The sequence below is a fragment of the Pantoea sp. NGS-ED-1003 genome (assembly GCF_000738765.1).
Taxonomy (GTDB): Bacteria; Pseudomonadota; Gammaproteobacteria; order Enterobacterales; family Enterobacteriaceae; genus Pantoea; species Pantoea septica.
Genome location: NZ_JPQA01000002.1, coordinates 225,967 through 282,446, shown reverse-complemented (window position 1 = coordinate 282,446; position 56,480 = coordinate 225,967). Strand labels below are relative to the sequence as shown.

The window sequence follows — 56,480 nt, the reverse complement described above, 5'->3', positions numbered from 1 at the left end:
GCGTTTTTATTGCCGAGAGCGCCATCTACAGCGGCGCCAAAGGTGCTATCGACGCCATCACCGGCGTTCTCTCTAAGGAACTGGGTCCACGCGGCATCCGCGTCAACGCGGTCAACCCTGGCCTGATTGAAACGGAAGGCAGCCATAGCGTCGGCGCGATGAACTCGGACTTTCAGACGTGGAATGAAAAGCAGACGCCGCTCGGCCGCATCGGCCAGGTGCAGGATGTTGCGCCAATCGTCTCTTTTCTCGCATCGGACGAGGCGCGGTGGATCACCGGCGAGGTGATCCTGGCCTCCGGCGGTATGCGCTGAGCCCTGACGGCGTAACGCCCTATTCTGCCATCACCCTGCATCCCTTACCGGGACCGTTCCAAAGGAGTGTTCTATGTCGGCACATAGCCTCACGCAAGCCGAGCCGCGTCGCTGGGCGATGTTTATCATTCTGCTAGTCGGAGCCTTTTTGCCGCCGCTCGATTTTTTTATCGTTAACGTGGCGCTGCCTGCTATTCAGAGCAATCTGGGCACCTCTTCCTCGGCTGAACAGCTGGTCATTTCCTCCTATGCGGCCGTATATGCGGTAACGCTCATTACCGGCGGCCGCCTGGGCGATATTTACGGTCGAGGAAAGATGTTTTTCCTGGGGCTTATCGGTTTTGCCGCCGCATCGCTGCTGTGCGGTTTAGCCTGGTCGCCGTGGGTGCTAATTACCGGACGCATATTGCAGGGCGCCACGGCCGCTATTATGGCGCCCCAGGCGCTGGCCTCCGTGCAGGCCATTTTCCCGGAGGCGGAGAAGCCGTTAGCGCTGAGTATTTATGGCGCCGTCTTTGGTCTGGCCTCCGTAATCGGACAGGTGTTGGGCGGCATCCTGATTGCAGCGGACCTGTTTCACCTGGGGTGGCGGGCAATTTTCCTCGTTAACCTGCCGGTGGCGCTGCTGGTCATGCTTTTTGGCCTGCCGTTGCTTAAAGAAACGCGGGCGCCATCGGCACAGCGGCTCGACCCCGTCGGTATGCTGCTGGCCACCCTGACGCTGAGCGCGCTGATTGTGCCGTTGATTGAAGGCCGTGAGGCGGGATGGCCCTGGTGGACCTGGCTGTTATTCGTTGCTTTCCCGCTGCTGGCCGCGTGGTTATGGCGTTATGAACGACGCCTTAGCCAGAATGGCGGTTCGCCGCTGCTTGATCCCGCCGTGTTACGCGCGCCTGGTCTGGGCCAGGGGCTGGCGATCGTGCTGCTGTTTTACTCTATCGGCGCGTTCTTTCTGCTGTTTTCTGTTTATCTGCAGGGCGCGCTGCACTTAAACGCCCTGACCGCAGGTACGCTTTTTCTGCCCTTTGGCATCGGCTTTCTGATTGGTCCATTACTGACGCCGTACCTGAGGCGTTTTGTCGGAAATTACCTTAGCGCCATCGGGATGGGATTCGAAACCTCAGGGTTAGCGGGCCTGGCATGGTTGATCGCCCATACGCTGACGGGCACGCCTCCTGCTATGCTGCCGCTCGCGCTACTCCTGTTTGCCACCGGTCTGGGCCAGGGGCTGGCGATGCCAACGCTGGTGCGGATGGTGACAGGCCAGGTTGCGCCAGCGTTTTCAGGTATGATTGCCGGCGTAACCAGCTCGGCGCTACAGATCAGCACGGCGCTGAGCGTCGCCGTTATCGGCGGCATTTTTTACAGCCTATTGGGCACCCGCTATAGCGAAGCGGATATCGCCCATGCCTTTATCGTCGCCCTTCTGGCAATGGCCGTCTGCCTCGCGACGGGCGCAGGGCTGAGTATCCGGCTAATTCGGCGCGCCTCTGCGCCCTCTGCCGCCCGGCCCCGCTTTTCCCTCAAGTAAGATAATAAGCGTTAGCTGGCTGAGCGGATGTCCACTTCGCCTTGCCGTTATCCTGATTTTTGGCGGCAACCGTTTGTGCAGTTTCGAGCATAAAAATCCTCATACAGCTCAAGATTGTTTAACGCAGGAAATGCAAAGGGTTTACTTTTTACCGCTGAGCGCTTCATAGGCCAGACGGTATTGCTCCAGCCCCTAGACAAAAGAAGCCCGGCGCGTTTTCCACCCCAGAAGGTTGCGGATTTTGTCTGAGCCGACCCACTGCGAGAAATTAGCGAGTCCGTGAACGGAGTTAAAATAGTGCTCAGCCGGTCCCTCGGGAGCAGTAAACTCCAGTTCTATACCATAGGAGCGTGCCAGAGCCTCCCCAATTTCCCGGGCCGTTTCATAGTGCTCACCGGAGATATTAAAGGCCTGATTCACGACCTGGCTCCGATCTGGGTGACCGGCAAGCAGGACATAGGCTTCCGCGCAGTCATCGACATGGCATGAGTGCATCACCGCCGCAGGATCGGCCTCCAGCCTCAGGACTTCCTTGCTTCCGGCGGCAAAATCGAACAGGGCGCCGTAGTAGCTCGATGAGTAGCCGTAAACGATAGTCGGCCTCAGCACGATTGCGTCATAAGGCGTTTTGCGCTTGTCCAGAAGGTTCGTTCCCATCTCGCAGCGGGGGATCAGGACCGCAGGCGGATTCAGCGGACTCTCTTCGGTATGCGGCTTAAGCCCGGCGTCACCCTCTTTTTCCGACATCGCACCGTAGTCCTTACATCCGCTGGAGAACATCACCAGGGGACGAACGCCCGCCGCCTCGCTTTGAGCAACTACGGTGTCCATCATTGTACGCACTTTCGCCAGATGTCCGGCGGGATCCTGAGCGCTTTCGGTACAGGCAACGAGTACATCGAACGCCACATTATTCGCCTGCGCCAGGAAAGAGAGATCTTCAGGCGAACCAATAAGCGGGAAAATTTCATGCTGCGCCAGTTCTCCGGCCACTTCCTGACGGCGTACCTGTCCGTACACTTTCCATCCCGCGTGACTGAAGGCTTTTGCCACCGCATTGCCGATGTATCCATTTGCTCCGGTAACAAGAACGGTTTTCTGGCGCATGATATGACTCCTTGCTGATGATTCTGGATAGTCAGGAAGGCGGTCAGGCATCTGCATATGCATTGAAAATTCCCGGACGCCGTTATTTTTCTCTAATATCATCATAATTCTTTAATTGGCGAATATGCGTCCCCGGAAAGAAGCGTAAAAGTTTACAGAGAGGCCTTATGGAAAAACTGGCAGATATCGGTGCGCTGCGTGCCTTAATAGCTGTTGCTGAAAGCGGATCTTTTGCAGAGGGTGCCCACAGGCTGGGCCTCACCCGTTCGGCAGCAGGTAAGGCCATTACGCGGCTGGAAGAGCTTCTCGGCACGCGTCTGCTCCACCGTACGACCCGGAAGGTTGGTCTGACGACGGAGGGGGCGGTTTTTCTGCCCAGGGCGGCGCAAATTATTACTGACCTTGAAGAGGCCCAGGCCGAATTTCAGCGTGCTGGCGCAGAGCCGCAGGGAACCCTCCGCATAACTGCGACTGAGGCCTACGGTCGTCAGGTCATTCTTCCCATCGTCGCCGGTTTTCTGGCGCGCTGGCCGGCCGTCTCCGCCGAAACGCAATTTACAGATCGGATTATCAATATCGTTGAGGAGGGGTACGACGTAGCGGTGCGTTTTGGCATGCCGACGGAATCGTCCGAGCTGATTGTTCGTAGTGTGGGTCAGATGGTGGCGCAGCTCTATGCTTCGCCCGCCTACCTGGAGCGGCAGGGTATACCGGCTACACCCGGCGAGCTAAAAGAGCATCATCTGCTGATGAATGGCTCCCGTAGCCGGCCTCAGACGTGGAAGCTCCGGAAAGGGACAGAGAGTGAAGTCGTCGTTTCTGCAAAACCACTTCTGCTCTCCGATAATGCCAGCGCCATTCGTGACGCCGCGCTGGGTGGGCTGGGAATAGCCTTCCTGCCAACTTTTCTGACAGAAAAAGATGTTCAGGAGGGAAAGCTCCAGCTTGTACTGCCTGACTATACGTCTCCGGCCTTTCCTGTGTGCGTGGTTTACCCGACGCGCCGGCAGCTTTCTCCGCGGGTAAGGCATTTTATTGACTGGCTGACTAAAGGGCTCGAGACATCTGGCTGATTTACGGTGTGCCGGAATGATCTTCCGGCAGACACCTCTTTACGGAGCGTAAAACTTCTTCAGAACCAGCAGAGTTATTTTCCCGGTTTTTTTTCAGGTGTCGCGCGCCGCCCACGCCCGGCGGGTTTATCGGGCAGGGTATCACCGTATTCCAGCCACCAGGCCGTCAGCGCTTCCATCGTCGGGCGCAGACCCTGTGCTTTTTGCGTAATTTCATACTCCACTCTGGGCGGCACTTCTGCAAAAACGGTGCGGGATATCAGCCCGTCACGTTCCAGCTCCCGAAGCTGGGCAGTCAGCATGTGCTGCGTTATCCCGGGAATCGCTTTTTTAAGCTCCCCAAACCGGTATATGTGCTGGTTCAGCAGCCACATGATTTCCAGCTTCCATTTGCCTGACAGCAGGCTGAATGCCCGACGCATCTCATCATGCATGTTTACCGCATTATCTTCATTAGTATGTTTTTCCATACTAACCACCTTTATTTCATCCTACTTGTTTGAATTCATATTAGGCGACATTCTTGTGCTGGTCGATAGCTAATCTACAGAGAGAAGGATGATATGACTGCATTTTATGCTTACTGGATTTCGACAGGGTTGTTGTGTCTGCTTTACATAATTTCTGCAGCCCTCTATGTGATGAAGAGGGGATTAGTACGCCAGACGTTTGTTGAGCTTGGCTACCCGGGTTATCTGCATTCCTTGCTCATTGTTGTCAAGATTCTGGCTGTTCTGGCCATTCTTTTCCGGGTGAGTGTTTTTCTCAGCGATCTGGCTTACGCGGGCATGTTTTATCACCTGCTTCTCTCTGCTCTGGCTCACATCGGCAGTCGAAATTCTTCAGGTGCAATACCGGCACTAACGGGGCTTGTCCTGATGATGGTGTCTTTCAGCATGCAAAACGTTGCCCGGGAAATACCATCACCTTACGCATACAGTGACGTTATTCATGCCCCTGCTCAGGGGCATTAGAGGAGAGAACATGAACAGATTAAGTGACAAAGTAGCGATTGTTACCGGCGCCAGTCGGGGTATTGGTCGAGCAACCGCCATGCTTCTTGCAGCAGAAGGAGCCAGGGTCGCCGTTGTAGCGCGCACGCGCAGCGCCATTGATGATGTGGTACGTCAGATTCAGGATCAGGGCGGCATTGCTACGGGTATTGAGTGTGATATCAGTCGCCCGGAAAAAATCAGCAAAATGGTTAATGAAGCTGTTACGGCCTATGGCAAAATCGACATTCTGGTCAACAACGCCTTTGATCCTGGGGTCCCGGTATCATCCATTATGGAGCTGTCTGCAGAGCAGCTGCAGCGCAATTTTGATATGGGGCCCGTGGCATACCTGAGGACCATGCAGGCCTGCTATCCCTGGTTAAAAAAGAGTGGTGGCGGGCGCGTTATTAATTTTGGATCAATGGCGGGCATCATGGGCCTTGCAGGATACGGTCCTTATAACATGGCCAAAGAAGCGGTACGTGCGCTTACCCGCACCGCGGCGCGCGAGTGGGCAGAGGATGGTATTACGGTCAACAATGTTCTCCCGGTCGCGAAAACATGGGGCGATGACGTAAACGTCCCGCCGCCGCCGAATGCGCTCGGACGTTTTGGCTCACCAGAGAAAGATATTGCCCCGGTAGTTCTCTTCCTGGCGAGTGAGGACGCCCGTTTTCTGACGGGATACAGTCTTACGCCTGATGGCGGAGCCATTATTGACAGCGCGCGTTAGCGGCAGGCAAGGCAGGTGTCATTCCTTAAAAAGCATACTGAATCCTGGTTAAGTAAAAAATAAACAGATTCATTTTCGGCGCAAGCTGCTCAATACCCAAACGTCCGCTTCTGGCACAAAACGGACGTTGAAAGCTCAAATTGATTCAGGGACTATAAGCATTCATTTCATTAGTCTATTCCGGCATTCAATTGCAGCGTTGCATCCGGGCCTTTATCCATCGTCGAACCTTCCTTTACGGAAATGCTCACATTATTTCCTTTACCTGCGACATATCTTGCCTGCACGCCATAGCTGGCATCAATCTTGACATTATGTAGCGAGACATCCTGGATTGGGGATTCCGGCAGGCCACTGAAAATCATGGCATAGGTCGCTTTGGTCGCCATCACATCTGAGAAGGTTATCCCTTTGATTTTTGGCGTTGAAGCCGTAAGCGGTGCCGTTTCTATCGGTTGCGTAAGAGTATGCCCCTGTGCCCCGGCCTGGCCGCTGTAGCTGTTGGTCACCAGAATCGGCGTGTTCACATTGGACATGGTAAGATGGCTGGCGATAAGAGGGCCTATGGCATTGCCCCTGTCCCTGGCTGATTTAATGCGCACGCCATTTTCTGTATTCAGGAAGGTGACGCGACTGATCGTCACCTTGCCAATACCGTTCGCGGTTTCACTCCCTACAGAGATACCGTGGTTATCACGCATAATGGAGTCGTAGATGGTGATATCTTTCGATGCTGCTCCCGTGCCGTTAACCAATCCGGACTTAATCGCAATATTGTCATCACCCGTTGCAATATCCATGTTTGAAACAGTAATCTTCCGTGAAGAGACAATGTCCATCCCGTCAGTATTCGGCGAGGTGACAGGATTGGTAATCTTTACTTTGTTCACGATAATATCGAAGCTGTTACGAATAACAATGTTCCACATTGGCGAATTAGTCAGGTGTATATTTTCAATCTTACCCTGAATAACCTCATTAAGTTCTACAAGCCAAGGGCGTGGGACACCATTCGCCAGGGGAATTCCGGGGAAGCGGTCGGTGAAGATTTTTTTATTCCCGGCTCTTACTTCGCCACGTATTTTTAATGCTTCAGGCCACCAGGTTTTCTCTCCATCGCCATCCAGTGTGCCTTCGCCCATAATGGCCACATTTTTCACATTATCGGCAAAGATAAATGCTTCATTCATTTTGGCTGGATGCCCAATAAATGCTGAAATGAATTTACCTTCCTGATTGCTGGCTTTTAGGGTTGCCCCTTTTTTGATGTTTAGCGTGATATTATCTTTTAATTGCAGTGGCCCACTCAACCAGATTCCCGGCGATAGTAGAACAGTTCCTCCACCGAGCTGACTACATTGCTGTATAGCCTGTTGAATAGCATTCGTATTCAGAGTCTCTCCATCCGCTTTACCCCCAAACTCTTGGGGACGGCAGACTGAAGAGGCGGCTTGCGCTAAATAAGAAGAAAAAGAAATAAAGCAGATCAGAGTCACCAGAGATTTATTCATGCATCCTCAGCAGATTAGGCTATTGTGGCGCCATCGATTAGGGCGGCAAATTTCATGTTATCAAGCGGCGTTAATACGCCACCGTCGGTTGTGCACGTATTACTTTCTTTAATTGCTTCCTTAGCGAACCAGTGACGGACGTTTGGCATCATAGCGCCAGTTATCAATTAAAAATTGCATTGCCACTGCATCGTTTCGGTTCTTATCCGGCAGCGTGTTGTAAAGCGCATGCGCCTGCTCGACGCGTTCCATATTCAACTCAATGCCTAGACCTGATCCGGGTGGCAATTCCAGATAGCCATTGCGAATCTGCGGCGGTTGGTGGGTCAGTTGCTGTCCGTCCTGCCAGATCCAGTGGGTATCAAAGGCGGTCTGACGCTCACCAGGCGCCGCCGCGCCAAGGTGCGCCACCATGGCCAATGAGATATCAAAATGATTGTTGGAGTGACAACCGGTGGTCAGACCCCATTCGTTGCACAACTGCGCCACCACGTTGGCGTTGCGCATCGTCCAGAAGTGCGGATCGGCGAGCGGAATATCTATGGCGTTAAGTTGCAGCGCATGGTGCAATTGACGCCAGTCGTTAGCGATCATATTGGTAGCGACCGGCACGCCCGTGGCGCGTCGGAATTCTGCAAGTGTTTCCCTACCTGAATAGCCCTGTTCTGCACCGCAAGGATCTTCCAGATACGGCACTTTCCCCGCCAGCTGTTTGCCAAAGCGAATCGCTTCATCCAGCGACCAGCTTGCATTGGGATCGACGGTTACGCGCGCGTCAGGAAATCGCGTTAGCAGCGCTTCAACCGTTTCAACTTCGACTTCGCCTGCCATCACACCGCCTTTTAGCTTAAAGTCACGAAAGCCGTATTGCTCAACTGCTGCTTCGGCCAGCCGTTGCACTCCAGCACTGTCCATCGCTGCCTCATGACGCAAACGGAACCAGCCATCCGGCTCCTTATCTCCCGAGCGATAATGCATATTGGTAAGCCTGCGATCGGCGATGTAGAACAAATACCCCAGCACCGGGATACGATCCCGTTGTTTTCCGCTGGCAAGCAAATCTGCTACTGGCAGGTTTAACAGCTTACCTTGCAGGTCCAGTAGCGCAGCCTCAATGGCAGCAGCAGCGTTATAAAACTTCTCCGGATTCATTTGTGGAATATGAATGTCATTGGTATGTGAGGTTTGCTGCTGACGCGCCTCGCTATTAAAGAGCTGGCTCAGCGTGGCATTAAGGCGTAGCAGCGAGCTGCCTTCAATTAAAGGGCGAAACTGCTCCAGCAGCTGCAAGGTAGATGCATGACAGGGCGTTTCGCCAACACCGGTGTGCCCGGCAGAATCAGTCAGGATGACGATAATTCGTGTGAAGAAGCAGTTATGTGCACCCCCAATATTCAAAAGCATGCTGTCGTAGCCAGCTACCGGTACGATGCGCATGGAGTTAATGACTGGACTGTCCGACATGGTGTTTCTCCTTGTAACCTAAAGATGGGGGAGCCGGTTTGCTGCGCAGCAACAGCCACAGGCCGGTAGCCACTGACACGCTGGTCAGCGCATAGAGGCCACCGGTAGTGCTGCCTGTATGCATTTCAAGATAGCCGAACACCGTAGGCGCGAAGAAACCGCCAAGGTTACCAATGGAGTTGATCATCGCAATGCCTGGTGCAGCGATCGCGGCGGGCAGTTCACTCTGCGGCATCGGCCAAAAGAATGCGGCGCTAACTTTAGAGCCAATACAAGCCACAATCATTGCCACAAAGCCAAACCACGGCGTGCCGAGCGTGGCCATAAAGGTGCCGCACGCGGCGAGCAGCATAGCGATTCCGAGACCTTTATCCAGCTTATCGCGATAACGATCGGTGACTTTACCCAGCAGAAACAGAGCAACGATAGCGAATAACCACGGGATGGCCGTCAGCAATCCGGTTTCAAAACTATTGAACCCTTGAATACGTTGGATAATTTGCGGTAACCAGAACACCAGCGTGTAGCCGGTCATCGTCATGGTGAAGAAGATCAAGCAGTAGGAAAGAAGGCCACGGTCGGTGATCACTCCCCAGCGACCGTGCGTGACGGCATGCTCTTCGCGAGCGCTATCTTCCAGAGCCAGCTGCTGCGCCAGTGCCTGTTTTTCCGCATCGCTGAGCCATTTTGCCCCTTCTGGTTTCGATACCAACACAAGCGCCGCCAGCACGCCGATCGCTATCGATCCGCCGCCCTCCATGAACATTACCCATTTCCAACCCGCAAGCCCACCAACATCATGCATCATCAGGATTGCGCCTGTGAGCGGGCCAGAAAACAGGAAAGCGCTGGCGGTTGCACTTAACACCATTGCGGTAGCTCGCCCTCGCCATGCATTTGGCACCCATTGACGGAAATAGTACAGAACGCCAGGAAAGAAGCCCGCCTCAGCTACGCCAAGCAGGAAACGCAGCAGATAAAAATGCAGCGGCGTGCTAACGAAACCGGTAAGAACTACCACCGCTCCCCAGGTTATCATGATGCGCGTGAGCCACACGCGTGCGCCGTATTTTTTCAGCATCATATTGCTGGGGACTTCAAACAGCGCATAACCAATAAAGAAAAGCCCCGCGCCTAAACCGAAAGCAGCAGCGCTAATGCCGGCATCAGTTTGCAGTTCGGCTTTAACGAAGCCAATGTTGGCGCGGTCAATCTGATTAACGATAAGCATCAACGCCAGCATGGGAATAATGCGACGGAAAAATTTACCGATTGCAGAAGCAATATGAGCTTCGTGATCGGCCGATAATTCATGTATTTGTTGTGTCATGCGTCACCTGCTGGGGAGAGAAAACACCGTTATAGGTATACGCAGGAGGGTGGGTGAAGAGTTATGTGTTGTTGCCCTGGAACAATTAGGCAAATGCCGTGAATTTTTTAAATTTCATGAAATTATGTAAATTTACGTCGAAAGGTTTCGTGTTGGTTTGTGCGTTGGCTCACTTGAGCGTTATGTCCGCTGCAGGTACGAAGCGGACTACGTTAAGGCTGATGTCTGCTTTGAGCGAACAGCAGAGGTTGGCATCTCCTGATATTGCCCGTCACATAAATGACGGGCTTTACAATTTTGTACGAATCAATCGCTTACTTTAATGACGATTTTACCGAACGCACCGCGGGAAAGATGATTAAATGCCTCTACTGCTTCTTCGAAGGGATATACCTGCTCGATTTCAGGATCAATCTTGTGTTTATCCAGGAAAGGATTCATGCGGTCAAAAGATGTACGGGGCGCAACCGCAATGCCACGGATAGTCGTCTGGCGGAAAATTACCGGCATCAGATCCAGTTGAGATGTCTGTCCAGTAAGAAAACCCACCTGGGCAATGGTTCCGGCCACTTTTGTTGCTGCCACTGACTTATTAATTCCATTCCCACCCGCCACTTCGATAGTGATATCCACGCCTTTTCCATCGGTGAGTTCTAGCACTTTTTTCTCCCAGTCCGGAAAAGACGTATAATTGATCCCTTCATCGGCACCGAGAGCTTTAATGCGCTCAAGGTTTTCATCTTTACTGGATGTGGCAATAACACGCGCACCATGAGCATGCGCAATTTGTGCAGCAAATACGGAAACCCCGCCAGTCCCCTGCACCAGAACAGTCTGTCCCGGCTGTAAATTACCCATGTCCATCAATGAGTACCAAGCTGTCAGCGCAGCTATAGGCAATGTGGACGCTTGTTCATTAGACATATGTGCTGGTGCTCTGACCGCAGTATTTTCATGAATGATCATGTATTCAGCCAGGCCGCCCGGCAGCGGCATGCCAAGACACCATGCGGGTTCATCTGCCGCCGGCTCTCCGTCGATCCAGCGCGAGTACAGATGCGAGTTAACTCGATCACCCGTGCTGAACCGGGTTACACCTTCACCTACGGCAACTACGGTTCCTGCCGCATCAGAGACAGGGATCAGGGGCTTTGGAACCAAATGAGGCTCATAAAAGCCTTCCACAATTGCCTTGTCCCTGAAATTGAGGGAGACCGCACCGACTTTTACCAAAAGTTCTCCTGGCCCCGGTGTTGGCGTATCGACCTCTGCAAGCTGTAAGTTTTCGAGCCCAAAATCTTTTAATAGCCATGCTTTCATCTCTGTCGCTTCCCATATGTATGTGCTGATGCGTCAATGATAAAAAAGGCGGGGAGCGGTAAAAAGCCATAGAAAAGGAGTTCAGTGTTATTGCAGGAGAAACAATCAGGCCAGGATATAATCCGATATACCTCACATTAGCTGGAAAACTCCCGCGGAGTTAAAAATTATGCGCTCAAACATGCTTGAGTTAATGGATATTTTTGTTCAGGTTGTTGAGCTACGTAGCTTCACCCGCGCTGCTGATGCCCTTCAATTGCATCGTCCTGCCGTCAGTAAGTCTGTCCAGCAGTTAGAGGCCGCTCTGGGCGTTAAACTACTGCACCGCACAACGCGTAGCCTGAGCGTGACCGCTGAAGGGGATGAAATTTACCAGCGGGCGAAAAATCTCCTGTCCGACGTCAACGACATGATGGCTTCTTATTCTCTAAATCAACCGCCTCGTGGGCAGCTTCGTATTGATGCCCCGCTGGCCCTGATGCACACTATATTGATCCCGCATTTAAGTGAGTTTCAGGCACTCTACCCTCAGATTGAAATGATATTGACAGCTTCAGATCGCCTGACCGATTTGGTTACAGAAGGCGTCGACTGTGTCATTCGTCTCGGCGAACTTGCCGATTCAAGTTTTGTTTCACGTCGTATGGGCGATCTTCAGATGGTCACCTGTGCGGCTCCCGCCTATCTGGAAAAATATGGCATTCCTTTGACGCCGGATGATCTTGTTTATCATAAGGCCGTTTCTTTTTTCAGCGACCACAGCCGCGAGGTACAGGAATGGAAATTTGTTATGAATGGCGAAGTTATCTCACGACGTCCAGGAAGTAGTATGCGAGTGAATAATTCAGATGTGCTGCTCTCATGCGGTCTATCGGGCCTCGGTATGCTTCACGCATTACGTACAGCATTAGAACCCTACCTAAAAACAGGCCGACTGACGGAAGTATTATCCGGTTATGCTACTGTGACTAAACCAGTATCCATACTTTACCCTGACCGGCGCTACCTTCCGCCTAAAGTTCGGGTTTTTATTGAATGGTTCTCTGAAATATTTGCAAAAAACTATCAGCTTTAACGGCGAATATACAAACCTCCTGACTGAACAGTGATGTCCAGTTAAGGATCGTTCACCTCCTGGCAGCTCGTTTTAACTCTCCTGTTGCCAGGCAGTCCCTGGGAGCGGGCACGTCAATTAAGCCCGGTTCGCGCTCCACAGCCTCTCACTTCCCTGCTCCCTGCTGTCTCGAATGATTAATCCACTATACTGACCAATGCACTTCTGATTTCCCTACAAGGTTGCCCGGGGTTAATAGCCTGACGCCAGCCACCCTATAAGTATCTGGAGAACAATATGCACAAGAATAAAACCCTGAAAGCACTGCTGACCGTCTCTGCAGTCGTCGCCATGTTTAGCACGGCTGGCGTGTACGCCCAGACGCCAACAAGCCCGGCGCAGAACGGCGCTGCAGGCCAGACCGCATCAGGCGGCAAACTCAGCGCCGGCGATGAAAAAGCGCTGAAGGATATGGCGCAGGCCAATATTAATGAAGTCGCTGCCGCCAAAATCGCGCTGAGTAAAGCGCAAAGCAGCGAAGTGAAAGCCTACGCGCAGAAAATGGTCGACGACCACGGCGCCGCTTTGACCAAAGTCCAGACGGTCGCCGAGCAAAAAGGCGTGACGCTGCCGACGGAGCCGGACGCCAAACACAAAACCATGGCAGCGAAACTGGAAAAAGAGAGCGGCGCCGCCTTTGACAAGATGTATATGACAAATGCCGGCACTATGGACCACAAGATGGTGCTGTCAAAACTGCAGAGTGACGCCAAAAATATTAAGGATCCGGATGTAAAGACCGTGGCTGACGCGCACACGCCGGTAGTCGAGGAGCATCTGAAGGCCGCTCAGCAGATGTCGCAGGCTGGCAAGTAAACAGCTTGCTCGGTAGTAGCAAGGTCCTGTGACCTGAGTTCAACGGGTTACAGGAAAACAGATCATGAGTGTCAGCGTTGAGGAAGCGGGACGGCCGCTCTATTAAAGTGCCGATTGATGTTCGCCTGTATGCCGTCACAATCTGACACTCACTCCTGGAATTTATCCGCAGCAGACAGACTTGATGACGCAAAGAGGGCGAAGCACCGCGTCTGACACAGAGCAGACATCCTTCAACCTCGTATCCAACCTCCCCCTCTAATCCGCTCCTCTGCGGGTCGCTATTCCCCTTTTCCTCAAGACAACGCATTCCGATAAGCGGTTGACTTACGCCGCGATAACCAGAGAATGATGCTCTCCGGATAGTTAGCGATATGAAAGGGAGTTTACCATTAGTTATTCCACCGTCTCCTTCTGCGCGGCGCGCAAAAAACTGCTGATCGCCGTCGCGCTGCTGCTGGCCGGCTGCGCCTCCGAGCCGCCCAAATCGCTGGTCACGCCCTTTCCCGCCGCGAAACCGCAGCCGCAAAAAGCCACGCCGGCAGCCGCGCAGCCGGTACGCGGCGTCTGGCTGGCCACCGTTTCGCGCCTCGACTGGCCGCCGGTCAACTCGGTCAACGTCAGCAGCGCCACGCAGCGCATTCAGCTACAGCAGCAGGCGCTGACGGCCAAACTCGACAGGCTGAAAAGCCTCGGCATCAACACGGTATTCTTCCAGGTCAAGCCGGACGGCACCGCGCTCTGGCGCTCGGACATTCTGCCCTGGTCCGATATGCTGACCGGCGCTATCGGCGACGATCCCGGCTACGATCCGCTGGCGTTTATGCTGGAGGAGGCGCACAAGCGCGGCATGAAAGTGCACGCCTGGTTCAATCCCTACCGCGTCGCCGTCAATACCCGTCCGTCAACCCTTGCCGAGCTGAACCGCACCCTGTCGCTGCATCCCGCCAGCGTCTATGTGCTGCACCGCGACTGGATCCGCACCGCAGGCGATCGGCTGGTGCTGGATCCCGGCATCCCGGACGCGCGTGACTGGATCACCAGCATCGTAGCGGAAGTGGTCAGGCGCTATCCCGTCGACGGCGTGCAGTTCGATGATTACTTCTACGCAGAGACGGCCGACTCGCCGCTTAATGATGCACAGACCTGGCGTACATACGGCCAGGGATTCGTCTCGAAAGCGGACTGGCGGCGGCACAATACGCAGCTGCTGATTGAGCAGGTGTCGCGCACTATCAAGCAGATTAAACCGCAGGTCGAATTCGGCGTCAGCCCGGCGGGCGTCTGGCGTAATCTGTCGCACGATGCGGCAGGCTCCGACACGCGCGGCGCGGCCGCCTACGACGAAGCCTTTGCCGATACCCGACGCTGGGTGCAGCAAGGGCTGCTGGACTATATCGCGCCGCAGCTCTACTGGCCCTTCGCGCGCCAGGCGGCGCGCTACGACGTGCTGGCGCACTGGTGGGCGCAGGTGGTGAAGCCGACCCATACACGCCTTTATATCGGCGTCGCGCTCTATAAAGTCGGCGAGCCATCGCGTACCGAGCCGGACTGGACGGTAGAAGGCGGCGTGCCGGAGCTGAAGAAGCAGCTCGATCTGAACGAAAGCACGCCGGGCATCGACGGCACCATTCTGTTCCGGGAAAACTACCTTAATCAGCCGCAGACGCAGCCCGCCGTTCACTATCTGCAGCAGCGCTGGGGCGGCTGATTTATCCCCAGGAAAGGATACGCTTTACTTTATCCTTTAGTGGGTATATTTTCTGGTTTACCCCCAGGCGGGGATAGCTGCATCCCCGCCTTTTATCAGGAGCGGCGATGATATACAGCCCCAAACAGCTGGCCCAGCTGATCCGGCTTGAACGGCAGAAGCGCGGCTGGACGCAGAGCGATCTGGCGCGCCGGGTCGGCATCAAGCAGGCCACGGTGTCGAACTTTGAAAACAATCCTGACAAAACCACGCTGACGACGCTGTTTAAGATCCTGCAGTCGCTGGAGCAGGAACTGGTGATCCAGGGTAAATCGGCGCAGAACGGCAAGGAGCTTGACTGGTAATGGATCGGCTTATCGCCTGGATGAACGGCGAGCGCGTCGGCACCCTGACGCGACAAAAAAACGGCGCGCATCTTTTTCAGTATGAGGCGAGCTGGCTGAGCAATCCGCTGGCGCGGCCGCTGTCGCTCTCGCTGCCGCTGCAGTACCCCGCTATCGCCTCGGTCAGCGTGATTAACTTTTTCGACAACCTGCTGCCGGACAATCCGCGCGTCAGGGAGCGCATCCTAAACCGCTATCGGGCGAAATCGATGCAGCCGTTCGATCTGCTGCGGGAAGTGGGCCGCGACAGCGTCGGCGCGGTGATGCTGCTGCCCGAAGAGGCCGCCGCGCCCGATCTTGCGGTGCGTTATGAAACGCTCGACGCTGCGCGGCTGGAAAAAATCCTCTCGGCCTACCAGAGCGATATTCCGCTGGGCATGATCCCGGAAGAGCGCGATTTCCGCATCTCCGTGGCGGGCGCGCAGGAGAAAACCGCGCTGCTGCATACCGATCGGGGCTGGGCGATCCCCCAGGGTCCGACGCCGACCTCGCATATCATCAAGCTGCCGATCGGCGAAATTAAACAGCCCTTCGCTACCCTCGATATGCGCGACAGCGTGGAAAATGAGTATGTCTGCCTGGCGCTGGCGCGTGAGCTGGGCTTCCGCGTGCCCGACGCCAGTATTATTACGGCAGGCAGGCTGCGCGCGCTGGCGGTCAGACGATTTGATCGCCGCTGGAGCGCCGACGGCGCCCGGCTGCTGCGTCTGCCGCAGGAAGATATCTGCCAGAGCCTCGGCCTCGCCTCGGCGACCAAATATGAGTCTGACGGCGGCCCGGGCATCGCGACGATCATGTCGCTGCTGATGGGATCCAGCAATGCGCTTGAGGATCGCGACGATTTTATGAAGTTTCAGGTGTTTCAGTGGCTGATCGGTGCCACAGATGGACATGCGAAAAACTTTTCTCTCTATATCGAGCGCGGCGGCAGCTACCGGCTGACGCCTTTCTACGACATTCTTTCCGCTTATCCGGTGCTGGGCGGCGCGGGTCTCAATATCCGCGAGCTGAAGCTGGCAATGGGTCTGAGCGCGTCGAAAGGTAAAAAGAGCGAAATCGATAAAATCTTTCCACGCCATTTCTTCGCCACGGCGGAAAGCGTGCGCTTCTCCAGGGAACGGATGGCGCAGATCCTTGCCTTCTTCGCCGAGGCGCTGCCCGTCGCCGTGACGCGCGTCAGGGCGCAACTGCCTGCGGCTATTCCGCCAGCGATCGCCGACGCCATCTTCGACAATGCGCTGAAAATAGCGGCGCGCCTGACGAAATAAGCGGCATTTGTCAGGCGGCGGCCTGCTCCGTGCCCAGCAGCGCCAGCACCCGGCTGCGCAGCGCCACCAGCGCCGGATCGTCGCGGCGGCGCGGATAAGCCTGCTCGACTTCGATCACATCCAGCACCCGCGCCGGACGCGAGCTGAAGACCACCACGCGATTCGCCATCACCAGCGCCTCTTCCACGTCGTGCGTCACCATCAGCGTGGTGAAGTTCTGCTCCTGCCAGAGATCGACAATCTCCTGCTGCATGCGCAGGCGCGTCAGCGAGTCAAGCTTGCCGAGCGGCTCGTCGAGGATCAGCAGGCGCGGATGGTTGACCAGCGCCCGCGCCAGCGCGGCGCGCTGCGCCATGCCGCCAGAGAGCTGATGCGGCCAGGCGCGCGCGAACTCTTGCAGCCCGACGCGACGCAGCATGGCGTCGATGCGTGTCTGCGCCGCCTGTTTGCTCTCGCCGCGGATCTGCAGCCCTAGCCCGACATTGTCGTACACGGTGCGCCACGGATAGAGCGTCGGATCCTGAAATACCACCACGCGCGACGGATGCGGCGCGGTGATAGCGCGCCCCTCTTCCGCCAGCACGCCGCTGGCGGGCTGCTCAATCCCCGCCAGCAGGCGCAGCAGCGTCGACTTGCCGCAGCCCGACGGCCCGAGCAGCGCCACAAATTCCCCGGGCCGCACCTGCAGGCTAATATTTTCCAGCACCGGCAAATCGCTGCCCTCCAGCGTAAAATGGTGGCTGACATTTTCAATATCGATATTTACGCCTGCCGCTTGCGTCGCCATAAAATAGTCTCCGAAGTCCGCTTAATAACCCCATAAATAGCACGCGCCTCGCGAATGAAATATGCCGAAAGCGGTAATAGGTTTGCCCATTCTTCATAATGAAATATCGCATGAGCACATGCGGGATTGTTATTTGGTGACGTCTGGCGCATGCGTTAGTTTCCAGGTAATTCACTAAAAGAGACAGGCGCTATGGCATTACATTCACTCTCGCTGAGCCGACGCACCGTACTGCGCGGCCTCGCCACGCTGGGCGCAGGCATCGGGTTAACGCCGCTGTTTACCGGCTCCGTTCTGGCGGAGGAGACGCCGTTAAAAACCATCAAGCTCGCCTGGGGACAAACCGCGGTCTGCCAGTCGCCCATCTCGGTGGCGCTGAAGCAGGGATTCTTTAAAAAATATGGGCTCAACGTCGAGCCGGTAAATTTCAGCGGCCCGACCGACGCGCTGTTGCAGGCGATCGCCACCGGTCAGGCGGACGGCGGCATCGGCATGGCGCTGCGCTGGCTCAAGCCGCTGGAGCAGGGATTCGACGTCGATCTCACCGTTGGCACCCACGGCGGCTGCATGCGTCTGCTGACGCCGGAAAACAGCAACATCCGTAGCGTAAAAGATCTGGTGGGCAAATCGGTGGCGGTGACCGATCAGGCGAGCCCAATCCGCAACTTTTTCGCCATTCAGCTGGCGAAACAGGGCATCGATCCCGATAAGGCGGTGAACTGGCTGCAGTATCCCGCCGATCTCTTCGGCGAGGCGCTGCGCAAAGGCGAAGTGCAGGCGCTGGCAACCGACGATCCGCAGGGCTGGCTGCTGAAGCAGCAGCACGGCCTGATAGAAGTAGACAACAACCTGAACGGCGAATATGCCCATCTTACCTGCTGCGTGCTGGGACTGCGCGGCTCGCTGGTGCGCGACGATCCCAAAACCGCGCAGGCGATCACCCAGGCGATTGTCGACGCGCAGCAGTGGACCGCCGACCATCCAGAGGAGACGGCGAAGATCTTCCAGCCGTTCGTGCCCGGCTCGGTGCCGGTTGAGTCCATCGCCGCGATGCTGAAAGAGCATACCCACAGCCACCACTCCACCGGGGCGCAGCTGCGCGGCGAAGTGGCGACCTACGTCAACGAGCTGAAAAAAATCAACGTGATCCGCCCGGACACCGACGCGCAGCAGTTTGCCGATCACTATGTGCCCGATCTGCTGCCGGATAACGGCCAGCATCACCATATGAAGATGAGTTAGGGAGAGCAGCATGGCCACAGATATTCTGACGTTGCGCCGCCGCGCCGAGTCGCGGCGCCTTGAACCGGCGCTGTGGGGCGCGCTGCTGGCGTGGTGGGCGCTGGTGGCGCTGATGGTAGGCGTACCGGATAAGCCGCAGGGCTTCGCGGCGCCGCGTTTCGTCAACGAGACTCACGAACTGTTTATTGCGCTGGCGACGCTGCTCACTGCGCTGGTGCTCGGCTCCAGCGCCGCGCCCACGCTAAAGGCCTGGCAGCCGCTGAAGCGCAGCGGCCGCTGGCTGATTGCGCTGGCGCTGCTGATTGGCCTGTGGGAATACGTCACCGCCAAGCTGGCGCTGCTGCCCGCGCCCTTCTTCGCCCCGCCGCGCGCGCTGATTGAAGCCTACGCCACCGACTGGCCGCGCCTGCTCGACAGCGTGCTCAACTCGCTGCGCCTGCTGGCATTCGGCTTTCTCTACGGCAGCGTCGTCGGCTTCGTCACCGGGGTCGCCATCGGCTGGTCACGCGGACTGGGCTACTGGGTGCATCCGATCCTGCGCTTTCTCGGCCCGGTGCCTTCGACGGCGCTGCTGCCCTTGTCGCTCTACTTTTTCCCCTCCAGCTTCGCCGCCGCCGTGTTCCTGATTGCGCTGGCGACCTGGTTTCCGGTGACGGTACTCACCTGGTCAGGCGTCGCCAGCGTCGATAGCCGCTATTACGACGTGGCGCGCACCCTGGGGGCGAAATCGCTGTTTCTGGTGCTGCGCGTCGCGGTTCCCGCCTCGCTGCCGCACCTGTTCGTCGGGCTGTTTATGGGGTTAGGCGCCTCTTTTTCGGTGCTGGTGGCGGCGGAAATGATGGGCGTTAAATCTGGGCTGGGCTGGTATTTGCAGTGGGCGCAGGGCTGGGCGGCCTACGCCAATATGTATGCCGCGCTGATCGTGATGGCGGTGCTGTTCTCATCGCTGATCACCCTGCTGTTTCTGGTGCGCGACCGCACGCTCGCCTGGCAGCGCAACGCGGTGAAATGGTAACGCTTTCTCAAGAGGAGTCGCCTGTGGCTGCATCTATCTATAACTCTGTGACCGAACTGATTGGACAAACGCCGCTGCTGCGCCTGTCGCGCTTTAGCGAGCGCCACGGCGTACGCGCCGAACTGCTCGGCAAGCTGGAACTCTTTAACCCTAACCATAGCGTCAAGGATCGCATCGCGCTGGCGATGATTGAACAGGCGGAGCGCGACGGCCATATCAAGCCGGGTGACATCATCGCCGAAACCACCAGCGGAAACACCGGCATCGGCGTTGCCTCGATCGCGGCGGCCAAAGGCTATCGCTTTCGCGTCTACATCAACGATTTCGTCAGTATCGAGCGCAGCAAGATTATTCAGGCCTACGGCGCAGAGGTGGTACCCTTCAGCACCGTGCCGGGCTTCGCCGATTACTATGAGGCCAGCGACGGCGACTTTGTCGCCGCCACGCGCTGGCTGGTGGCGCAGGTGGCCGAAGCCGAGCCGGACGTGCATTTTCTTCAGCAGCTACAGAACCCGGCAAACCCGCGCGTGCATGAGCTGACCACCGGCCCGGAAATCTGGCGCGATACCCAAGGCAAACTCGATATTTTCGTCGCCTCGGTAGGCACCGGCGGCACGCTTTCCGGCATCGGGCGCTATCTGAAAGCGCAGGATCCCGCCATTCAGGTGGTCGCCGTGGAACCAGGCATCGGCTCGCAGCCGAGCCCGCAGCATCCGGAACCGCTGGAGATTACCGGCGTCCATGCCTTCAGCGGCCAGCCGCCGGAGCGGATCCCGCCGAATCTGGATCCTCAGATTTATGACGACGCGATCGCGGTGGAAACCTGGCAGGCGTATCAGGCTGCGCGCCAGTTCGCGCTGGCGGAAGGCATACTGGTCGGAGATTCGTCAGGCGCGGTGCTGTTTGCTGCGCAGCAGCTGGCGGCACGGCCGGAAAATCAGGGCAAGCGCATCGTTCTGCTGCTGGCCGACGGCGGCGTCAACTACCTCAGCACGCGCCTGTTCAGCCACGAGCACCCCGCGGAGAGCCTGAAAGAGGCGACGGCGGTGCAGACCTCGCAGCTACTGCTGTAAGAGAGACAGAGGAATAAAACGGCAGCCTCGGGCTGCCGAATTTTTTTACGCCAGCACGTTCGCAGTTATGCCTTTGGCGAACAGCAGCGGATCGGTTTCCGGGTGCAGCACCTTGATGGCCTTCAGGTCGCGCGCGTAGATATCGATCTCTTTCACAAAGGCGTCCCCTGAGGAATAGTGCCCGTGGGTATGGGTTTTCAGCACGCTGGCGATTTCGTCAGGATTGGTATTCAACGCCTTGCTGTTAAAGGCCTGTGCGATGACTTCGGGATGCTGCGCGGCATAGGCGTGGGCCTGCAAAATCGCGTGGGTAATCGCCGCGGCCACTTCAGGGCGATCGCGGATCAGGCTGCCGCGCGTGCCGATCACGCAGCAACTGAGGTTGGCATAGTCGTCGCTGAGGTTGGTGGCGACTTCCCGAAAGCCCGGTTGCTGCGTCAGACGCCACATCACCGGGTCGGAGCCGCTCGCCGCCTGAATCCCCCCTTTTTGCAGCACCATCGGCAGTAAGTCCTGCGGGAAAACGCGCCAGTCCACGTCACTATTGGGATCGACGTCGTGCCGCTTGAGCAGCAGCGAGAAGAAGTTTTTATCCGCGCCCGCCATATCGGTGACGCCGATGGTTTTGCCTTTCAGCGCCTGCAGCGAGGTCGGCCCGTCGTCGCGCGTCAGCAGCCGCATACAGCCACCGTGGGTGCCCGCCGTCAGCTTAACGTCAAAGCCCTGCTCCAGCGCCTTGAGCCAGCGCAGCGCCATGCCGACCGCCGCTTCCGCCTTGCCGGTGGCAATCGACTCCAGCAGCAGCTCGGTGGAGTTGCCGAAGTTAACGAACTCGACCTCCAGGTTGTGCGCTTTAAAGAACTGATGCTGATCCGCCACCACGACCGGCGCCAGACAGATGGCGTTGAGATTGACCGCCAGACGCACCGGCGTCGGCTGCGCCAGCGCCCATTTGCCCGCGCCGCCCTGCAGCAGATCGTGCGGCATCGACATGCCGGGCATGGCGTTATCCGCCCGGAGCGACGGCGAAAAGGCGCTGGCGGCAAACGCCGCGGCGGAATAATGCAAAAATTGCCGACGAGATAAAACGCTATTTACTGGCATGCTCTTTCCCCCGAATGAAATACCCTTTGCCGGAAATGAAATATCAAAGAAATATGACGACAGGGGCAGAGTAATGGGAAACAGAGGGGGCAACCAGCCTGTAAATTATGCCGATTCCGCATGTGGTTATCCGCTTTAATGCTTTTACTTCGCTAAGAGAAAAATAAAGAATCGACAATCCCCCTGAATAACTGAGGCAAGATGATGGCGCTTAGCGAATATCTTCACGAGCTGCTGCCGGTGATTAGCCAGACGCTGGCGAGCAGCGCGGCGGAGGTGGACAGACGTGGCGAATTTCCCACGGCCAATTTCGCGCTGCTGCGCCAGCACGGCCTGCTCAGTTTCGCGCTGCCTGCGTCTGCGGGCGGCGGCGGCGCGGATCTGGCGGCGTGCCGCGCGGCGATCGCCGCGGTGGCGCAGGGCGAACCTTCTACCGCGCTTATCCTGATTATGCAGTACTTGAACGCCCGTCGGCTCGGCGACGACGCCAGCTGGCCCGCCGACGTGCGCCGCCAGGTGGCGCAGAGCATCGCGCAGCATGGGGCGCTAATTAACGCGCTGCGCGTCGAGCCGGAGCTGGGCACGCCCGCGCGCGGCGGCCTGCCCGCCACCACCGCGCGACGCGCCGCCGACGGCTGGCGCATCAGCGGCGAAAAAATCTACTCCACCGGCAGTGTCGGACTGAGCTGGTTTCTGGTCTGGGGCCGCAGCGACGACGCGGATCCGCTGGTCGGCGCCTGGCTGGTGCCCGCTTCCGCGCCCGGCATCCGCATTGAAGAGGAGTGGGATCATCTGGGCATGCGCGCCACCTGCAGCCACCGCGTGGTGCTGGAGGAGGTCTGGGTGCCGCTGGAGAATGCGGTCAACGTCAGCCGCTGGAGCACGCCGTGTCCGGCGCTCAACGACGAAGAGAACCTGTGGATGGCGGTACTGCTGGGCACGCTCTATGACGCGGTGGCGCGCGCGGCGCAGCGTGAATTCATCCGCTTTCTGCAGCAGCGCGTGCCCGCCAACCTGGGCCAGCCGCTGGCGAGCCTGCCGCGCTTTCAGGAGCTGACGGGCCGCATCGAAACCCTGCTGTTTACCAGCCGCACGCTGCTCGACAGTGCGGCAGCTGGCCAGATCGCCGCAGCCGACGCGGCGAAAGTGAAACAGGTCACTATCGATAACGCCATTCGCAGCGTGCAGCTGATGGTCGAGCATATCGGCAATCACGCGCTGACGCGCGCCAACCCGCTCGAACGCCACCTGCGCAACGTACTGTGCGGCCGGATCCATACGCCGCAGGACGATGTTATTTTCACCGCCGCCGGCAAAGCGGCCCTTTTATCCGACAGGAGTGAATGATGACGCTGGAATTTATTGGTCTGGTCGGCGCGCATGAGGCGAGCGAGTCCGACGCCGGCAACGGTCAGGTGGTGGATCTGCCCTTTATCAAAGCCTTTGCCCAGACGCAGGCGTATGCGGGTTTTGACAAAGTGCTGCTGGCGGTAAATACCCGCGCGCCAGATTCGATGATTATCGCCAGCTACGTGGCGGCGTTCACCGATAAGCTCGGCCTGCTGGTGGCGCATCGGCCCGGCTTTCAGGCGCCGACCTTCGCAGCGCGCCAGTTCGCGACGCTGGACCAGCTCAGCCAGGGGCGTGCGGCGATCAACGTGATTACCGGCGGCGACAGCGGCGATCTGCAGCGCGACGGCGACTTTCTCGATAAAGAGAGCCGCTATGCGCGCAGCGGCGAATATCTGGAGATTATGAAGCAGGTATGGACGTCGCCGCAGCCGTTCAGCTTTGAGGGCGATTTCTATCAGGTGCGGGACAACTTTACCGAGGTGAAGCCGTACCAGAAACCGCGCGTGCCGATTTACTTTTCCGGCGCGTCGGATGCGGCGGTAGAGATTGCTGCGCGCCATGCCGACGTTTATATGATGTGGGGCGAGCCGCTGGAGCAGGTGAAAGAGCGAATCGCCCAGGTGCGCGCGGCGGCGCAGAAATATGGCCGCGAGGATCAGATTCGCTTTAGCCTGTCGCTGCGCCCGGTGCTGGGCACGACCGATGAAGAGGCCTGGCAGCGCGCCGACCATCTGCTCGCGCAGGCGCAGGCGAGGCTCGGCGGCCAGGCGATCCAGCCCGACAGCAATACCGGCTCGCAGCGGCTATATCAGCTGGCGACGGCGCGTAAGGTCTACGACAGCTGCCTGTGGACCGGCATCGCCGCCCTTTCCGGCGCGGCGGGCAACTCCACCTCGCTGGTCGGCGCGCCGGAGACGGTAGCCGAGGCGGCGCTGGAATATTACAAGCTCGGCGTCACCACCTTCCTGTTCCGCGGCTTCGATCAGCTGCGCGACGCGGCGGATTACGGGCGGTTGCTGCTGCCGACGATCCGCGAGCGCGTCGCGACGTATGATGCAGCGCGCGTCGGCATTAACTTACAGCACCATAAATAACCCTCTGACGCGTCGTGCATCCCAAAAATGATTGACAAACCTGCCTTTGCGCACCAACATCCCGATTGACAAATCCTTCGAATTGCAATTTGAAGGAATATTAAAATGCAAACTCACCCTTACCCCTGGCTTTTTTATCCTGAACTTTCTGAAGAACGTCTTTCACTTATTGCCGAAGAGCTGCTTAAGGTACTTGATATGACCTGGCAGCAACTCTCTTCACCGCTGGATGATAACTACACTCGCGGAACCTGTACGTTTGGCCGACAGCGACAAATGCTTATCGCTCTTTGTCTGAGTGGTAAGCATAATTGGCTGCAGCTGACCCATCCGGGAATGGATGTGACGTTCAATATTGAAAATATTCCGGTGCGCTTTTTCGCAGACGATCCGGACAATCCCAAAAAGCCCGGTTTTTTTCGCAGGAATGAAGTGGACCAGCTCTTTGAGCCTCAGCTGACCACGCCTACGCTGCATCGTTTTGTGGTTGAGAAGCCAGAATTTGAGGGTGAAGGCGCGCGAGTGCATTTCATTGGCACTAATGCGCTGGATGAAATTGTTTCAAAATGGACCTTTAGAGAAGGACGTGTGCCGCCGCTGCATGCGATGGGCGATACCCCGCCCGCATCCGTTCCCATTGTCCTGGATCCTATCCGGGCACCGACCCGCGATAAGCAAAGGCCATCAGATAATAAGTAACAGGTGAAACGTGTTTAACGGTTCGAATTTACGACTGGCTCGTCTGTATCACGAGCTGTCGCTGGAGCAAGTGGCTGAGCGAGTCAGCAAGACTCGTCAGTACATACAGCGGCTGGAAACCGGCATTGCTGTCCCTACTCCCGTACTGGCAAAAGAATTAGCCGTCGCTTTAAAGGTGACGCCTGAATTCTTTCGCCTACACGAGCCGCAACGCGTCAACGAAGAGCTGGTGCACTTTCGTAAACGGGAAGGCACGCGAGTGTCAACGCGGCTTTCAACGCTGGCAAAGGCCGAGCTTTACGGCCGTTTGATAACCCTTCTCGATCGGCAACTGGAACTGCCTCCCGTCTGTTTTCAGGAGATTACCGCCCATACCCCGGAAGAGATTGAGAGTGCGGCTGAAAAATGCCGTGTCGACTGGGGGCTGGGATTGGGGCCGATTGATAATATGACGCGTCTGGCCGAAAAGCTCGGCGCTTTTGTTACCTCGTTTGATTCCCTTTCCGATGAGGTAGACGCATTGTCTGTGCCGCTCGAACGCCCGTTTATCGTCAGAAACAGAGCGAAGAAATCAGCCTGTCGTCAGCGCTTCGATATAGCGCATGAAATTGCGCATCTGATTCTGCACAGCGGGATAACGACCGGCGATCGTGCGACAGAATCTCAGGCGAACCGATTTGCTTCAGCGCTTTTGCTTCCTCGTTCGGCTATGGCAAGCTTCTTTCCGCCGCCGGTCGGAGGACGCATCAACTGGAAAGGATTAAGCGAATTCAAGCTAACCTGGAAGGTCAGCAAAGCGGCGATCGTCTACAGAGCGCATCAGCTCGGTTTATTAACAGACGCACAGTACAAAACGGCTTTTACCGCATTGAAACGCAAAGGCGAAGCGATAGATGAAAAGGAAGATAGTTTGATCGTCAGCGAGAAGCCGGAGTTTTTGCCCAGCGCTCTGAACTTTCTTTATGAGAATATGAATGTTGATAAAGCAGCGGTTGCGCAGGCGTTGGCAATAACCCCCTGTTTACTGGATGAGCTTACTGAAGTCGCTGCTCCTGAAGGCGACATTCGTTTTAGCGGGAATGTCGTTTATTTAAGCGGCTATATCAAAAACATCCCTTAATTTGCCTCTCTGTTCAGCTAGCCTGGCGATGTCATCGCTTTGAAGCAAAAACGGCGGGTACAGCCTGAGCTGTCCCGCCGTGGTTTTACTCGCTGAAAGTCCACTCAGAACCGATAGGTTGCCGATACCGAGAAGTTTCGCGGCGCGCCATAGACGTTATAGGCGCCGACCCAGGTGTCGTACTCTTTGTCGAACAGGTTATTCAGGTTGGCCTGCAGCGACAGGTTTTTATTCACCTCATAACGAGCGAAGAGATCCACCAGCGCATAGCTGCCCTGCTTCGCGTGCCAGGTGCCGTTGCCTTCCGGCGCGCCAACATCCTGCCAGGTGTGCGTCTGCCAGTTCACGCCGCCGCCGAGCGTCAGCTGATCCAGCATCGGCAGGCGATAGCTGGTAAAGAGATTAAAGGTGGTGCGCGGCAGCTGCGAGTTATAGGCGTTGCCGTCGCGATCTTCCGCCAGATAGGTGGTGCCGCCAAATGTCATCTGCCAGTTGTCGGTGAGCGCGCCGTTCAACTCAAACTCCACGCCGCGGCTGACCACGCCATCCTTCGCCTCGTAGGCGGTGCTCTGCGAGCCCGGAATAACCTGGCCGGTATCTACCCCGACATTGTCCAGCTCGGTGCGGAACACGGAGACCGTGGTGGTCAGACGGCTGTTGAGCCAGTCGGACTTCACGCCCACCTCGTAGTTTTTCCCGATCACCGGGGAGAGGAAGGCGCCGCTGCTGTCGCGGTAGTCCTGCGGCTGGAACACCGAGGTGTAGCTGGCGTAGGCAGACCAGTTCTCGGCGAAGTCGTAAATCAGCCCGCCGTACGGCGTGGTGTTATTCTTCTCCAGCTCTTCCCCGGAGGCCAGCGTCTGACGATTCCAGTTGGTGTAGCGCGCGCCCAGGATCAGATGCAGCGGATCGGCGAGCGAAATGCGCGTCGCGAGGTAGACCGCTTTCTGCCGCACAGTGGTGCTGTCCGCCGTTAGCTCACGCGGGCCCCAGTCGGTCTCCGGGAAGTTGCCGTTATAGTCGTTGTAGTTGCCCAGCTCGTCCGCCGAAATATTGGCCCAGGAGCTGTAATACTTATTGTCCTGACGGCTGTAGTTAACGCCGATCATCAGCTCATGCTGACGACCCAGCAGCTCATAGGGGCCGCTGGCGAAAGCGTCTACCGCATCCACCTTGCGCTTGCCGGTGTTGTAGCCGGTGCCGCCCACTACCGGATAGTTGGCGTACTGCGAGACGCCGAGGCCGGTGGTTTTATCAAAGTAGCCGTCGAGGTAGAGCTGCTTGCTGTCGAGGTACATCTCGTTATGCGTACCGTTCAGCGTGATGTTCCAGCCGTTGTCGAAATCCTGCTTCAGGTTCACGAACAGCTTTTTGTTCTCTTGATCGTTATAGGCCCACTCCGGCGCGGTGTTGAAACCGCGGCGGGTATGAATCTGCGTGCCGTCGGTGTACCAGCGCGGCGTGCCGCTCCACATCGTCGAGTCGGTATTGACCTGCGAGAACTCATAGCCCACCGAGAGGGTGGTAGAGTCGGTCAGATCGGCGTCAACCACGCCGTAGACAAACTGCTTAGTCGCGCCGTAGCGCTCGATAAAGCTGTTTTTGTCGTCATAGCCCGCTACCAGGCGGCCGCGCACGCTGCCGTCGCTGTTGAGCGGCGTCGAGAGATCGGCGACGTAGCGCTGCTTGCCCCAGCTGCCGTAGGTCGCGGAGACGCTGCCGGTGAATTCTTTGCTGTCGGCGTGCTTGCGCACCATGTTGATAGCGGCCGACGGGTTGCCCGGCCCGGTCAGCAGACCGGTCGCGCCGCGCACCACTTCGACCCGCTCGTAGAGCGCCATATCAGACTTGGCGTCGCCCAGGTTCCAGTTTGAGGCGAAGGTGGTCGGAATACCGTCGACCATAAAGTTGTCGATGGGAAAGCCGCGCGAATAATAAGTAATGCGATCCATATCGGGACTGACGGCGGTGATCGCCGTGGTGTTGTGCAGCACGTCATTCAGCGACTGCAGCTGCTGATCTTCCATGCGCTGCTTGCTGACGACAGTGACCGACTGCGGAATATCGCGCGCGGTCAGCGCCATTTTGGTGCCAGCGCGCGTAATCGGCACGCTGTAATCGCGCGCGTCCTGCTGCCCGGTGCTGCTGGCGCTGGCCTCGACGACAAGCGTCTGTCCGCTGGAGGCGGCCGTATCGGCAGCATGGGCGCTCTGCGCGACGCTGGCGGCGATTAGCACGGCCAGCAGCGAGCGTTGCAGAGGGTGTTTCATGGCGCTGGCGCAATCGCCTGCGCGGTTTTCCCTGACGCGCTGAACATCAAAAGACATCACTCTTCCTCTTTTTTCATTATTGGGTATGGCTGCCACTGGTTGCCGGATCGACTCGCCTGTCCGGCCGCAGGACGCTGTCCTGACGTGATGCTGTAATAAAGCAAATGAGAAATATACGCATTGCTATTATCATTGCAAGCAATTGTTAATAAATGCTGCAAAAGTTCATCAGCCAGGAATCGGCAGAAAAACACTGATTAATAAGAGGTTTATGAAGTAAATCTGCTTAAGCACGGCGTAACTACTGGAATTTACAGGAAAGTCAGGCGGCAACTGACCCGGCAGACTCTGGGCGCGCAGGCCGCAACCTGAGGCGAGATGACCAAATAAAGCGGTTTCGCCGCTTAGCTCGCGATGCTGGGAATCTATGACGGTTCCATAACCGACGCGATGGCTGGAAAGAACAGAGGCCTTATTAATTCGCTAATTGTCGGCTGATTAATATAAGGGCGCCTCTGCGACCGAAGAAAATTTATTCCAGATTATGAAATAGTGAAACAACGCGAGCTTTTTAAGCGGGAAAATAGTTCCGCACGTCACTACCGCCGCGTTACGCTAAATAGCCGCTGACGCTTGCAAGAGGTAAATATTGCAAAAGTTAATGATAACGCTGTGCAAAGAGTGGCCGTTTTAATAGGTTTATAACTTGTATTCGCTGATAAATTTGGCGCCATTGTACAGATCACCTGTAAAATAGCGGGGAGATATGGCGATGCAGGTGAGTTAAACTGCCAGTTATCAGCAGGATAAGAGCTGTTACGTTTAAAAATAAACGTAAGGCCGCAGCTCGATCGCCTTAACGGCAACCGCGCGAAAACTATTCATCGCCCTCCCTGCTTTCCGCTGCGTTATATTTGTGCTTGTTTTTTTATGCTAATACATTAACCCGGGCGAGGTAGCAATTGGCTATCAATTTAATGATACTCTCTGTGCTTTAGCTTATTTCCTTTATCTACTTTTTACCGTAAACTGCGCGCTTTACATATTTTGATTCGTTAAGGGTTATATCCATGAGTGATGCGCTGAAAGCATTGAATAATCTTCGTACGCTGCGCGTTCAGGCACGAGAAATTGAGCTCGACGTGTTAAACGAGATGCTCGAAAAGTTCTCTGTCGTTGTCGCAGAACGCCGTGAAGAAGTGAATGCTGAACAAGCCGCGCAAAAAGAAAAAGCGGAGAAGCTGGCGTTGTATAAAGAGATGCTGATGAAAGACGGCATCGATATTTCCGATCTGGCCGACCTGGCGCAGAACGAAAGCAAACCCAAAGCGAAACGCGCGCCGCGCCCGGCAAAATATAAGTTCACGGATGAAACCGGCGAAACCAAATTCTGGACCGGTCAGGGCCGCACGCCTTCGCCGATTAAAAAAGTGCTGGATGCAGGCGGCTCGCTCGACGAGTTCCTGATCTAATAAGAAAGGCGCTGATATCAGCGCCTTTTTTTATTTCTGCATTGCGGCTTTCTGCGCGGCAGCCAGGTCAGACCGTTGGCAGACCAAGGTTCTCACGTAGCGTGGCGTAGGCATAGTCGGTCGGGAACAGACCGCGACGACGCAGTTCCGGGATCACCAGCTCCACAAACAGATCCAGCTGCTCCGGCATAATGGCCGGCATAATATTAAAGCCGTCTGCGCCGCCCTGCTCCAGCCAGAGCTGGAAGTCGTCGGCGATATCCTCTGCGGTACCGACAATAACCCGGTGCCCGCGCGAGCCCGCCGCGATCGCCGCCAGTTCGCGCAGCGTCAGGTTCTCGCGCTTCGCCATATCGGTCATTAGCTTCACGCGGCTCTGGTTGCCCTCGCCCAGCGGCACTTCCGGCACCGGGCCGTCCAGCGGATAGCTGGAAAGATCCATACCAAAGCGCAGCGAAAGCTGTTTCAGCCCGTTGTCGATATCCACCAGCGTGTTCAGCTCTTTCCACAGCGCTTTCGCCGCTTCACGCGTGCGGCCGACAATCGGCATCACGCCCGGCATGATCACCACGTGATCCGGATTGCGGCCTGCGGCTGCGACCTGCGCCTTCTGCGACTGATAAAACGCCTGCGCCTCTTCCAGACTGGCGGCGGCGGTAAAAACCACTTCGGCGGTTTCGGCGGCGAGCTGCTGCCCGTCGGCGGAAGATCCCGCTTCGATAATCACCGGACGCCCCTGCGGGGAGCGGGTGATATTCAGCGGACCCTGCACCTGGAAATGCTCGCCGACGTGGTTGATCGAATTGATCTTGTCGTTAACGAAATACTGGCCCGATGCCGGATCCGGCTCTACCGCGCCCTCTTCCCAGCCTTCCCACAGTTTACTGGTCACCTGCAGAAATTCGCGCGCGCGCGCATAGCGCTCGGCGTGGTTCGGCATATCGTCGCGGCTGAAGTTTTTCGCCACGTCGGCGGAGAACGACGTCACCACGTTCCAGGCGGCGCGGCCGCGGCTGATATGATCCAGCGAGGAGAAGGTGCGCGCCATGGTGAAGGGATCGCTGAAGGTGGTCGACGCGGTGGCGGCCAGCCCGATACGGCGGGTATTGACCGCTACCGCCGACAGCATGGTCAGCGGTTCGAGGCGCGCCATGGTAGAGGGCAGACGATACATGCTGGTCGCCAGCGCGTCGCCGACGAAAAAGAGATCGAAACGTCCCGCTTCCGCTTTCTGCGCCAGGCGAATCAGCCAGTCGATATCGGTCGGCGCCCCCAGCTCTTCGGTCAGGCGCCAGCCGCTCACGTGATGCCCTACCGGCTGAACGAAAAGACCAAGACGCAGACGATTTTTTGCAGATGAACTGTCCATATTATTTCCCTGATTAAAGTAAGAGCCGTCTTTGGGCGGCTATGAAAAATGGTCGGTGGCGATAAGCGCCTGTTCCAGCGCCGCCGACGAAACGTCAAACGGCAGACGCGCCGCGCTGGCTGCCGGAAAACGCACTTCAGCGGCCAGACGATGCAGCGCCGCCGCGCGATCGCCTGCCAGCACGGGCAGCTTCAGCGGAGCGTCGAAGCGGCGCAGCAGCGCCACCAGCGCCGGGTCCGGTTCGCCGTTGCCCTGCTCCATAAAAGACTGAACCAACAGGCTGTAACCGACTTTTTCGCCGTGCAGCCAGGGGTGCAGCGCCGGCAGTCCGGTCAGGCGATTATGGATGGCGTGGGCGTAGCCCGGCGTCGGTAGAGTATCGCGCATACTGTTGGCCAGTCCAGCCAGCACGATATTCGCGTCGATGATACGCTCCAGCGCAAAGGTCACCTGGCGTTGCCGGTTGGCCGCTACCGCCTCGTCGCCCCACTGCCGATAGGCGTCCACCGCGCGCTGTGCCGCCATGACCTTCAAATCGAGCGCCAGGCTATCGGGATTGTGGCGCTGATAGGGACGAAACTCATACCACTTGGCCAGCGCATCGACGATGCCCGCTTTCAGGTAGCGCACATCGCTGCGGGCGATGATTTCGCTGTCCACCAGCACCAGCGCCGGCATATTGCGCAGCGGCTGGCTGCGCAGATGCGCGCCCTGCGCGTTATAGACGATCGCCACCGGCGACCAGGCGGCGCAGGTGGCGGCCAGCGTGGCAAAGTTGATCACCGCAACCTTATCCAGCCCGTCGCCCGCCGCTTTGGCGCAGTCCAGCACGCGCCCGCCGCCGACGGCCAGAATCGCCTCCGCGCCCTGCTGCGCCGTATTCGCCTGAAGCTGGCTAATCGCCTCGTCGGTGCATTCGCCGTCGAGCAGCTCCAGCTGCCAGCGGATGCCCTGCCTTTCGAGGCTTTCGGTGAGTTCAGGATTCACCGCCTGCCAGGCGCGCGGCGAGGAGAGAATACGAAGATGGGTAGCGATGGGACGAATATGTTCTCCGGCCCGCGCGCGGATCCCGGCCTGCTGTAGATAGGCTTGCGGCGATTTGATGGCTAACACGGCTTATCCTGCTGTGGGTCTGCTGCCCGCTAAAAAGGTCGGGTAAACAGAGAGTTAATAAGGTTGCACATGCGCGTGGCGTATGCAGGGCATAGTACGACAAACGCTAATTTAAGCAACGCCTTATGCGGCCTCGCCTCTTCATAAATTCGCATTAGCTTAGCGATATTTCAGATATAGACAGCGGCGCCTTTGTTGCTACCCTCTGGGTTCTGCTTTTTATTTCGGAGATGTCGATGCATTTTTTCCGTTATCTGGCGGCGACGCCGTGAGCCTGACCACGCAGCTCAGCCAGCCGATCCGCCTGTCACAGCCCGATGACGCCGCGCACCAGCGCGCGCGCCAGGGGGTGCAGGATTTTCTCGCCGTAAGCTGGCCGATACTCAACCAACAGGCGCCAGACAGCGGCTTGCCGCTGCTGAAAACGATTTATAGCGATAGCGGGCCCGCGTCGCGCGCGCTGCTGCTCGGCTACGCCGCGCACGCGCTCGACTATGACGATTTTCACGCCGACTTTCGCGGCCATCCCAGCGTGGTGATCCTGCCTGCGCTGCTGGCGTGGGCGGCGGAGAACAAGGCGTTTGACGCGGCGCGCTTTCTGGACGCCTGTAGCATCGGCGTAGAGATGGCCGGCCGGCTCGGCCTGGCGATGACGCAAAGCCACTACACGCTCGGCTACCACAATACCGCATCGCTCGGCACGCTGGCCGCCGCCGCGGCACTGGCGCGCTTTAGCGGCGCGGACGCGCGCCAGACCGCGGTGCTGCTCGGCATCGCCGCTACCGAAGCGAGCGGCCTGCGCGCCCAGTTCGGCTCGGCGGTGAAGCCACTGCATGCCGGTTTCGCCGCCGAGCGCGCGGTGCGCGCCGCGCAGCTGGCGCTGGCGGGGTTCGACGGACAGCCGGAGGGCGTGCTCGAGGCCTTTATTTCGCTGGGCAGCGCGCGTGAGGCGCAGCCTGAAAAGCTGCTGGAAAACTGGGGCGCGCCCTGGCGCATCGTCTCGCCAGGCCTGGAGTTCAAACCCTTCGCCACCTGCGCCGGCACGCATAGCGCCGCGGAGGCGACGCGTGAGATCCGCCAGCGCTGGAGCGGTTCGACACCAGAGCTGCTGAGCGCTATCGATCGCATAACCGTGGCCTTTCCGCCCGGCGGCGATATCGCCGCCTCAGTGCGCCAGCCGAAAAACGGCATCGAAGCGCGTTTTAGCCTGGAATATGTCATCGCCGCCATGCTGATTTACGGTGACCTGCGCATGGCGGACTTTGCCGAAGGTGAAGTCAACCCGCAGATTATGGCGCTGGCGGCGAAGGTAACGCGCCAGCCCGACCAGAATGCGCCGCCGGATGCCCTCAATCCCGGGTTGCGCTTCCATGAAGTGACGCTGTTTCTCAACGACGGCACGCTGCTGCGCCAGCGGCGCACCCGTCAGCAGTCGCTGGCGACGCCGGTGGACGTCGCAGGCAAGCTGCGCGCGGCGCTGGACGGGCAGCCCGCGCTGCTGGCCTGCAGCGCGCTGCGCGATGATGAGGATTTACGCCGCCTGGCGCAGACGCTGATCGCCGCGCTGTAGCGTCCGGCGCTTAGCTTTGCGGCGGCGTAAAGGCGGCGACCGGCGGCGCGTCGCCGATATATTTTCTGACGTTCACCACGGCAATCTGGCCGGTGCAGCCCTGCGCCAGCGCCGAGGTGCCGATATCCTGCGTCAGCACGTTGGGGTTGCCGTGACGGCAGAGCGGCCGCGCCGCGGCGGGATCGACCGGGTCGTACCAGGCGCCGGTCGGCAGCCGCACCACGCCGGGCCTGATTGCCTCGGTGAGCGCGGCGCTCGCCAGCAGGTGCCCGCGCGCGTTGTAAAGCTCAATCACGTCGTGATCGGCGATACCCAGCCGCTGCGCGTCCAGCGGATGCAGGCTGCAAACCTCGCGCCCGTTGTGCTTGCCGCTGCGGCTGTAGTCGCCGAAATCAAGCTGGCTATGCAGGCGCGTCGCCGGCTGGTTGGCGATCAGCCAGAAAGGATAGCTTGCGGAGGGCTGCTCGCGCGGCGCGCGCCAGACCGGATGGCCGGGACAATCCTCATAGCCGAAACTGGCGATGGTGTCGGAAACGATCTGGATCTTCCCGGTGGGCGTCGGCAGCGGATGGGCCACTGGATCGGCGCGAAACGCGTTCATCATGCGGCCGCCATCCTGCAGCTGCGGCAGCGTCACCACGCCTTCCCGCCAGAAGGCGGCGAAATCGGGCAGCCCTACCTGATGCGCCGCCAGCTTCTCCTGCAGCTGCGCATAAAGATGTTCAAGCCAGCCGCGCGCGTCGCGCCCTTCGGTAAAGGCCGCCTCTCGTCCCAGGCGCCGCGCCAGCTCGCTGAAAATCTGGTAATCGTCCCGCGCCTCGCCGTACGGGGCCGCCACCGGCTGCATGGCGATAAGATGGCGGTCGGTCGGCGCCCCGCCGACATCTTCCCGCTCCAGCGTCATGGTGGCGGGCAGCACGATATCCGCGTGCCGCGCGGTAGCCGTCCAGGCGCTCTCATGGACGATCAGCGTATCAAGACGGCAAAAGGCGTGCCGCAGCCGCGCCAGATCCTGATGATGATGAAACGGGTTACCGCCTGCCCAGTAGGCCAGCCGAATGTCGGGATAGGTAAGATGGCGGCCGTTATAGTGAAATTTTTCGCCGGGATGCAGCAGCATATCGGCGATGCGCGCTACCGGAATAAAGCGATCGATGCCGTTTTTACCCTGTGGCAGCGCCGGAAAACTCGCCAGATTATGGTGTTTGCCGTAGTGCCCCAGCGCGCCGAGCGCATAGGTAAAGCCGCCGCCTGGCAGGCCTGGCTGACCCAGCGCGGCTGCCAGCGCCAGGCCCAGCCAGACCGGCTGCTCGCCATGCTGCGCGCGCTGCAGGGCGTGCGCCACGGTAATCACTACGCGTTTGCCGTGCAGTGCATGCGCCAGCGCGCGGATCTGCGCCGCGGGCAGGCCGCAGAGATCGGCGGCCCAGTCGGCATCGCGCGTAATGCCGTCTTCTTCGCCCAGCAGATAGGCTTTGAGCGTCGGCCAGCCGTGGGTATAGCGCGCCAGAAAGTCGTCGGCGGTCAGGCCCTGCGTGGTCAGCTCATGCAGCAGCGCGAGCATCAGGGCCGCGTCGCTGCCGGGGATCAGCGGTAGCCATTCGCCGCCTGCTTCATCAGGTAGATCGCTTTTCAGCGGGCTAACGGAGATAAAACGCGTGCCGCGTCGGGCGGCGCGCTGCATAAAGCCGCGCTCGGTGTGCTCGCTCAGGCCGCCGCTCGCCACCTGAGAATTTTTCAGCGCCAGTCCGCCGAACGCCAGCACCACCTCACTGTGCTCAGCGATCGACTCCCAGCTGACGCCGCGCCGCGCAATCTCGTTCATATCGCCGACGATATGCGGCAGCAGCACCGAGGCCGCGCCGGAGCTGTAGCTGTTGACCGAGCGCACATAGCCGCCCAGCACAGTATTCAGAAAGCGGTGCACCTGACTTTGCGCATGGTGAAAGCGTCCGGCGCTCGACCAGCCGTAAGATCCGCCGAAAATGCCGGCCGGCCCATAGCGCTCCCCGACGCGCCGCAGCTCGTCCGCCACCCGCGCGTACGCCTCTTCCCAGCTTACCGCCACGTAGCTGTCCAGGCCGCGACGCGCGTCGGGACCCGGCCCGTTCTCCAGCCAGCCGCGCCGTATCATCGGGCGCGCCACGCGCGCCGGATGCGCAAGCGCGTTGTGCAGATTCGCCAGCAGCGGGCTGGGATCGGGGTCGGCGCTGAAGGGGGTAATCGTCAGGCTGTCGCCGTCGCGGCGCGCGCGAAATGCGCCCCAGTGGGCGCTGTGCATACTGTCGGTCATGATCGTCCTGCGGAGAAATGGCGCTCAGAGCACCGTTGCGATGAAGTTGCGCACGCGTCCGTTGTTGGGATCGTCAAGCACCTGCTGCGTCGGCCCGGCGGCAACGATCCGGCCACTTTCCATAAACACCAGAGTGTCGGCGATTTCACGCGCGAAGCCGATCTCGTGCGTAACGATCACCATGGTGATGCCGGAGTGCGCCAGCTGCTTAATCACCTGCAGCACCTCGCCCACCAGTTCGGGATCGAGCGCGGAAGTCGGCTCGTCAAACAGCAGCACGCCGGGATCCATTGCCAGCGCGCGGGCGATAGCGACGCGCTGCTGCTGTCCGCCCGACAAATTTTGCGGCCACTCCTCTTCGCGACCCGCCAGCCCGACCTGCTGCAGCAGCGCGCGCGCTTTTTCCAGCGCCTGTTGGCGCGGCGCTTTTTTCACGCGTATCGGTGCGTCGGCGATGTTTTGCAGCACCGTGCGATGAGGAAAGAGATTGAACTGCTGAAACACCATGCCGATGTCGCGGCGCTGGCGCGCCACCTCGCCGCTGCTCAGCTCATGCAGCGCCTGCCCTTTCTGTCGGTATCCCACCAGCTCGCCGCCGATGCGGATGGTGCCGCCGTCCAGCTTTTCCAGATGGTTGATGCAGCGCAGCAGCGTCGATTTGCCCGAGCCGGACGGCCCGAGGATCACCGTCACCGAACCGGCGGGAATATCCAGATCGACCTCGTCAAGAACGGTGACGCCGGAAAAGCGTTTGGTCACGTTACGCAGAGCGATTGCCTCAGCCATTGGTGATACTCCTTTCGCTGCGCATCGGCGTAAAGCCGTTGAGCAGGCTGCGCCACAGGGTGCGCGACTGACCGCGCGATACGCCACGCGAGAAATAGCGTTCGACATAGAACTGCCCGACCGACAGCACCGAGGTCATCAGCAGATACCAGAGCGTCGCCACCAGCAGCAGCGGGATCACCTCATAGGTGCGCTGATAGATGATCTGCGCGGAAAAGAGCACATCCTGCAGCGAGATCACCGATACCACCGCCGTGGTTTTTAGCTGGCCGATCACCTCATTGCCTGCCGGCGGCAGAATGGCGCGCATCGCCTGCGGCAGGATGGTGAAGCGGAATATCTGCGCCGGCCGATAGCCGAGCGCGCGCGCCGCCTCAAGCTGCCCGTTGCCGACGCTCTGAATGCCGGCTCGCACGATCTCCGCCGCGTAGGCGGACTGGTGCATCACCAGCGCGATAACGGCAGCGCTGAACGGGCTGACCAGCGCGTTGGACTGGGCGCTCCAGAGTTCGCCGACGCCCGGCAGCGACAGGGAGAGCGTGGGATAGAGTGCGGCGATGTTGTACCACAGAAACAACTGCACCAGCATCGGCACGCCGCGAAAAAACCAGGTATAGGCCCAGCTTACCGCCACCAGTACCGGATTCGAGGAGAGGCGCATCAGCGCCAGCACCGTGCCGAAGGCGAACCCCAGCACCACCGAAATTGCCGTCAGCTGCAGGGTCATTAAAACGCCCTGCAGAATCGACGCTTCGGTAAAGTTGTCGGCGATAACGCCCCATTCGAAGCGTGGGTTATTGATCATCGAGTGGGCCATCGCCACTACGCACAGCAGCACCAGCAGCGCGCTCAGCCAGCGGCCATAGTAGCGTTTGCCGACGATGCGCAGCTCGTCAGCGCGATGCGGTTCCGGGTTCACTGGAAGATCTCCTGATTACGTTTCGCCTCTTTCACCGCGCCGAAGCCGATCTCCCAGCGATCGAGGATCTTCTGGTAGCTGCCGTCTTTGATCAGCGAATTGAGCGCCGCCTGTACTGCGGGCTCCAGCGGTGAATCTTTCGGGAACGCCACGGAAACCGGGGCATCGTTGACGCTGATCTCGCCGCTCATGGTCAGCGGTTTGATCAGCTTCACCTGCCAGGTGAGCCCTTCGTAAGGCCCGAAGAACATCGGCACGCGTCCGCTGACAACCGCCTGCACGCCAGCAGGACGATCCGGGAAAACGGCGATTTTAATCGGCGGTTTGCCTGCGCTTTCGCAGGCTTTGCTCGCCTCTTCCAGTCGGGTGATCTGCGTGGTGCCCGCCCCCGCGCCGACCTCTTTGCCGCAGACCGCGTCGAAGGTGGTGAACGGCGCGATACTGGCGCTTTTCAGAGAGATAATGCCGAGGCGGCTGGCGTTGTAGTAGCCGACGAAATCGACCTGCTTCAGGCGCGCCTGAGTGGCGTTGATATTGGAGAGCGCCACATCGTAGCGGCCGGTTTTCAGGCCGGGAATGATATTGTCGAAGCCGCCGGTGTCGCGCCACTGTACCGCGACGCCCAACCGTTCGCCGACGGCGTTCATCACGTCGATTTCGCGCCCGGCCAGGGTTTTATTGTCTTCTTTATAGAAGGTGGTCGGCGGCGTATTGGGATTAGTCCCGGCGACAATATAGCCGCGCTGCAGAATAGCGGCAGGCACCAGGCTTTTCAGCGCGGGATCGGCTTGCACATGCAGCGAGCTGTCGGTGGGCACCGAGGTGTCGGCGGCCATCGCGCCCTGCGCGGCCAGAGCGAGAGCAATAAGGGTGACACGTTGCATGAGTTTCACGGGGACCTTTCTCCTGATCAAATAAAATCCCTTGCGGGAAAAGTGGATATGTATCCAAACGGCCAGAAGGCTTCATTCTCAAGGAGGAGAGGCTGGCTTAACAAATGCGAAAAAACGCTAAGCATTGCCGTAACAAGCATTAGCGTGACGTATAGGCCGTTTCTTAACCCATTGTGTAGGAATGTAAATATGCTGACACCAACTATACAATGAGAATCATTATCACTATCATGCGCATTTACTTACACTCATTAACGTATCAGGGAGAAAGTTTAAGTGAATGTAACGGTAGATTTCAGAAAGCGCCCTTGCGCCCTGCTGATGGTTGGCATGTTGAGCGCCACCGGCGTAGGCGCGGCGGAAGAGACAGAAAAGCTGGCCGACGACGAGACGATGCTGGTCACCGCCGAGCAGATCCTCAAGCAGCAGCCCGGCGTCTCCACCATTACCGCCAAAGATATTGAAAAAAGCCCGCCGGTGAACGACCTCTCCGACATCATCCGTAAAATGCCCGGCGTCAATCTAACCGGCAACGGCGCCAGCGGCAGCCGCGGCAACAACCGCCAGATCGATATTCGCGGCATGGGGCCGGAAAATACCCTCATCCTGATTGACGGCGTGCCGGTTTCCTCGCGCAACGCGGTGCGCTACAGCTGGCGCGGCGAACGCGATTCGCGCGGCGACAGCAACTGGGTGCCGCCGGAAATGGTTGAGCGTATCGAGGTAATCCGCGGCCCGGCGGCGGCGCGCTACGGCTCCGGCGCGGCGGGCGGCGTGGTGAATATCATTACCAAGCGGCCGACCAACGACTGGCACGGGTCGCTCTCGCTGTTTACCAACCAGCCCGAAGACAGCAAAGAGGGTGCGACCAAACGCGCCAACTTCAGCCTGAGCGGGCCGCTGGCGGGCGATGCACTGACTATGCGCCTCTATGGCAACATCAATAAAACCGACGCCGACGCCTGGGACATTAATACCGCGCAGAACGGCTCCTATGCCGCGGGTCGCGAAGGCGTACGTAATAAAGATATCAACGGCGTGCTCTCCTGGAAGTTAACCCCAGAGCAGATCCTTGATTTCTCATACGGCTACAGCCGCCAGGGCAATATCTACGCGGGCGACACGCAAAACAGCAACGGCAATAACAGCGCCAACGGCCTGGTCGAATCGCTGGTCGGCAGCGAAACCAACCGTCTTTACCGCCAGTCTTATGGCCTGGCGCACAACAGCATCTGGGACTGGGGCCTGTCGAAGCTGACGTTCAACTACGAAAAAACCAATAACACGCGCCTGCAGGAAGGCTCCGGCGGCAGCGTGGAAGGAATGATCAACAGCGATAAATTCGCCACCAGCCGACTGGAGAGCTACCGCGGCAACGCGGAGATTAACTTCCCGCTCGACTGGCTGCGCGACCAGACGGTAACGCTGGGCGCGGAGTGGAACCATGACAAGCTGAACGATCCCGCCTCGATGCAGGCCGCCAACCAGGCGGGCGTCAATATCGGTGGCGTCAGCGGCAACGCGGCGGATCGCAGCAGCAAGAACAGCGCCACCCTCAGCTCGCTCTACTTCGAGGATAATATTGCCGCGACCGACTCGACCGAGATCATTCCCGGCATCCGCTTCGACTACCACAACAGCTTTGGCGCCAACTGGAGCCCGAGTCTTAACCTGTCGCAGGGTCTGGGAGACTACTTTACGCTTAAGGCGGGTATCGCTCGCGCCTTTAAAGCGCCGAACCTCTATCAGTCCACCAAAGGCTACCTGCTCTCCACCCGCGGCAACGGCTGTCCGAAAGATATCGCGTCAGGCAGCTGTTATCTGCTGGGCAGCGACGATCTTGAGCCGGAAGTGAGCGTGAATAAAGAGCTGGGCATCGAGTTCACCCATCAAGGCTATGTGGCGGGCATTACCTGGTTCCGTAACGATTATAAAAACAAGATTGTCTCTGGCCGCGAGCGCGTAGGCATCGCCTCTAACGGCTATAACATTCTGCGCTGGGAAAACGCCGGCAAAGCGGTGGTCGAAGGGCTGGAAGGCAACCTGACGGTGCCGCTGATCGCCGATACGCTGGAGTGGCGCAGCAACGCCACCTATATGCTGAAGTCGGAAGATAAAGAGACCGGTAATCCACTGTCGATTATTCCCAAGTACACCATCAACTCGCAGCTTGAGTGGCAGATGACGCGCGACCTTTCCGGCAATATCAACTGGACGATGTACGGTCGCCAGAAGCCGCGCGAGTTTTCCGAGTCGCGTCTGGAGGTGAACAATCTGTCGCAGCGCGAAGTCGGCGCCTACTCGGTACTGGGCCTGAACCTCAACTACGACCTAACGAAAAGCCTGCGCGCCAACGCAGGCGTCAGCAACCTGCTCGATAAACGGATTTATCGCGAGAACGCGGGCGCGTCGACCTATAATGAGCCTGGCCGTGCCTGGTACGCCGGCGTAACGTACAACTTCTGACCGGCCCTGCCGCCGCCGTTGCGCGACGCATTTGCGCGACGGCTGTTTGCGCGGACCGCATTGAACGTTAATTTAGGGTCCATAATACGTTGTAATTTGGCTCGCAAAAGGTTAAGGCCAGACTACCATCACCTTGTTAAGCCAGTTATAATGGGGCGCTATTAAGTTGCCACCGGTTAAATAAATGACAAAGAGCGATCCTCATTTAGAGCATTTGAAACGCTGTCTGAAGAAAGAGGTTATGGTTTCTTCTGGACCTTTCTCATGGTTTAAAACCATACACAAAGCGTTCAAATGTCCGGGCCGCCGTTATTATTTCTGGTGGCGTATAGCGAATTATCTTTACCTCAGCAAACGACACCGCAAGCTTGCTATTCGTATGGTTCGAAAGCTACGGCTTAAATACGCTTGCGATATCCATCCTGGCACGCAAATCGGCGCTGGGCTGCGTATTTCGCATTTTGTCGGTATCGTAATCTCTCATCACTGCATCATTGGCGAAAACTTTCACATCAAACAAAACGTAACTATTGGCGTGCGTTATACCAATCAGGCGGGCCATATTCATATCGGTGATCGGGTAGAAGTCGGCGCCAATAGTTGTATTATCGGCGACGACATTTTTATTGGTAATAACGTGATGATTGGCGCGATGTCTTTCGTAAATAAAAATGTGCCGGATGACTCTATCGTGCTGAATAAAAAAGAGATGACAATCCTGTCCAATCAGAGTTGATTGCGGACTCTTCTCACCGCCGCTCCCTGTACTGATGTTAATCACTCAAAACAGACGTGGCCGGCCCTTTCGCCCTAGCTTATTTTTCCTGTTTTAACTCGCAGAGGAAACAGGAAGATGCATCATTCTCCCTTTTATTCCGTCGGCGCTACTGGGCGTCAGCCCGCACTCATAGGGCAATGAAGTATTGCAACATCCTGGCGCAAGCACCGCCTGCTGCCCGCCGACCGAGTCGAAGCCTATGCCGACCACCTGTCACGCTTCGCCGGCGCGCTTTCACGGCTGGTTCGATTAGGACTCTTCCAACGAGCTTGACCTGCCCTAGAGCTGGTGCGGTTCGCGCAAGCAGACGAGTTCCGGCTCGCTGTGTGATCATGGCTCGCACGTGATCAGGGTGGCGCAATATTTGATGGGTACGATTGATAGCGTCGTGGGTCAGAAGCAGACATCATCGCGATCCGCTCCGTGCACGGCAGCGGCTATGCCGCGCAGTTGTCCGTTTAGAATGACAACCAAGTTCCAGCCGCTGGCAACATCTAAGAATCGCGCAGGCGGCGTGATAAAGTCATCACGCATCGAGGTCAGTAAGATTTTCAGCCTCGCCTGGGAGACCTTCGGCGAGGCGGGCCTTCTATTGATGGACCACGAACGCTTTAACGAGCTGAAGAGCACGCTGCGACGATGGCATGCACGAACGCGACTTTAAAACACCCTATACCACCTTTAGCGATTTTTTCGATTTCGGCTTCGCAGGCGGCGAGCTCGACTACTTTGACATACAGCTGATCGAGATGTGCGATCTAATTGGCGTGCCGAACGGCGCACGTGCGCTAGTGGTCGATTTTCGTTCGGTCTCGACAATCAGCGCTTTATTGAAGCGATGACGCGATCCGCCACGAAAGGCCGCCGGAGAAAGATTGCTGATTTAACCTGATGTAAAGCGAGGCGCGTGGGGTTATGATGCTGCCGCTGCGGGTCATGCGTCGTCACTATCCGCCGCGCCTTGCGGGAAAAAGCAGACAGATGCACAGGCGCGGGTTTCGACGCCAGGCTACGCTGAATAAACCCGTAATTCAGGAGAGTAAAGCCCGTGAAATTTGAAAATCAGGATGCGTTTAAACTGGCGGTGGCTTATATGGAGCGTAAAGAGAATGTCACCGGCATTACCGTCTACTTTAAATCCTTTATCGAGACCTACCAGAAATTCGATCGCTGGCTGAGCGCCGCCGATCCGGTGCAGGCTGTCGAAGAGGAGAAAAAAGCGGCTAAAGCCAATCCGGATTCTCTGCTCTGACACGCCGTGCGGCGGGATAAGACGGTCGGCTTTCCCTCAATCTTAACCCGTCGACATGGCGCCCCTCGCCCGGCTCCGTCTGGGCGTTGTCCTCTTGCCGCTGCCCCTTAGCGACGCATTCGTCGCTTATCATCCGCCTCTGTTTTATGCTTAACTTTCGCTCTACCTTTTTCAGTACGTGGTAAAAATGCACTATTTTAACGATTTAATGGGCTTTATTGAGGGGAACGTCGCGCTTTCCGCCACCTTCAATATTATTATGCTGATCCTCGCCGGCATGGTTGCGCATCTTGTCTGCAAATTCTTCGTGGTCAAAGTGGTGCGCAAAGTCTTTTTCAGCGCCCATAAAAGCGACGTGCCGCTGGATAAGGATGTCAGGATATCGGAGAAGCTCTCCAACTTTATTCCGGTTATCACCGTCTATTATTTGCTGCAGTTCATGCCTGAACTGCCCGAGCATCTGCAAATCGCCATCAGAACCCTGTGCGGCATTCTGTTCTTCGTCTATCTCTCACTCTTTTTTAATGAAGTGCTGGAGATCGTCAACAACTCCTATTCGAAAAAATCGAAGCGTAAAAATCATTCGATTAAAGGCTATATTCAGGTCGGCAAAATCCTGGTGCATATTTTATCGGCGATTATGATCCTGGCGATCATGTCGAATAAATCGCCGGTGATTATTATTTCCAGCCTGGGTGCGGCGGCGGCGGTATTAATGCTGGTTTTTCAGCATACGCTGCTGTCGCTGGTGGCCAATATTCAGGTCTCTTCCAACGACGTGCTGCAGCTCGGCGACTGGATAGAGATGCCGGATAAAAATCTCAGCGGCGAAGTCACCGATATCGCTCTGCATACCATTACTATCCGCAACTGGGATAACACCATCTCCCGCATTCCCACCAAAAATTTCCTGACGGAAACCTACACCAACTGGCAGGCGATGTTTTCGTCGGGCGCGCGGCGCATTATGCGCAGCTTTTATCTCGACCTCGATTCGGTCACCTTTGTGAATCAGGAAATGTTGCAGTCGATGACCCAGCTGCGCGGCGTCAGCGAACCGCTTTCGGTGCTGCTCGACGGGCGCGACATCAGCGCCGTGGGCGATCGCTGGTTTATTGAAAACGGCATGACCAATCTCACCGTGTTCCGCCACTACCTGACCGCCTGGCTGGCGCAGCGCGACGACATTCGCAAGGATATGTATATCGTGGTGCGCGCGCTCAAACCCTCGCCGGACGGACTGCCAATCGAGGTCTACTGTTTTACCTCGTCGACGCTGTGGGCCGACTATGAAAATTCGCAGTCGGCGATTTTCGAGTATATCTACGCCGTCGCCGGGATCTTTTCGCTGCGCATTTATCAGCACCCTTCCGGCTCCGATTTCTGGCGTCTTTCGCGCGATCGCGCGCAGGCGTCAGAGGAAAACCGCTCGCCTTTCGCCTGAACAGGTGAGGTTTTTCAGACAGGCTCACCTTGTTTCTTTATGCCGCTGCGCGCAGCGGCACGCCTGGCCTCTGGAATTAACTTCGCGAAGAATAAGCACCTTTTGCTGAGACATAGCCTTGCTCTTAAGCCCGGCGCCGGGCTACGCTTAAAAGGTGACTAGCTAGTCCTTTTATCTCATGGAACATTGATAGGAGTTCTACCTATGACACAACAGAAATACAGAGGTGGCGCTGGTAATTTTGCTAACGATCCGGATCGAGCAAAAGAAGCGGGCAGCGCAGGAGGCAAAGCCAGCGGAGGCAATTTCAGAAACAATCCTGACAGAGCCAGGGAAGCCGGTCGGAAAGGTGGTCAAAAAAGCCGTCGTCCGCCGAGTAATTCTGAGTAAGGTACCTTTAGGAATGTTGTTCGCCATGGAATGGCGGTTTGCTTTATCTCTTCGCCGCGCATAAAAAAGGCCGCCTGAGGCGACCTGACAAAATACGCGTGCCCCACCCGGCGCTTATCTCCGGCACTCGCAATGGCTTAGCTCTTGAAAGGGCATAAGAATAGTCTCATAAAAACCGCCACAGGCTTTAACTTTTCTTGCGCATGGTATTATTAGCTTGCTAACAAACATTGCGACGCGTGCGGTTCGCTTCTGTTTCTTTCGCGCCCCTCTCCTTTTTAAAGCTACACTAAGGTTATCGCTGGCGTTTTTGCCACGCGGTTTTCCCCTAATGAGGTCAAGCTTATGCCGTCCGGACAGTTCTATATTCTCGATAAGCCTGAACTTTCTTTTAGCTGCAATTATCATCTCGATAGCGTTGCCGATCGCGCATTCGAGTCGCGCATGCTGCTTGAGATCCAGAAAGAAAACCAACCGGTCGAGGTGTTCGCGCCGCTTAGCATCGGTCAGGATATGGTTTTCGTATCGCCCAGCGGCGAAGCGAAAAACCTCTATTTGATCAGCGAAACCGATACCCACTTTATTTTTTCTTCTCGCGCCTGAGGGCGCGCCCGCTTTCTGCCGCTTAGTACGCCAGCCTCTCTTCGCGCTGGCGTGATTGCCCTGAACACGGCATTGCCGCATCAGGCTTTATTTGCGGTGTCTAATCAAACGCGATTCATCTATACTTTTGGGGTTGTTTTTAGCTGAGAGTAGTTACATGTATAACGAATTAGAAAGCCTGTTGCAGCAAGAATTAGACCAAATAAACCGCGCTGAAAATCGCAATGATCGACCCTATTTTGACGTCTCCTTTATTAAGCAATATCCAGGACTGTATGGCCTGATGTGCTTTCTGTTTGTGATTACCATGGGCGTGCTGCTTTATTCCTCATCCTTCGGCACCATTGAATATATTGTTTGCTGCGCTATTTTCGCCGTCTGTAATTTCTTCTTCTTTTTTCATATCAATCCCGCCTACAGAGTAAAAGATATTGACAGAGGCGCGCTGAAAAATTGCTATACCGGCGACTGGTATATGGAAGTCCACGTACGCGACGCTTTTATTCAGTCGCTGCTTGCCGGCGACGTGCTTAGCGTCGATGAAAAGGCGCGCTTAAAGAGCCAGTATGACAAGAAAGGCTATCTCTACTTTGCGGATATCTACCGCCTCAGGCGTTAGTTTAGCGAGAGCACAGGATGTCCTGCAGTTCGCTATTCCTGTGCTAAGCTTTTTCCAGGTTTCAGGCGAGACGAAGAAATATGGAAAATAATTCAAACGAGAAGATGACGAATATTGTTATCGGCGAAGCCGTTATGCAGCTGGTGAGCGTGGGCGCCGATATCTCGTGGCGCACAGTAACGGAAACGCTGCAGCTTCAGCTTAAAATGGAGCAGGACAGCGAGCGCCTGATGGCGATGCGCCATGCGATCAATCAGGTGCATGACGAACTGCGCGCGCACTACGGAACGCACGGTTCGCTGACGGGGCGTCCGTCAGCGGAAAGATTGCTGCACTAGCGCGTTATTCGTTTATGCCCTCTCCTTCGCTCTCAGAAAATTCCTTTTCTTATCATAGAGACTTTCGCTGACGCGCTCGCGTGCCAGGCTAAAGAGAGTGAAATAAACGAAAACAGGAGAGAGAGTGATGAAAATCTGGATTGCCGTTTCCCTTGCCGCCGCAGTGAGCTGTTCGGTTATGGCGTCGCAGGGTCAGTTTGAAACGGCTGCGCCGGCGCCCGCAGGCCAGACGGCGCATCGCTGATTAGATTCCTTCGTCGTCCGGCGTGCGGCCTACCACGATTTCCAGGCAGTGACGCAGTACATCAAGATGCACCACGTCGGTGGTGCTCTCCAGTTCAGCGATCAGATAAAGAATAATCGCTTTGCTGGTGACGCGTTTGCCATGAATTACGATATCGCGAATAACGCCATCCAGCACGCGAGACTCCGCTTCCAGACGATCGCCCGCTTCGCGGAAGTGATGAATAATGTCGGCTTCTGCAGATGCGCTCTGCTGAGCATTCGATTGAATTTGCATAGTATGTTCTTTTAGTATGGCCTGCGAGCATGGTGCAGCGCCGTCAAATAATGGTTGCTCAGGCTGAGCCCAGCAGCTCAGCCTGAACCAGTTTCTACATCGGGCGATTAGCGGCTGAACAGCATGCCAATGAGCAGATGAAGCTGCTGCTCTTCTTCCGGCCCCGTCGCCTGCTCCAGGCGACGGATCAAACGCGAACACAGCGCCTTGCGATTCAGGTTTTGGCCAGCGCGCAGAATCTCTGTCACAACCTGACCCAGAGTTTCCTGCTGCGACGGCAGCGCGGTGGTGCTGATATAGCGAACTGTGTCTGCGATTACGACGTTCTGGCGCATGGTAAACCCTCTGCGTTAACAAGCGATTAAATAGTGGTCGTCAAAACCTGCAGTAAAGTTATACAACTCCTGCAAAGTTGTACAGCCCTTGCGAGGTTGTACAGGTCTTATTTTTGTGCAAAAAGTGCTACATCGCCTGAAAAGCCCGTTTTTACGGGCTTTCAGCGACTTAAAAGGCTCAGGTAAAGTTGTACAACTTTGCAGGTGGTGCGATCAGGCGTAGATAAAGAAGGTGTCGTCCCTGACAACGGTCTCCGGCCGGAACGCGTCAGACGCGCCCGATAATGAGGTTATCTTTCATCGTCGTTTTCCGGCCGGAGCCGGATGACGTCCTCGCTGTGTTTTCCATCATCTTCCCGCCCTGCGACTGTCAGCCAGTGCAGTTCGGATCGATCCCGGATGTCATGATGTTGATAGCTCTTCAGCCAGCGTCTGGCCTCCGAGATAGCCGTTAGCCTTGCGGCGTGGGTTTCATTTTCAGCCATCCGACTCAGCTCAGCGATGAGTGTCTCAACGCTTATTTCTTTCTCACCGAGAGCCAGGCTGATGACAGCTTCGCCAATAATGGCGTGACCTTTCTCGTCGTTGTGAAATAACACGTAGTCTCCTTTTGTTGCGAATTAGACATAACCTCATTTGTCAGTTTAGTAACCACAAACCTGTACAGATTTTTATTTTTGTAAAGAGTTGCCGTTTGGCTTAAAAAGCCTTGCTTTTAAACAAGGGTAAAAATTGTAAAAACTGCAACTTTCTTTCAAGCGAAGCGGTAGCCCAGAATAAATTTTAGGTTAAAATATTTAATCACAATAAATACATAACCTTACAAAAATGGCAGTTTGAATCTTCTTATTGCTGACGGTGAAAAAGCAGCATAGTTATCTTTTTTATTCAGCCGCTCTCGCTAAAACGAGCAGGATTAATCCTGTTATCGCACAAATTACTCAGCGTTAATTGGCGTTGACCTGCCTGTTGCTGTTAATGTGGCCGCGACAATCACGTAACCGGAGCATTCATGCTTACAACAATAATTTACCGCAGCCATCTCTCTGACGAGGTGCCTGTAAAATCTCTTCCTGGCATGGTGGATAAAGCCAGCCAGCTGAATGCGTCCCATGAAGTGACCGGCATTCTGCTGTTTAACGGCACCCACTTTTTCCAGATCCTGGAAGGGCCGGAGGCGGGCGTGCTGGAGATTTATAGCCGCATCTGCGCCGACAAGCGCCATCATAACGTTGTCGAGCTGATGCGCGACTATTCGCCGTCGCGCCGTTTTGGCAACGCCGGTATGGAGCTGTTCGATCTGCGCGAACATGAGCGTTCCACTGTTCTGCAGGCGGTGCTGGATAAGGGCACCTCGCGCTATCGTCTCACCTACGACGATCGCGGCTTACAGTTCTTACGCACCTTTGTCGAGTCGCGCGAAAAAGAGAACTATTTTGAAGTGCCGCCGGTTGAATACTGGGACTTTATTGCAGACCAGACGGGCGCCTCAGACGCCTGGCCCGCCAATCACGGCGTGACCTTTAAGCCAGTTATCGATCCGCTGGGTCGTCAGGTCACGGCGATTGAAGCTATCGCTACGCTGAATGGAGAGGTTGCGCTTGAAGGTTTGCCGAAATATCAGGCCAGCCTGAACGCCGCCAGACAGGCTTTCGACCAGGCGGGCAGAGCCTGCCCGGAAGGCATGCCGCTCTACGTCAGCCTGCTGCCGATGACGCTGGTCGCCATTCCTGAGGCGGTGCGCATTATTGTGGATGAGATCCGTAGCGCCGGACTGGTGCCGGAGCAGGTGATTATCGGCGTCAGCGAAACAGAGGTCATTTCTCAGCTCGATGCGTTTTCAACTGCGGTGAGGCAGCTCAAAGAAGCGGGCATCAGCTTGTCGATCGATAACTTCGGCGACGGTTCGGCAGGACTTTCCATGCTGACCCGCATTCAGCCCGACCGTATTCGTATCGGCGCGGGCATTATCCGCGACGTACACCGCAGCGGCCCGCGGCAGGCGGTGGTTCAGGCGATTATCAAGTGCTGCTCCGCGCTGGAAATCACCGTTATCGCCGCCGGCATTGAACGTCCGGAAGAGTGGATGTGGCTGGAAGCGGCAGGTGTAATCAACTTCCAGGGCCGTCTGTTCAGCGATACCGGCGCCGCCGTCGCCTGGCCGGAGCTTCGCGAAGCGATTTAACGGATTACTCGTCGAGCAGGGATGCTCGCACATGACCTTCCCTTCCTACCTCCTCGCCCTTTTTTATTCCACACGGACTCAGTATGCTGCCTCCTGTCTTTCTTTTTTACAGGAGTTGCCGTGACTGAAAAACGCTATTTCACCAGCGATGCGCTTGAGACAGAAAGCCAGGTAATAAGCTGCACGCCGCAGAGCGACGATCGTTTCTGCGTCATTCTTTCTGCCACGCTGTTCCATCCGCAGGGCGGCGGACAGCCCTCTGACAGAGGCACGATTAACGGCGTAAACATGCTGCAGGCGGTGCAGGATGGCGACCAGGTGCTTCATTTTACCGATGCCCCGCTGGAGACGGGTCCGGCGCAGCTAAAGGTTGACGCCGGACTGCGCGCACTTCACTCACGCTACCATTCCGCCGGCCATCTCATCGGCCTCGCAGGAGAGAAATATGGCTGGCTGGGCGTAAAGGGAAACCATAAGCCGGGCGAAGGACGCATCGTTTTTGACGCCGTCGCGCCCTTAACGCCCGTTACCCTTGACGAGCTTAATGCCGATGCGGCGGCGCTGGTTCAGCGTGGCGACAGCCGCGTTATCAGCGAAACGGCGGGCAAACGAATGGTGACCTGGGGCGATCTCAAACCCTACGCCTGTGGCGGTACCCACGTGCAGAATACGCTGGAGATCGGCAACATTCGTATCCTTAAGCTCAAAGAGAAAAAAGGCCAGCTCTCGGTTCAGTATGAACTGGATGCCTGACCCTGAAGCCGGTCGGCTACTGCCTGTCAGAGATATAGACAGAACGTTGCGTAGTTCACACAGAAAATCCCTGCCGCTGCGCTATGATTAACAGGTAACACACAGCAAAGTGTTGCCTACGAAATCAAGAAACTAACGACACGCTCTGTTGCCCGCCTTGCGCGGGCTTTTTTGTTTAGCGTCTCTCCCGTCGCAACTTAGCGGCCGATGCAGGCGCGGTAATCCTCTGCGCCGCTGCAGGCAATCTGCGTATTGATGCGCGCCATCATCTCGCTGAAAAAGGGATTCGACGTAGCGCGCATAAAGGTTTCCGGACCCACGGTCAGACTGCTGGTTTCGCCGCGCAGCGAGATGTCGCCCAGCGAAATGCCGTAGCGGTTTTTCTCGTCAGGCTGCTCGCCATAGAGATCGTCGTTCAAAGGAAAAGGCACGGCGATATGCGACAAAGAGAACATATCCTGCGGCCACGCAAGGGTTAAAGGTTTGACCCGCTCCTCAACCTCGCCTGCATTAATGGTGCGCGCCTCCGTTTGATAAGTCACCGGCGTGCGGTTGGTGATCACGGTGGCGGCGTAAGCGCGCGGCGCGGCTGGCAGCAGACGGCTCACCGCCGAGGGGAGCGGCGCGCGGAACAGCGCGCTCATATTGGCCGCCTGATTGATATCAAAAATCACCAGACTGCTGCCGTTGCGCGGCAGATAGTGATAGAGCGCATCAACCACCGCGCGGGTGCTTACCGTGGCGTCCATTACCGACTGAAAGGTCAGCACGGGTGCCAGCGCGCTGATCTGCCCGCTGCGCGCCGCCTGAACGATCTGCGCCTGCAACGCCTGCGTCAGCAGCCAGGACTGACGCGCGGCGTTTACGGGAAACGAATTGTATTTAAAAGGGTTATATTCCGGCGCCACGTTGAGCCAGGCGGTTCGGGCGAAGGCGGGAAACAAGGCGGGCCAGCCCGCAATACCGGCGAAGCGGGCATAGCCGGTGACGCCGATCATCGGCGACAGCAAAACGATCTGCTGCGGCGCGCGCAGCTGTTTGTCGCTCAGGCTCTCCAGCGCATATTTCATCGCCAGCGCGCCGCCGTTGGAGTAGCCCACCAGATGCAGCGGCCGCTGCGCGCCCGCCAGCCGGGTCGCCTCCCGCACCGCCAGTCGGGTGGCCGCCATCCAGCTCTGCCAGTCGACCGCCGTGAGCGAGCCCGGCGCCGTGCCATGCCCCGGCAGCCGCGGCGCAACCGCGACAAAGCCGCGCTGCTGATAATCCTTAGCCAGATAGCGCACGCTGTAGGGCGCGTCGGTCAGCCCATGCAGCAGCACCACCGCGCCCCGAATTTCTCCTTTGGGCATCAGAATAAACGAACGATTCCAGTCGGTATCGAAGCGCGCCGGATAAACTGCGCTGCCGGGATAAAAGCGGTTCAGCGCGTTTTTATCCTCATCGCTCAGCGCATCGTTCAGCTCGGCTTTCATCTCCTGGAAGATACGCGCTTCCCGCTGCTGATAATCGGCAAAGCTGGCGCGATCTATCTCATCGGCCGACATCTCGTCGGCCACCCAGCTGTGCCAGCGATGCAGCGACGGTCCCTGCTCCGACTGATAAATACGACCAATAAAGAAAACCAGCAGCAGAACAGCGATGCCGATCAGCGCCCGTCTGGCCAGGGTCAGGATTGTATGAGTGCGTGCCATCTGTTGATCCTTTCGAAAGCAGACGGCGATTTTGGATCAGAAGCCGCCGCGCCACCAGACCGGCGCGTTTTTTTAGCGTTTAATCGCGATGCCCACGATCAGGCCGCCGAGCGCCAGACCGGCTGCCGCCATTAACCGAAACGCAGTTTTTAAATAGCGTTAAAGATTGAAAGCGCGACTCTAAAGGCGCAGCGTAAAAATGTGCGCAGCGCCACAGCGGCTTTTTTAAAATCGATCATAGTTACAGGTTGAATTAAAAATAACCCTGCACTGAATAATATTGTCGCCATGTGGTAAATAACTCGCCATCTCATATACTCACCTTATGCGGCGCTAAGCGTAAATTAGCCCGCAGGCAGATTCATCCGGCCTTAGCATTATTTCGATCTGACGGAGAGCTTTCCGATGCGTAATTTTACGTTACCGCTGTTGATCGCCCTTTTTATGCTGAGCGGCTGCCAGGCGACGCCGCAGGAAGCAAGAATGAAATCCGCCGACTTTCAGCAGGTTAGCGGCCGAAGCGCCGGACAGTTAAGTGAGTGCATCTATCGAGGCTGGTCATCCACCGAAGTTGTGCAAAAAGATAATACTACCCATCTGGAACATGAAAACCAAAGAGTGACGGTTTATACCTGGGAAAACTCGATGTTCGCCGATATCTATAAACGCGGCGCAGGATCGGAGGTGCGTTTTTATAAAACCTTTACCATGGGGCCGGAAGTGCTTGCCGATCGCAGTCGCATTGTGAAACTTTGCGCCTGACGCAGGATTATATCGGCTGGCCGATGCCAGCCGATATCTGTTAATTAACGTTAGCGTCGGCCTTTAATTACCGAGGCTTTCCAGCTGAAATCGGAGACTTCGCTCTCCTTCATCGCTTCGGGTTTCTTTCTGCGCGTCGGCGTCTTTTTGGCTTTTTCGGCCTGGGCTTTTTGTTTCGCCAGCTTCACGCTCATAATCTGCTGCCGGGCTTCGGCGGTAAACTCTTTCTCTTTCTTGACGTCCGGCTCTTTGCCGGTGCGCTGGCGATACTTTTCGATTAACCCTTTTAAAACGCCATCGACCGCCAGCCGCTCATCCGGGTCGAACTGGTCGATGGAGATCATCTTTTTATCGTTCATAGCGTATCGTCCTGAGTGAATTCACAGCGGTGAGTGTACTCTGAATAGTGATTGATTGCTGCTGCTTCGCCTTTCTTGTACCCTTTCCGGTCCATATAAAGAGGACTTTTCATGACCGATCATCGCGCGAAAGACCCGCTGCACGGCGTCACGCTTGAAATGCAGGTAAATGCGTTAGTGACGCGCTTTGGCTGGCTGGAACTGAGTAAGCGGATCAATATCAACTGTTTTAAAAACGATCCGAGCGTTAAATCGAGCTTAAAATTTCTGCGTCGTACGCCCTGGGCGCGCGCCGAAGTGGAAGCCCTTTATCTCGACTCGCTGAATGAACCCGCTGCTGAAGCCAGCGCCGAGCCAGCATTTAATCCCTGGACGGCCGGTCGGGATAAGTAGTCGGGCGCTGGAACGGCTATCCTCAATCTATGAATATCGATCTGCTGGGTTTCTTGCCCGCACTGCTGCCTGTAGCCCTCTCGCCCGGCGCCAGCTTTACGCTGGTGATGAACAGCGCGTTAGCCGGCGGGCGTAAAGGGCTTTACCGGACGCTAACTGGAACAGCGATAGGCATCTATACCCATGCGCTGCTTATCGGGCTCGGTATCACCGCTGTTATCGCGTCGGCGCCAGTGCTCTCTGGCGCACTGCAAATCGCTGGTACGCTCTATCTTCTCTGGCTCGGCATCCAGCTTATTCGCAGCGGTCTCCGCGCCAGGCAGACGGCGTCTGAAAAGCCTGTCGCTTCCGTTACGGTAAAAGAGGCCTGGCTCGCTAACGTCCTCAACCCCAAAGCCGTTATGTTCTATCTGACGGTGGTTTCGCCGTTTGCGGGCCGTCATGGCGGCCTTTCATCCTTTCTGCTGCTGGCCACGGTTCATATCGTGGTGATGAGCGTCTGGCTGCTTGCCGTTAGCCATGCCCTGATTTTCTCGGCGAGAAAGGCCGACCCCGCCCGCCTTAAAAAATATGTCAATATCGCTGGCGGGCTGGTGCTCATTTTTATTTCGGTAAAAGGCCTAATGCGCTGACCTTATCGCATTCTCCTGAGGCTTATTCACCGCTTAAAGACGGAATGGCGAAACGAAGATGCGTAAGTCGGGTATCAGCAACGGCGCTGTCGGCATTATCCAGCAAGTGTCAGTCAGCGCGACTGCCGCGCGTGCGCCGCTGCGACCAGCCCGTCCAGCCACTCCTGATGACCATTGATCATGGGATTGGGTTTCGCCTTTGCCAGCTCTTTAGCGGGCTTGCCGTTCTGTACCTCTTGCGTAAGGATGCGCACGCGCTTGTCTGATAAATCTTCAATCAGCCAGGCGTGCAGGACATCCAGCCGATCGTCGCTGCCATGTTTGCAACTGCGCAAGAGGAGTCAGGTTCAGACGCGTCTGTTTCGCGCTTTGACTACTTGAGCGTGTCTGGGGAACGGCAAAGATGCCCGGACAGTCATGCGGCTGGCGGCTGGGAAGAGGCTTCTGAAAGCATGTCGCTAAATGCCAGACTCCAGGCGTGGATCTCCACAGAGGCCCTTAATCCATGTACCCAAAAAGGATCTTCAGCAAAAAGGTTAAAGGCATCCTCTTCAGTAGCGGCTTCAACAATCCATAAAGCGCCAATGGGGTGATCGTTATGCTTTTCACGTAAAGACCCGGCGATCTTGATGACGTCTCTTCTGAGTTTCAGCCACGCAATATGCGCGTCGAAATAGCGCTCTCGGACGCCTGACTGAGCTGAATGATCGGTAAATCGAATAGCGAACAGCATGGCTTGCCCTCTTTCCAGCACCTTGAAACACTTCAGGATAAGTGCTTCACACTCTAATATAAATTCACTCACTACAGGCGCTTTATCCTGGTGGCAGCTAGAGAAAAAGAGAAAGAAACCATCCCTGGTGATATGGAGAAAAAAGCGGGCGCGTTAACCGGCGTGACGGGAACTAAACAGCAGCGGCACCTTAGCTGCGCAGCAGCGTCAGCACCATGTCCGGCGTCTGATTGGCGATTTTCATTACCGCATTTTGACCCTGCTGCAGGATCTGCGTCTGCGCGAGGCGGCTCGCTTCCTGCGCGTAGTCCGCATCCTGAATGCGGCTACGCGCCGACTGCGTATCGACGCTCTGCTGCGCCAGCACCGTTCTGTTCGATTCGTAGCGGTTAATCTTCGCGCCGTAGTAGGAACGGTAGGCGCTCACTTTCTCCAGCGCCGCATCCAGCGCTTTCGTGGTGACGGAAATATCGGCGCTGGTTAACAGCGTCGTATTCTTCAGCCCCAGCGTTTTCAGGTCAGCGGGCGTCGGCTTCAGGGTATCGAACTGCATCTGCTGACCGAAATCGGCGCTGGTCACGACGTCAAAATGCTGGCTCTTAATGGGCGGCACCGCGGGTTGAGTCACCGGCTCCGGCAGATCTCCCCAGGTGAGCTGACTGGTGAAAGAGCCGTTGCCCACCACGACCACAATCAGATCTTCGGTCACCTTATCCAGGCTGATACGCTCCAGCGGATTGGTCTGGATAGTGCCGTTGTTATAGGCCCCGGTAGATGTATCCTCATAACGATCCCCATCCCCGCTGTAGCTGATGTTCATGCCGTTGTAGCTCATCGAGGCGCTACCGCTCAGCGACCAGCTCGCCCCGCCCTGAAGCAGCTGGGAATCGTCATAGGCGGCGCCGCTGTCAAAACCGTTGGCGCTGGTCAGCAGCGACGTCGTCGCGGTAGCGTCATCGGTGATCCCTTTGCTTACCCAGGTAAAGTCGGGATCGCTGCCGTTGATCGGCGTGCCAACCAGATGCTTGCCGTCGCGCGTAAACAGCTGTAAATCGTCATCCTGACCCAGCGAGTCGATACTGATGGTAATGTTGGTAGCGCCTGCCGGAATATAAGCCAGCGGTATCACGCCGGAGGTGAACGAATAGCTCTGATTCGCGACCGGGAACTTATTTTTGATCGGCTGTACGTTGCCCAACAGCGCAGGCGGCAGCTCCGGATCGTCTGTTGCCAGCGGGTATTGACCAAATATCTCCGTCTGCTGGGAAATGTCGGTAATGCTCGCCAGAATCTGCTGATACTCGTTGTTGACGGTGGCGCGATCGGCGTCGGAGAGCGTGCCGTTAGCGGCCTGGATCGCCAGGCTTTTGGCGCGAATAAGCTTC

55 protein-coding genes and 2 pseudogenes (2 of these 57 only partly in view) are annotated in these 56,480 nt (G+C 57.1%); 34 read left to right on the top strand and 23 right to left on the bottom strand.

Going from position 1 to position 56,480, the window contains the following annotated elements; genetic code table 11:
- Positions 1-314, top strand: the end of a protein-coding gene (locus JS46_RS04755) for an SDR family NAD(P)-dependent oxidoreductase (protein ID WP_033748540.1). 433 nt of this gene lie to the left of the window's left edge; only the last 314 of its 747 coding nucleotides appear in the window; the start codon falls outside the window, past its left edge; its stop codon occupies positions 312-314.
- 73 nt (positions 315-387) lie between these two features.
- Positions 388-1,845, top strand: coding sequence for an MFS transporter (locus JS46_RS04750; protein WP_033748539.1), 1,458 nt, complete (start codon positions 388-390; stop codon positions 1,843-1,845).
- Between the two features lie 192 nt (positions 1,846-2,037).
- Here the strand turns inward: JS46_RS04750 and JS46_RS22830 are convergent, their stop codons facing one another.
- A complete protein-coding gene (locus tag JS46_RS22830) occupies positions 2,038-2,952 on the bottom strand; it encodes an NAD(P)-dependent oxidoreductase (protein WP_051905566.1) in 915 nt (304 codons plus the stop codon).
- A gap of 167 nt (positions 2,953-3,119) precedes the next feature.
- Between JS46_RS22830 and JS46_RS04740 the strand changes: the two genes are divergently transcribed.
- Entirely contained in the window at positions 3,120-4,025 is a 906-nt protein-coding gene (locus tag JS46_RS04740; RefSeq protein WP_033748538.1) for a LysR family transcriptional regulator, read from the top strand.
- 74 nt (positions 4,026-4,099) lie between these two features.
- On the opposite strand, the gene JS46_RS04735 is transcribed toward JS46_RS04740, so the two are convergent.
- Positions 4,100-4,495, bottom strand: coding sequence for a helix-turn-helix domain-containing protein (locus tag JS46_RS04735; protein ID WP_033748536.1), 396 nt, complete (start codon positions 4,493-4,495; stop codon positions 4,100-4,102).
- Between the two features lie 93 nt (positions 4,496-4,588).
- Here JS46_RS04735 and JS46_RS04730 point away from each other — a divergent pair, with 93 nt between their 5' ends.
- Together JS46_RS04730 and JS46_RS04725 are read left to right on the top strand one after the other, a co-directional pair.
- On the top strand, positions 4,589-4,999 hold the full coding sequence (locus tag JS46_RS04730; RefSeq protein WP_033748534.1) for a DoxX family protein: 411 nt from the start codon (positions 4,589-4,591) through the stop codon (positions 4,997-4,999).
- A 10-nt stretch (positions 5,000-5,009) separates the two neighbouring features.
- Positions 5,010-5,753, top strand: coding sequence for an SDR family NAD(P)-dependent oxidoreductase (locus tag JS46_RS04725; RefSeq protein WP_033748532.1), 744 nt, complete (start codon positions 5,010-5,012; stop codon positions 5,751-5,753).
- A gap of 170 nt (positions 5,754-5,923) precedes the next feature.
- Here JS46_RS04725 and JS46_RS04720 read toward each other — a convergent pair whose 3' ends face one another.
- The 4 genes from JS46_RS04720 to JS46_RS04705 form a co-directional block, all read right to left on the bottom strand.
- Positions 5,924-7,264 carry a glycoside hydrolase family 28 protein gene (locus JS46_RS04720; RefSeq protein WP_033748530.1) on the bottom strand — a complete coding sequence of 447 codons (1,341 nt, stop codon included), beginning with the start codon at positions 7,262-7,264 and terminating at the stop codon, positions 5,924-5,926.
- A gap of 120 nt (positions 7,265-7,384) precedes the next feature.
- Positions 7,385-8,728, bottom strand: a complete 1,344-nt coding sequence (locus JS46_RS04715) for an enolase C-terminal domain-like protein (protein ID WP_033748529.1) — start codon at positions 8,726-8,728, stop codon at positions 7,385-7,387.
- Positions 8,706-10,058: an MFS transporter gene (locus JS46_RS04710; protein ID WP_033748527.1), complete on the bottom strand. Its 1,353-nt coding sequence runs from the start codon at positions 10,056-10,058 to the stop codon at positions 8,706-8,708. Before JS46_RS04710 ends, JS46_RS04715 begins: the two co-directional genes overlap by 23 nt.
- Positions 10,059-10,364: 306 nt before the next feature.
- Positions 10,365-11,378, bottom strand: a complete 1,014-nt coding sequence (locus tag JS46_RS04705) for an NAD(P)-dependent alcohol dehydrogenase (RefSeq protein ID WP_033748525.1) — start codon at positions 11,376-11,378, stop codon at positions 10,365-10,367.
- Between the two features lie 169 nt (positions 11,379-11,547).
- On the opposite strand from JS46_RS04705, the gene JS46_RS04700 reads away from it, so the two are divergent.
- The 5 genes from JS46_RS04700 (at position 11,548) to JS46_RS04675 (ending at position 16,670) form a co-directional block, all read left to right on the top strand.
- Positions 11,548-12,453: a LysR family transcriptional regulator gene (locus tag JS46_RS04700; RefSeq protein WP_033748523.1), complete on the top strand. Its 906-nt coding sequence runs from the start codon at positions 11,548-11,550 to the stop codon at positions 12,451-12,453.
- 276 nt (positions 12,454-12,729) lie between these two features.
- Complete coding sequence (locus tag JS46_RS04695) at positions 12,730-13,308, top strand: DUF4142 domain-containing protein (RefSeq protein ID WP_033748522.1); 579 nt, start codon at positions 12,730-12,732, stop codon at positions 13,306-13,308.
- 391 nt (positions 13,309-13,699) lie between these two features.
- On the top strand, positions 13,700-15,019 hold the full coding sequence (locus JS46_RS04685) for a glycoside hydrolase family 10 protein (protein WP_051905565.1): 1,320 nt from the start codon (positions 13,700-13,702) through the stop codon (positions 15,017-15,019).
- A gap of 107 nt (positions 15,020-15,126) precedes the next feature.
- The gene (gene hipB, locus JS46_RS04680) at positions 15,127-15,363 is read left to right on the top strand and encodes a type II toxin-antitoxin system antitoxin HipB (protein WP_033748518.1); all 237 of its coding nucleotides are present in this window, start codon (positions 15,127-15,129) and stop codon (positions 15,361-15,363) included.
- On the top strand, positions 15,363-16,670 hold the full coding sequence (locus tag JS46_RS04675; protein WP_033748516.1) for a type II toxin-antitoxin system HipA family toxin: 1,308 nt from the start codon (positions 15,363-15,365) through the stop codon (positions 16,668-16,670). The genes hipB and JS46_RS04675 overlap by 1 nt, the downstream gene beginning before the upstream one ends.
- Positions 16,671-16,680: 10 nt before the next feature.
- Here JS46_RS04675 and JS46_RS04670 read toward each other — a convergent pair whose 3' ends face one another.
- Complete coding sequence (locus tag JS46_RS04670) at positions 16,681-17,457, bottom strand: ABC transporter ATP-binding protein (RefSeq protein WP_033748515.1); 777 nt, start codon at positions 17,455-17,457, stop codon at positions 16,681-16,683.
- A gap of 192 nt (positions 17,458-17,649) precedes the next feature.
- Between JS46_RS04670 and JS46_RS04665 the strand changes: the two genes are divergently transcribed.
- Genes JS46_RS04665 through JS46_RS04655 form a run of 3 tightly spaced genes read left to right on the top strand, consistent with a single transcriptional unit; the run spans position 17,650 to position 20,787 of the window.
- The gene (locus tag JS46_RS04665) at positions 17,650-18,699 is read left to right on the top strand and encodes an ABC transporter substrate-binding protein (protein ID WP_081876040.1); all 1,050 of its coding nucleotides are present in this window, start codon (positions 17,650-17,652) and stop codon (positions 18,697-18,699) included.
- Between the two features lie 10 nt (positions 18,700-18,709).
- Complete coding sequence (locus JS46_RS04660; protein ID WP_033748513.1) at positions 18,710-19,714, top strand: ABC transporter permease; 1,005 nt, start codon at positions 18,710-18,712, stop codon at positions 19,712-19,714.
- A gap of 23 nt (positions 19,715-19,737) precedes the next feature.
- Positions 19,738-20,787, top strand: a complete 1,050-nt coding sequence (locus JS46_RS04655; RefSeq protein WP_033748511.1) for a PLP-dependent cysteine synthase family protein — start codon at positions 19,738-19,740, stop codon at positions 20,785-20,787.
- Positions 20,788-20,832: 45 nt separating this feature from the next.
- Here JS46_RS04655 and JS46_RS04650 read toward each other — a convergent pair whose 3' ends face one another.
- Positions 20,833-21,891 (bottom strand): ABC transporter substrate-binding protein, encoded by a 1,059-nt coding sequence (locus JS46_RS04650; RefSeq protein ID WP_033748510.1) that lies wholly within the window; start codon positions 21,889-21,891, stop codon positions 20,833-20,835.
- A gap of 201 nt (positions 21,892-22,092) precedes the next feature.
- Between JS46_RS04650 and JS46_RS04645 the strand changes: the two genes are divergently transcribed.
- The 4 genes from JS46_RS04645 to JS46_RS04630 all read left to right on the top strand — a co-directional run bounded on the left by JS46_RS04645 (position 22,093) and on the right by JS46_RS04630 (position 26,157).
- Positions 22,093-23,238, top strand: coding sequence for an acyl-CoA dehydrogenase (locus JS46_RS04645; protein WP_033748508.1), 1,146 nt, complete (start codon positions 22,093-22,095; stop codon positions 23,236-23,238).
- The gene (locus JS46_RS04640; RefSeq protein ID WP_235212964.1) at positions 23,235-24,338 is read left to right on the top strand and encodes an LLM class flavin-dependent oxidoreductase; all 1,104 of its coding nucleotides are present in this window, start codon (positions 23,235-23,237) and stop codon (positions 24,336-24,338) included. The genes JS46_RS04645 and JS46_RS04640 overlap by 4 nt, the downstream gene beginning before the upstream one ends.
- Before the next feature lie 105 nt (positions 24,339-24,443).
- Entirely contained in the window at positions 24,444-25,037 is a 594-nt protein-coding gene (locus JS46_RS04635; protein WP_033748506.1) for a hypothetical protein, read from the top strand.
- A gap of 10 nt (positions 25,038-25,047) precedes the next feature.
- Positions 25,048-26,157, top strand: a complete 1,110-nt coding sequence (locus JS46_RS04630) for an XRE family transcriptional regulator (protein ID WP_033748504.1) — start codon at positions 25,048-25,050, stop codon at positions 26,155-26,157.
- A 104-nt stretch (positions 26,158-26,261) separates the two neighbouring features.
- Here JS46_RS04630 and fhuE read toward each other — a convergent pair whose 3' ends face one another.
- Positions 26,262-28,484 carry a ferric-rhodotorulic acid/ferric-coprogen receptor FhuE gene (fhuE, locus tag JS46_RS04625; RefSeq protein ID WP_033748502.1) on the bottom strand — a complete coding sequence of 741 codons (2,223 nt, stop codon included), beginning with the start codon at positions 28,482-28,484 and terminating at the stop codon, positions 26,262-26,264.
- Between the two features lie 1,013 nt (positions 28,485-29,497).
- Here fhuE and JS46_RS04620 point away from each other — a divergent pair.
- Positions 29,498-29,899 carry an H-NS family nucleoid-associated regulatory protein gene (locus JS46_RS04620; RefSeq protein WP_033748500.1) on the top strand — a complete coding sequence of 134 codons (402 nt, stop codon included), beginning with the start codon at positions 29,498-29,500 and terminating at the stop codon, positions 29,897-29,899.
- 67 nt (positions 29,900-29,966) lie between these two features.
- Here JS46_RS04620 and JS46_RS04615 read toward each other — a convergent pair whose 3' ends face one another.
- Together JS46_RS04615 and JS46_RS04610 are read right to left on the bottom strand one after the other, a co-directional pair.
- Positions 29,967-31,268 carry an LLM class flavin-dependent oxidoreductase gene (locus JS46_RS04615; protein WP_033748498.1) on the bottom strand — a complete coding sequence of 434 codons (1,302 nt, stop codon included), beginning with the start codon at positions 31,266-31,268 and terminating at the stop codon, positions 29,967-29,969.
- 39 nt (positions 31,269-31,307) lie between these two features.
- Positions 31,308-32,381 (bottom strand): iron-containing alcohol dehydrogenase family protein, encoded by a 1,074-nt coding sequence (locus JS46_RS04610; RefSeq protein WP_033748496.1) that lies wholly within the window; start codon positions 32,379-32,381, stop codon positions 31,308-31,310.
- 268 nt (positions 32,382-32,649) lie between these two features.
- Here JS46_RS04610 and JS46_RS04605 point away from each other — a divergent pair, with 268 nt between their 5' ends.
- Positions 32,650-33,951 (top strand): MmgE/PrpD family protein, encoded by a 1,302-nt coding sequence (locus tag JS46_RS04605; RefSeq protein WP_033748494.1) that lies wholly within the window; start codon positions 32,650-32,652, stop codon positions 33,949-33,951.
- A 10-nt stretch (positions 33,952-33,961) separates the two neighbouring features.
- On the opposite strand, the gene JS46_RS04600 is transcribed toward JS46_RS04605, so the two are convergent.
- From JS46_RS04600 to JS46_RS04585, 4 genes are read right to left on the bottom strand one after another with little or no spacing between them, the layout of a single operon-like run.
- Positions 33,962-36,244, bottom strand: a complete 2,283-nt coding sequence (locus tag JS46_RS04600; RefSeq protein WP_033748492.1) for a molybdopterin-dependent oxidoreductase — start codon at positions 36,242-36,244, stop codon at positions 33,962-33,964.
- Positions 36,245-36,268: 24 nt separating this feature from the next.
- Entirely contained in the window at positions 36,269-37,030 is a 762-nt protein-coding gene (locus JS46_RS04595) for an amino acid ABC transporter ATP-binding protein (RefSeq protein WP_033748490.1), read from the bottom strand.
- Positions 37,023-37,949, bottom strand: a complete 927-nt coding sequence (locus JS46_RS04590; protein WP_033748488.1) for an amino acid ABC transporter permease — start codon at positions 37,947-37,949, stop codon at positions 37,023-37,025. The genes JS46_RS04595 and JS46_RS04590 overlap by 8 nt, the downstream gene beginning before the upstream one ends.
- Positions 37,946-38,833, bottom strand: coding sequence for an ABC transporter substrate-binding protein (locus JS46_RS04585; protein ID WP_187143699.1), 888 nt, complete (start codon positions 38,831-38,833; stop codon positions 37,946-37,948). The genes JS46_RS04590 and JS46_RS04585 overlap by 4 nt, the downstream gene beginning before the upstream one ends.
- Before the next feature lie 330 nt (positions 38,834-39,163).
- Between JS46_RS04585 and JS46_RS04580 the strand changes: the two genes are divergently transcribed.
- The 10 genes and pseudogenes from JS46_RS04580 (at position 39,164) to JS46_RS04540 (ending at position 46,732) form a co-directional block, all read left to right on the top strand.
- A complete protein-coding gene (locus JS46_RS04580) occupies positions 39,164-41,308 on the top strand; it encodes a TonB-dependent siderophore receptor (protein WP_152560679.1) in 2,145 nt (714 codons plus the stop codon).
- Positions 41,309-41,492: 184 nt separating this feature from the next.
- A complete protein-coding gene (locus JS46_RS04575; protein ID WP_033748483.1) occupies positions 41,493-42,044 on the top strand; it encodes a serine acetyltransferase in 552 nt (183 codons plus the stop codon).
- A 340-nt stretch (positions 42,045-42,384) separates the two neighbouring features.
- Positions 42,385-42,750 (top strand): annotated as a pseudogene (locus JS46_RS24780) (gfo/Idh/MocA family oxidoreductase); the annotation flags it as partial.
- Positions 42,731-42,928 (top strand): hypothetical protein, encoded by a 198-nt coding sequence (locus tag JS46_RS04570; RefSeq protein ID WP_033748481.1) that lies wholly within the window; start codon positions 42,731-42,733, stop codon positions 42,926-42,928. The pseudogene JS46_RS24780 and the gene JS46_RS04570, both read left to right, overlap by 20 nt.
- Positions 42,929-43,134: 206 nt before the next feature.
- Complete coding sequence (locus JS46_RS04565; protein WP_033748479.1) at positions 43,135-43,338, top strand: hypothetical protein; 204 nt, start codon at positions 43,135-43,137, stop codon at positions 43,336-43,338.
- Between the two features lie 187 nt (positions 43,339-43,525).
- Positions 43,526-44,782: a mechanosensitive ion channel family protein gene (locus tag JS46_RS04560; protein WP_033748477.1), complete on the top strand. Its 1,257-nt coding sequence runs from the start codon at positions 43,526-43,528 to the stop codon at positions 44,780-44,782.
- A 204-nt stretch (positions 44,783-44,986) separates the two neighbouring features.
- A complete protein-coding gene (locus JS46_RS04555; RefSeq protein ID WP_072010392.1) occupies positions 44,987-45,172 on the top strand; it encodes a general stress protein in 186 nt (61 codons plus the stop codon).
- Between the two features lie 345 nt (positions 45,173-45,517).
- Positions 45,518-45,775 (top strand): hypothetical protein, encoded by a 258-nt coding sequence (locus JS46_RS04550; protein WP_033748473.1) that lies wholly within the window; start codon positions 45,518-45,520, stop codon positions 45,773-45,775.
- 157 nt (positions 45,776-45,932) lie between these two features.
- A complete protein-coding gene (locus tag JS46_RS04545; protein ID WP_033748471.1) occupies positions 45,933-46,394 on the top strand; it encodes a YlaC family protein in 462 nt (153 codons plus the stop codon).
- Between the two features lie 80 nt (positions 46,395-46,474).
- Positions 46,475-46,732 (top strand): hypothetical protein, encoded by a 258-nt coding sequence (locus JS46_RS04540; RefSeq protein ID WP_033748470.1) that lies wholly within the window; start codon positions 46,475-46,477, stop codon positions 46,730-46,732.
- Positions 46,733-46,976: 244 nt separating this feature from the next.
- Here JS46_RS04540 and JS46_RS04535 read toward each other — a convergent pair whose 3' ends face one another.
- The 3 genes from JS46_RS04535 to JS46_RS04525 all read right to left on the bottom strand — a co-directional run bounded on the left by JS46_RS04535 (position 46,977) and on the right by JS46_RS04525 (position 48,186).
- Positions 46,977-47,252, bottom strand: a complete 276-nt coding sequence (locus tag JS46_RS04535) for a biofilm development regulator YmgB/AriR family protein (protein ID WP_033748469.1) — start codon at positions 47,250-47,252, stop codon at positions 46,977-46,979.
- A 107-nt stretch (positions 47,253-47,359) separates the two neighbouring features.
- Complete coding sequence (ycgZ, locus tag JS46_RS04530) at positions 47,360-47,587, bottom strand: regulatory protein YcgZ (RefSeq protein ID WP_033748467.1); 228 nt, start codon at positions 47,585-47,587, stop codon at positions 47,360-47,362.
- A gap of 290 nt (positions 47,588-47,877) precedes the next feature.
- Positions 47,878-48,186, bottom strand: coding sequence for a hypothetical protein (locus JS46_RS04525; protein WP_033748465.1), 309 nt, complete (start codon positions 48,184-48,186; stop codon positions 47,878-47,880).
- Between the two features lie 413 nt (positions 48,187-48,599).
- On the opposite strand from JS46_RS04525, the gene JS46_RS04520 reads away from it, so the two are divergent.
- The gene (locus JS46_RS04520; RefSeq protein ID WP_033748464.1) at positions 48,600-49,772 is read left to right on the top strand and encodes a diguanylate phosphodiesterase; all 1,173 of its coding nucleotides are present in this window, start codon (positions 48,600-48,602) and stop codon (positions 49,770-49,772) included.
- Between the two features lie 120 nt (positions 49,773-49,892).
- Positions 49,893-50,525, top strand: coding sequence for an alanyl-tRNA editing protein (locus tag JS46_RS04515; protein ID WP_033748462.1), 633 nt, complete (start codon positions 49,893-49,895; stop codon positions 50,523-50,525).
- 197 nt (positions 50,526-50,722) lie between these two features.
- On the opposite strand, the gene JS46_RS04510 is transcribed toward JS46_RS04515, so the two are convergent.
- Positions 50,723-52,216, bottom strand: a complete 1,494-nt coding sequence (locus JS46_RS04510; RefSeq protein WP_033748460.1) for a carboxylesterase — start codon at positions 52,214-52,216, stop codon at positions 50,723-50,725.
- Positions 52,217-52,621: 405 nt separating this feature from the next.
- On the opposite strand from JS46_RS04510, the gene JS46_RS04505 reads away from it, so the two are divergent.
- Positions 52,622-52,978 carry a hypothetical protein gene (locus tag JS46_RS04505; RefSeq protein ID WP_033748459.1) on the top strand — a complete coding sequence of 119 codons (357 nt, stop codon included), beginning with the start codon at positions 52,622-52,624 and terminating at the stop codon, positions 52,976-52,978.
- Positions 52,979-53,028: 50 nt separating this feature from the next.
- On the opposite strand, the gene JS46_RS04500 is transcribed toward JS46_RS04505, so the two are convergent.
- Complete coding sequence (locus tag JS46_RS04500) at positions 53,029-53,337, bottom strand: hypothetical protein (RefSeq protein WP_033748457.1); 309 nt, start codon at positions 53,335-53,337, stop codon at positions 53,029-53,031.
- Between the two features lie 111 nt (positions 53,338-53,448).
- On the opposite strand from JS46_RS04500, the gene JS46_RS04495 reads away from it, so the two are divergent.
- Both JS46_RS04495 and JS46_RS04490 read left to right on the top strand, forming a co-directional pair.
- On the top strand, positions 53,449-53,730 hold the full coding sequence (locus JS46_RS04495) for a VF530 family DNA-binding protein (RefSeq protein ID WP_033748455.1): 282 nt from the start codon (positions 53,449-53,451) through the stop codon (positions 53,728-53,730).
- Positions 53,731-53,759: 29 nt separating this feature from the next.
- On the top strand, positions 53,760-54,362 hold the full coding sequence (locus JS46_RS04490; protein WP_033748453.1) for a LysE family translocator: 603 nt from the start codon (positions 53,760-53,762) through the stop codon (positions 54,360-54,362).
- Between the two features lie 113 nt (positions 54,363-54,475).
- On the opposite strand, the pseudogene JS46_RS04485 reads toward JS46_RS04490, so the two are convergent.
- The 3 genes and pseudogenes from JS46_RS04485 to JS46_RS04475 all read right to left on the bottom strand — a co-directional run.
- Positions 54,476-54,676: pseudogene (locus JS46_RS04485) on the bottom strand (SRPBCC domain-containing protein); the annotation flags it as partial.
- A gap of 101 nt (positions 54,677-54,777) precedes the next feature.
- Entirely contained in the window at positions 54,778-55,167 is a 390-nt protein-coding gene (locus tag JS46_RS04480) for a YciI family protein (protein WP_235212963.1), read from the bottom strand.
- 118 nt (positions 55,168-55,285) lie between these two features.
- Positions 55,286-56,480, bottom strand: the 3' portion of a protein-coding gene (locus JS46_RS04475; protein ID WP_033748451.1) for a flagellin. The gene runs 257 nt beyond the window's last position; only the last 1,195 of its 1,452 coding nucleotides appear in the window; its start codon lies beyond the right edge, outside the window; the stop codon is at positions 55,286-55,288.

What these genes read in the sequence shown, in the direction of transcription:
- JS46_RS04750 (WP_033748539.1), top strand. Translation starts at nt 388, where the DNA reads ATGTCGGCACATAGCCTCACGCAAGCCGAGCCGCGTCGCTGGGCGATG.
- JS46_RS22830 (WP_051905566.1), bottom strand. Translation starts at nt 2,952, where the DNA reads ATGCGCCAGAAAACCGTTCTTGTTACCGGAGCAAATGGATACATCGGC.
- JS46_RS04740 (WP_033748538.1), top strand. Translation starts at nt 3,120, where the DNA reads ATGGAAAAACTGGCAGATATCGGTGCGCTGCGTGCCTTAATAGCTGTT.
- JS46_RS04735 (WP_033748536.1), bottom strand. Translation starts at nt 4,495, where the DNA reads ATGGAAAAACATACTAATGAAGATAATGCGGTAAACATGCATGATGAG.
- JS46_RS04730 (WP_033748534.1), top strand. Translation starts at nt 4,589, where the DNA reads ATGACTGCATTTTATGCTTACTGGATTTCGACAGGGTTGTTGTGTCTG.
- JS46_RS04725 (WP_033748532.1), top strand. Translation starts at nt 5,010, where the DNA reads ATGAACAGATTAAGTGACAAAGTAGCGATTGTTACCGGCGCCAGTCGG.
- JS46_RS04720 (WP_033748530.1), bottom strand. Translation starts at nt 7,264, where the DNA reads ATGAATAAATCTCTGGTGACTCTGATCTGCTTTATTTCTTTTTCTTCT.
- JS46_RS04715 (WP_033748529.1), bottom strand. Translation starts at nt 8,728, where the DNA reads ATGTCGGACAGTCCAGTCATTAACTCCATGCGCATCGTACCGGTAGCT.
- JS46_RS04710 (WP_033748527.1), bottom strand. Translation starts at nt 10,058, where the DNA reads ATGACACAACAAATACATGAATTATCGGCCGATCACGAAGCTCATATT.
- JS46_RS04705 (WP_033748525.1), bottom strand. Translation starts at nt 11,378, where the DNA reads ATGAAAGCATGGCTATTAAAAGATTTTGGGCTCGAAAACTTACAGCTT.
- JS46_RS04700 (WP_033748523.1), top strand. Translation starts at nt 11,548, where the DNA reads ATGCGCTCAAACATGCTTGAGTTAATGGATATTTTTGTTCAGGTTGTT.
- JS46_RS04695 (WP_033748522.1), top strand. Translation starts at nt 12,730, where the DNA reads ATGCACAAGAATAAAACCCTGAAAGCACTGCTGACCGTCTCTGCAGTC.
- hipB (WP_033748518.1), top strand. Translation starts at nt 15,127, where the DNA reads ATGATATACAGCCCCAAACAGCTGGCCCAGCTGATCCGGCTTGAACGG.
- JS46_RS04675 (WP_033748516.1), top strand. Translation starts at nt 15,363, where the DNA reads ATGGATCGGCTTATCGCCTGGATGAACGGCGAGCGCGTCGGCACCCTG.
- JS46_RS04670 (WP_033748515.1), bottom strand. Translation starts at nt 17,457, where the DNA reads ATGGCGACGCAAGCGGCAGGCGTAAATATCGATATTGAAAATGTCAGC.
- JS46_RS04665 (WP_081876040.1), top strand. Translation starts at nt 17,650, where the DNA reads ATGGCATTACATTCACTCTCGCTGAGCCGACGCACCGTACTGCGCGGC.
- JS46_RS04660 (WP_033748513.1), top strand. Translation starts at nt 18,710, where the DNA reads ATGGCCACAGATATTCTGACGTTGCGCCGCCGCGCCGAGTCGCGGCGC.
- JS46_RS04650 (WP_033748510.1), bottom strand. Translation starts at nt 21,891, where the DNA reads ATGCCAGTAAATAGCGTTTTATCTCGTCGGCAATTTTTGCATTATTCC.
- JS46_RS04645 (WP_033748508.1), top strand. Translation starts at nt 22,093, where the DNA reads ATGATGGCGCTTAGCGAATATCTTCACGAGCTGCTGCCGGTGATTAGC.
- JS46_RS04640 (WP_235212964.1), top strand. Translation starts at nt 23,235, where the DNA reads ATGATGACGCTGGAATTTATTGGTCTGGTCGGCGCGCATGAGGCGAGC.
- JS46_RS04635 (WP_033748506.1), top strand. Translation starts at nt 24,444, where the DNA reads ATGCAAACTCACCCTTACCCCTGGCTTTTTTATCCTGAACTTTCTGAA.
- fhuE (WP_033748502.1), bottom strand. Translation starts at nt 28,484, where the DNA reads ATGTCTTTTGATGTTCAGCGCGTCAGGGAAAACCGCGCAGGCGATTGC.
- JS46_RS04620 (WP_033748500.1), top strand. Translation starts at nt 29,498, where the DNA reads ATGAGTGATGCGCTGAAAGCATTGAATAATCTTCGTACGCTGCGCGTT.
- JS46_RS04615 (WP_033748498.1), bottom strand. Translation starts at nt 31,268, where the DNA reads ATGGACAGTTCATCTGCAAAAAATCGTCTGCGTCTTGGTCTTTTCGTT.
- JS46_RS04600 (WP_033748492.1), bottom strand. Translation starts at nt 36,244, where the DNA reads ATGACCGACAGTATGCACAGCGCCCACTGGGGCGCATTTCGCGCGCGC.
- JS46_RS04595 (WP_033748490.1), bottom strand. Translation starts at nt 37,030, where the DNA reads ATGGCTGAGGCAATCGCTCTGCGTAACGTGACCAAACGCTTTTCCGGC.
- JS46_RS04585 (WP_187143699.1), bottom strand. Translation starts at nt 38,833, where the DNA reads ATGCAACGTGTCACCCTTATTGCTCTCGCTCTGGCCGCGCAGGGCGCG.
- JS46_RS04580 (WP_152560679.1), top strand. Translation starts at nt 39,164, where the DNA reads ATGGTTGGCATGTTGAGCGCCACCGGCGTAGGCGCGGCGGAAGAGACA.
- JS46_RS04575 (WP_033748483.1), top strand. Translation starts at nt 41,493, where the DNA reads ATGACAAAGAGCGATCCTCATTTAGAGCATTTGAAACGCTGTCTGAAG.
- JS46_RS04570 (WP_033748481.1), top strand. Translation starts at nt 42,731, where the DNA reads ATGCACGAACGCGACTTTAAAACACCCTATACCACCTTTAGCGATTTT.
- JS46_RS04560 (WP_033748477.1), top strand. Translation starts at nt 43,526, where the DNA reads ATGCACTATTTTAACGATTTAATGGGCTTTATTGAGGGGAACGTCGCG.
- JS46_RS04555 (WP_072010392.1), top strand. Translation starts at nt 44,987, where the DNA reads ATGACACAACAGAAATACAGAGGTGGCGCTGGTAATTTTGCTAACGAT.
- JS46_RS04550 (WP_033748473.1), top strand. Translation starts at nt 45,518, where the DNA reads ATGCCGTCCGGACAGTTCTATATTCTCGATAAGCCTGAACTTTCTTTT.
- JS46_RS04545 (WP_033748471.1), top strand. Translation starts at nt 45,933, where the DNA reads ATGTATAACGAATTAGAAAGCCTGTTGCAGCAAGAATTAGACCAAATA.
- JS46_RS04540 (WP_033748470.1), top strand. Translation starts at nt 46,475, where the DNA reads ATGGAAAATAATTCAAACGAGAAGATGACGAATATTGTTATCGGCGAA.
- JS46_RS04535 (WP_033748469.1), bottom strand. Translation starts at nt 47,252, where the DNA reads ATGCAAATTCAATCGAATGCTCAGCAGAGCGCATCTGCAGAAGCCGAC.
- ycgZ (WP_033748467.1), bottom strand. Translation starts at nt 47,587, where the DNA reads ATGCGCCAGAACGTCGTAATCGCAGACACAGTTCGCTATATCAGCACC.
- JS46_RS04520 (WP_033748464.1), top strand. Translation starts at nt 48,600, where the DNA reads ATGCTTACAACAATAATTTACCGCAGCCATCTCTCTGACGAGGTGCCT.
- JS46_RS04510 (WP_033748460.1), bottom strand. Translation starts at nt 52,216, where the DNA reads ATGGCACGCACTCATACAATCCTGACCCTGGCCAGACGGGCGCTGATC.
- JS46_RS04505 (WP_033748459.1), top strand. Translation starts at nt 52,622, where the DNA reads ATGCGTAATTTTACGTTACCGCTGTTGATCGCCCTTTTTATGCTGAGC.
- JS46_RS04500 (WP_033748457.1), bottom strand. Translation starts at nt 53,337, where the DNA reads ATGAACGATAAAAAGATGATCTCCATCGACCAGTTCGACCCGGATGAG.
- JS46_RS04495 (WP_033748455.1), top strand. Translation starts at nt 53,449, where the DNA reads ATGACCGATCATCGCGCGAAAGACCCGCTGCACGGCGTCACGCTTGAA.
- JS46_RS04490 (WP_033748453.1), top strand. Translation starts at nt 53,760, where the DNA reads ATGAATATCGATCTGCTGGGTTTCTTGCCCGCACTGCTGCCTGTAGCC.